Below are 52,501 nucleotides of genomic sequence, written 5' to 3' on the forward strand. Positions count from 1 at the left end.
AGGCCCGTCGCGAGATTGCCCTCGAGCTGATCGATGACCGCGAGATCCATCAGCGCGCCGGCGTGGTTCGGGTCGCGCTCGCACATGCCGAGCAGGCGCCCGGCCACGCGGCTCAGATCGACGCCGGCGAAGGCCAGCCGCGTCAGCTTGGCGAGGCCGATCGGCAGCGCGTTCATGGGGTCCGACGATTGCTCGATACGCATAAATTCACCGTCTGTCCGCTCCGACCGCCGCACGGAACTCGGCGCATCCTCCGCCGTCGACGCGTGTCGCGTCCGATGAGATAGCTAACGAGCCAACATTTCCCGAAGCTTGTCGAAATTTTGCAGCTCGATTCAACTTTGCTCGATTTTGAGCTATCCATTTCTAGTTCATCGATTCGAGGAACGGTCGCATGGTTGACGCTCCGACATTTCGCTCCGATGGCCCGCGTCGCGCGCCGACGCTGGGCAAGCCGAAGATCGCGCCGCCGCATCTCTTCGCGGAGCGCCGCACGCCGCCGATGCGCCCGACGCGCGATATCGGCGAGCTGGCCCTGCGCACTGTCGGGGTCGCTCTCGCGGTCGTGTCGACGGCCTTCGCCGGCTATATGATTTCCGATGCGGAGCGGCGTCCGCAATTCGCCGGTCTCGAGCATCTCGCGATCTACAGCCGCCCCACGGTTATCGCCGCCAAGCGGATTCAGACGCAGATCGCCGATCAGCGCGGCAAGGTCGACTTCACGCCTGTGGGCTCGATCGGGGAGGCGCAATCGGAGGTCGGCGTTCCCGGATTCGCGCTGCTCAGCGTCCGCTCTGGCGTCGCTCTGCTGCAAACGCCGAATGCGATCATCAAAGTGTCGCCGGGCGATCTCGTGGAGGGGCTCGGCCGCGTCACCGCGCTGGAGCGTCGCGGCGAGAAATGGGCGCTGGTCTCGAGCGCCGGAGTCGTCCTCGGCGAGTGATCAGCGCCGGGCGACTCGCGCATTGGCGCGCGCGACGGCCTGATCGATCTGCGCATTGAACTCCGCGAGCAGGCGCTCCGCCTGCCGCGCGCGCGATTTCTCCTGTCGATCCGGGTGACAGGCCCAGGCGAGGCGTCGACGCAGCGCGCCGAGCTTCGCGAGCGAGCCTTCGGCGCGCTGCAGCTCGACCAGGACCTCCTCACGCTCGGGCAGCCGCGCGACCTTCGGCGGCGGCGGCGGGGCAGGCTCCTTCGGCGTCGCGCGATCGATTCCATAAGCGCGGGATATTCGCGCCACGCGATCCTCTGGCGATAGCGGAGACGGCGCCGCCTCCTCGCGCAGCAGGGCCCCGATGGGGGGAGGGCGCAGAGGCCCGGCGTCGCGCTCCGTGGCGCGGGTCGCTTTTTCCAGGCTATCGAGAATGGTCGCGAAATTCGTCATGGTCCCGAGCCGCAGGCAGGGCCGGGATCATGACCGCGAAGGAGTGAAAGATTGGTTGACCGGGCGGGCGCGCCGTCCCGTTCAGCCGTGCGTCGCGTGCTGCAGCCTGTCGGCGACCTCTCGGAAGGGGTCGACGCTCGGCGGAGATTGCGGCGACTGAGTCAGCGCCTCATAGAGCTTGGGAACGAGCTGCACGGCCTGGTCCAGCTCCACATCCGCGCCCCGCTGATAGCCGCCGAGCATGCGCAGATCGCGCGTGTCCTCATAGCGCGACACCAGCGCGCGCAGCTTCTGGATGAGATGCCGCTGCTCCGGCTTCCAGGCGTGATGCGCGAGGCGGGAGATCGACGCTTTGAGATCGATCGCAGGATAGCGTCCTTGCTCGGCGATGGCGCGGTCGAGCACAATATGGCCGTCCAGCGTGCCGCGCACGCAATCGGCGATCGGATCATTGTGATTGTCGCCGTCGACCAGCACGGAATAGACGCCAGTGATCGAGCCGCGCCCTTCCTCGCCAGGCCCGGCGCGCTCCAGCAGGCGTGGAATATCGGCGAATATGCTCGGCGTGTAGCCATGCGCCACCGGCGGCTCGCCGGCGGCCAAGGCCACCTCGCGAGAGGCGTGCGCGAAACGCGTCACGGAATCGACGATGAGCAGAACATTGCGGCCGATGTCGCGAAAATATTCCGCTATGGTGGTCGCCGTCAGCGGCGCGAGACGGCGCATCATCGGGCTTTCATCGCCTGTGGCCACGACGACGATCGACTCGCTCGCTTGTCCGGCCAGCACCTCGTCCAGAAATTCCCGCACCTCGCGACCGCGCTCGCCGACGAGACAGATCACCACCGTATCGAAGCCCGGCGCGCGCGCCAGCATCGCCAGCAAGGTGGATTTGCCGACGCCAGAGCCGGCGAAAATGCCGATGCGCTGGCCGGCGCAGATCGGCGTGAAGCAATCGACGGCCTTGACGCCCGTGCGCACAGGCGCGCTCACGCGGCCGCGGCGCATCGCCTTCGGCGCCGAGGCGTCGACGTCGAAAGCGGTCTCGCCATCCGAGAGCGCGCCACGCTCGTCGATCGGCCGCGCAAAGGCGTCGAGAACGCGCCCGGCCCAATCGGCGCTGGGTGCGACCGCGATCGGCCCGGCGCGATAGGCCGGCGAGTTGAGGCCGATGCGCACGCGATTGTCGAAGGATTTGATGATCGCGCCCTCTTTGCCGACGCGCACGACCTGTCCCAGCGCGCCGTCCGGCGGCGCGCCGATGCGCACACATTCGCCGAGCTCGACGAAATCGGAGAGGCCGCTGACGCGGCAATAGGAGGGCGTCACCTCGGTCACGAGGCCGAAGACGCGAATGTGGTCGGCGCGACGCTGGTCGCGCTCCACCGCGGCGCGCAGGCGCTGTAGCGAGGTCATGAGCCGCCGAGCGTGCGAATGGCCTCACGCTGCGAGCTGTCGAGCATGTCGTTCATCGAGCTCACGCTGTCGAAAGCGCGCGATGTGGCGATCAGCTTCGCCATCTCGTGAATCGGATTGACGTTGGAGCCCTCGATAAATCCTTGCTGCACGCCATTGCGCACGAAATCGAGCACCGCCGTCGCGGGCTTGGACGGAATGAGGCTGGCGTTGGGACCGCGGGTCAGCTCCGCGGTCTCGTCGAGGGTGAAGAGGCCGACGGCGCCGACCTGACGACCGCTCTGCGTGATCATGCCGTCGCGCGAGATCATCGGCGGGCCGCCATTGGGATCGAGCACAACGGCTGAATTGCCCGCATCGAGAATCGGAAAGCCAGAGACGGTCTGCAGATCGCCGGTCTCCGTCATGCGCATGCGTCCGTCGCGCGTGTAGGCGGTTCCGCCGGGCGTGCGTATCGCGAAATAGCTGTTGCCCACAATGCCGATATCGTAGGGATCGCCGGTCTTCGTGAGCTCGCCGACGGCGCGCGAGACGAAATCCTTGCCGGCCGAAACATAGGCGACCTTGCTCGTGTCCGTATCGGAGACGACCTGCTGAAAGCTCACGCCATCGGCGCGATAGCCCGGCGTCGCCGCATTGGCGATATTGTTGGCGAGTGTCTCCAGCCGCTTGTCGACGGAGACTTGCGCCGAAAGCGAGACGTAAAAGGCCGATTGCATGTCGTCGAGGTCCGTGCCTGCGCTGCGGCCGCATCGCGCCGCTCCGTCATGAAGCTGACCGGTTTTGCTTGCGTGAAGCTGAAAGAAAATGTCAGCCTCGCGCAAGGGACGGTGACTAATTCGTTAATACGAATTTCCATCGGAGACTGGCGTCATGGGCTTTCTCGTCGGGCTGATCATCACGATGGGCTGCATGTTCGGCGGCTTCGCGGCGCTGGGCGGCCATTTGATCGTGCTATGGCAGCCGTGGGAGTTCGTGATCATCATGGGCTCCTCGCTCGGCACTTTCGTCGTCGCCAATCCGACCAAGGTGATCATGGACACGGGCAAGGCGCTCGGCCAGGCGGTCATGGACAAAGGCCCCAAGCATCGCGACTTTCTCGACATACTCGGCCTGCTGCACGCTCTGATGCGCGAATTGCGCAGCAAGCCGCGCAACGAGGTCGAGGCGCATGTCGACAATCCGGCGGAATCGAAGATATTCACGGCGTTTCCGAAGGTGCTCGCCAATAAGGAAATGACCACCTTCATCTGTGATTACTGCCGTCTCTTCATCATCGGCAATGTCCGCACCTTCGAGATCGAGGCGCTGATGGACGAGGAGATCGCGGCCATTCGCTACGATCGGCTGAAGCCCTATCATGCGCTGACTTCGGTCGGCGACGGCCTGCCGGCGCTCGGAATCGTGGCGGCCGTGCTCGGCGTCATCAAGGCGATGGGCGCGCTCGATCAATCGCCGGAGCTGCTCGGCGGCCTCATCGGCGCCGCCATGGTCGGCACATTCGCCGGCATCTTCGTTTCCTATGGCATTGTCACGCCGCTCGCCTTCAAGGTGAAGGTGGCGCGCAGCAAGGAGTGCCACCTCTACGTCATCGTCAAGCAGACGCTGCTCGCGTTCATGAATGGCGCCATGCCACAAGTGGCCGTCGAGCATGGACGTAAATCCATTCCCGCCTACGAGCGTCCCTCGATCGACGAGGTCGAGAACGAGACGCTGTCCGGCGGCGGCGCGGCCGAGGCGGCGTGATCGGCATGAGCATGGATGGAGCCGTGGAATTCGCCTCGCAGGGAGTGAGGGAGCGGCTGCTCTCGGGCGGCGGCCCCTCGCTCGATCGCATGCCGCTGTTGCGCGCGGTGTTCGACGCCATGGCGTCGCAGATGCAGGATTCGATGCGCGGGCTCGCGGAAGGCGCGATGCAATTCGCCGTCGAGTCGATGACGGTGGCGCGCGCGGGCGAGATCGCGCTCGAGACGGAGCGCGCCGCGCTCTCGGCGTCCTACGTCGCCGGCGCCGATCCAGAAGCCAGGACGATCATCGCCGCCGACCGGCGTTTCGTGTTCACGCTGCTCGAGGGATTGTTCGGCTCCGACGGGTCGGAGCCGCCTTATGACGCGGAGCGCGAGCTCACGGCGATCGAGACGCGCGTCGGCCTGCTGGCCTTCTCGCGCGTGACCAATTCCTTGCAGGCGGCTTTCGCCGCGCTCGTCGGAACGCGCTTCACGCTCGAGCCGACGGAAGCGCGCTCGGAGCCCGCAGGCGCCGCGCGCAAGAGCGGCGGCTTCAGCGTCGTTTGCCGTTGCCGGCTGCGCGCCTTCGGAGCAGAGGGCGCGCTGCTCATCGCCATTCCGCAGGGGACGCTCGATCCACTGCGCGACGCCCTGTCGCAAGAGGCGCCGAAATCGACGACTGCGACAGATCCGCAATGGGCGAAGCGGATGAAGGAGCGCGTGACCGAGACCGAGGTGACGCTGAGCGCCGTGATGGAGAAGAGCGATCTCACGCTCGCGGACGTCGCCCGCATCGAGGTCGGCCAGGTCATAGAGCTGCCCGTCTCGCCGACGGGGCTCGTCGCGCTGATGTGCGAAGGGCAGTCGCTGTTCTGGTGCGAGATCGGCCAGAAGGATGGCTCCTACACGATACGCATCGACGATTTCGTCGATCAGCAGCAGGAATTCATCGACGACGTGCTGCGCGGTTGAGCGCTGGCGCGATTGCGGCGTCGACAATGGAGAGATCGACATGGGTGAGTTCGATTTTGAGAGCTCCAAGAGCGAGGAGCTCGAGCGGCTGATCGGCGGCTCGCGCCCGATGGGCGAAGATCTGATGATGGCGGAGCGCGCCGGCGAGCCCGAGATCGACGCGCGCAAATTCGAGTCGATCTTACGCATCCCGGTCGTCATGCAAGTGGTGATCGGGTCGGTGACCATGCCGGTCTCCAATCTGCTCAAGCTCGGGCGCGGCGCGATCGTGCCGCTGGACCAGAAGATCGGCGAGCCGGTGGACGTCGTCGTCAACGGACGGCTCATCGCGCGCGGCGAGGTGGTCGTCGTCGAGGACGACAATACGCGCTTCGGGGTCTCGCTCACCGAGATCATCGAGCCCGGGAGCGGCGCGCGGCGCATGTGACGGAGGCGGGAGCCCGCGATGACGAATCTGATTGCGGCCGATGTAGGCCGCACGCTCAACGGCCCGGAAAAAGTCGCGGCGCTGCTGCTGTCGGTCGACAAGGATGTGGCGCAGCGCGTTCTCAAGCATTTCGATCAGAACGAGCTGCGGCAGATCACCAAATTCGCCGCTGGCCTCGGCGCGGTTCCGGCGAGCACGATCGAGCCGCTCATCGAAGATTTCATGTCGCAGCTCGAGAGCGGCGGCTCTGATCTGCGCGGCACGGCGGGCGAGGCGGAAAAGCTGCTGGCGGGCGTCATTCCGCCGGAGCAGATCGCCGAGATCATGTCGGATGTTCTCGGCAGCTCCAATAGCGCGGTGTGGGGCCGCGTCAGCGCCGCGCCGGAGCCGGCCTTCATCGAATATCTCGCCAAGGAGCATCCGCAAACGGCGGCGTTGACGTTGTCGCGGATCGATCCGGCGCGCGCCGCCAAGGCGCTGTCCGTGCTGCCGGCCGATTTTCGCGACGATGTGATGCGGCGAATGCTGTCGTCGAAGCCCGTCACCGACGAGGCGTTGCGTCTGGTGGAGACGACATTGCAGGAAGAGCTCCTGCAGAATTCCGAGGCCACGGCCTCCGCGGCGAAGAACGCCAAGCTCGCGGCGATCATCAACAAGATGGAGCGCGAGCATGCCGAGGGCGTGCTGCGCAGCCTTTCCGAGCGCCGCCCGCGCGACGCCGAAGCGTTGAAGGGCATGCTGTTCAACTTCGAGGACATCACCAAGCTGAATGTCCGCGCCCGGATGATCCTGTTCGACGCCATTCCCGCGGATCGCGTCATTATGGCGCTGCGCGGCGCGGAGGTGGACGTTCGCGACTTCGTGCTGGCGGCGCTCTCTGCGCGAACGCGGCGCATGGTGGAGGCCGAGCTGGCGAGCGGCGCGTCGCCGCCGCGTCGCGACATAATGGAGGCGCGCCGCGTCATCGCCGACACTGTGCTGAGGCTCGCCGAGCAGGGCAAGATCGACTTGTCCAGCGCCGCTCCCGAGGAGGCCGCCGAGTGACGGCCTCTGATCGATGAGCGATACGGAAGACGACGAATCACGAACAGAAGAGGCGTCAGAGAAAAAAATTCTCGACGCCCTCGAGCAGGGCAAGACGCCCGTGTCACGCGATTTGTCGATCGCGACGCTCTTTCTCACCTTTCTGCTCTGCTCCGCCTTCGTCTTTCAGACCGTCGGCCCGCGCCTCGCCGAGGCGATGGCTCTCATGCTCGGCAATGTCGGGCAGTTCGCGCTCGCCAATGGCGCGGACGCCTATATGCAATCGCGGACGGTGGTGCTGGAGACGGCGCGCTTTCTGACGCCCATTCTCGGGATGTTCATCGTCTCGGCGATTGTCGCCGCTTTCATTCAGGGCTCGCCGCGCCTCGTCTTTCAGCGCATCGAGCCCGATCTCTCGCGCATCTCGCCGCGTGAGGGGCTGAAGCGCATCTTCAGCGTCGCAGGCCTCGTAGAGCTCGCCAAATCGGTGGCGAAAATCATCATCATCGCCGGCGCGGTCATTTTTTCGCTCAATGTCGACCGCGGCCTCATCACCGATGCGATGCGCGTCGAGCCCGGCCAGGTGCCGGGCCTGCTGCTCAAGCTCGTCATTCGCCTCACCAGCGTCGTCTGCATTCCGGTCGTTCTGCTGGCGATGGCGGATTTCGCCTGGAGCCGCATGAAGTGGCGGCGCGACATGCGCATGAGCCGCCAGGAGATCAAGGAGGAGCTCCGGCAATCGGAAGGCGATCCGATGATGAAGGCGCGTCTGCGCTCCATCGCGCTGGATCGTTCGCGCAAGCGCATGATGGCGGCGGTTCCGCGCGCGACCTTCGTCATCGCCAACCCCACACATTACGCCATCGCGCTTCGCTATGTGCGCGAGGAGGGCGGCGCGCCGCTCGTCGTCGCCAAGGGAACAGATCTCGTCGCGCTGAAGATCAGGGAGATCGCGGAGGCCAATGACGTGCCCGTGCTCGAGCGTCAGGCGCTGACGCGCGCGATGTACGATCATGTCGAGATCGACAAGATGATCCCGTCGGAATTCTATCGTCCGATCGCAGAGCTCATTCATTTTCTGCACAACAGCGGTCAGGCTTCGCGTTCTGCGTCTCGCTGATCGCGGGCGCAAGTCCAGCTTGACGCAAGACCGAACGGCTAATTTTCCGTTACCAAATCTGCGCGAGGCATCATGGTCGAGCCTGTTTATCTCTTCGATCTCGTCGAAAAGCAGCGGAGCTGGCTCTCTGCGCGTCAATCGGTGGTCGCCCAGAATATCGCCAACGCCAATACGCCCGGCTACAAGGCCGTCGATGTCGCGCCTTTCTCCAAGGTTCTGGATCACAGCGCATTGGAGCTCGCGGGAACCAATGGGCTGCATATTCAGACAGCGGCTTTCGATCCGCGCGCCTCTTCGCCGAAAGAGGGCGCGAATTGGGAGACGAGCCTCTCCGGCAATTCGGTTAGCCTCGAGCAGGAGATGATGAAGTCGGGCGAGATTCGCGGCGCCTTCTCGCTCAGCACCAATATCATGAAGTCGTTCCACGGAATGTGGATGGCGACGTTGAAGGGATAATGCGAGATGGACGCTCTCGAAGCCTCCATGAAAATTTCCGGCGCGGGACTCGAGGCGCAATCGTCGCGCCTGCGCGTCGTCGCGGAGAATATGGCCAATGCGCGCTCCACGGGCCAGACCGCGGGCGCGAATCCTTATGTTCGTAAGACCGTCACCTTCGCCAATGAGCTCGATCGTGCGAGCGGCGCGGAACTGGTTCATGTCGGCGCCGTCGGCGTCGATCGCACGCCGTTTCGCGTCGAGCATGATCCGGGCAATCCGGCTGCGGACAAGGATGGCAATGTGAAGTTTCCGAATGTGAACATTCTCACCGAAGTGGCCGACATGCGCGAGGCCAATCGCGCCTATGAGGCCAATCTCCAGGTCATGAAGCAGACGCGCGATCTGCTCTCCATGACAATCGATCTGCTGAAGGGAAGCCAATGATCGGACTCGTCCCCGGAATCGTCTCCTCCGTCGCCTCCAGCGCCGGCGTCTCGGCGCTGAGTGGCGCGGCGCAGAGCGCTGCGGCTTCGTCTGTCGATGGAGCGTCTTTCTCGCAAGTGCTCGATCAGCTCACGACCGGCGTCGTCGACAAGGTGAAGTCGAGCGAGGCGACGTCTATCGCAGGTGTGCAGGGCAAAGCCTCTGTGCAGCAGGTCGTGGATGAGATCATGTCCGCCGAGCGCGCCTTGCAGACGGCGATCGCTGTGCGCGACAAGGCGGTCGGAGCCTATCAGGAAATCAGCCGGATGACGATTTGAACAAGGATCGGTAGAACCATGCGAGCGCTCGCCATCGCGGCCACGGGCATGAACGCCCAGCAGCAGAATATCGAAGTTCTCTCCAACAATATCGCCAATATCAACACGACGGCGTTCAAGCGCTCGCGCGCGGAATTCACCGATCTGCTCTATCAGGCGGACCGCCTTCAGGGCGTCTCCAACCGCGGTCGCGATGCGACTATTCCAGAAGGCTCGCAGACCGGCCTCGGCGTGCGTCTCGCGGCGATCCGCAGCCTGCAGACGCAAGGCTCGCTGACGCAGACGGGCAATCAGCTCGATCTCGCGCTGCAAGGCCGCGGCTGGTTCCAGATCGTCGGCCCGGACAGCGAGACCGTCTATACGCGCGCCGGCTCCTTCAGCACCAACGCCAATAGGCAATTGGTGACGGGCGACGGCTATCTGGTGACGCCGACCATCGTCATTCCCAATAACGCCACCGCGATCACGGTCAATCAATCGGGCATCGTCTCGGCCACCATAGGCGGGCAGACGACTCCGCAGCAGCTCGGCCAATTGACCATCGCCAATTTCGCCAATGAATCGGGCCTCGAGGCGTTGGGCGGCAATCTCTTTCGCCAGACGGTCGCCTCCGGCGCGCCGGTCGTTGGCGTGCCGGGCGATCCGGGCTTCGGCACGATCAGCCAGTACTATCTCGAGAGCTCGAATGTCGATCCGGTCAAGGAGCTCGTCAATCTCATCTCCGCGCAGCGCGCCTTCGAGCTCAGCTCCAAGGTGATCCAGGCGGTGGACGAGATGGAAGGCACTGTCTCGAAGGGAATCAGATGATGCGGCTGCCGCGGCTCGTCGCTCTCGTGCTGGCCGCGGTCGCCTGCGGCCCCACGCCGCTCGGCGCGGAGGAGCGCATGCTCCCGGTGCCGCTCGGCGTCATCTATCCTGGCGACGTCATTCGTGACTCCATGCTCGGCGAGCGCGCCTTCGGCCTCGGCGCCGGGGCGGATGGCTCGGTGGCGGAGACAAAAAGCGCGCTCATCGGCAAGGTGGCGCGGCGCACGCTGCTGCCGGACCGTCCGGTTCCGACGATCGCCGTCGACGCGCCCAAGGTCGTGACGATAAATGCGTCGGTGAAGATCGTCTTCGATGAAGGCGGCATGGTCATCGTCGCTTACGGCTCGGCGTTGCAGGCCGGGTCCATCGGCGATCTCATTCGCGTGCGCAATCAGGACAGCGGGCTCGTCGTCACCGGCCGCGTGCAGGCGGATGGCTCCATCCGCGTGAGCGAGGGCTGATGCGCAGGCTCCTCGCGGTCGCTCTGCTCGTGCTGATGAGCGCGCCGGCGCTCGCTTCGGTGCGGCTCAAGGACATCACATTTCCGCGCGGCGTGCGGGAATATCAGCTGCTCGGCTATGGCCTCGTCGTCGGCCTGCAAGGCACGGGCGACACGTTGCGCAATGCGCCTTTCACCGAGCAATCGGTGTCGTCCATGCTGGATCGGCTCGGCGTCAATGTGCGTAACAGCGCGCTGCGCACGCGCAATCTCGCCGCGGTGATGGTGACGGCGGCGCTGCCGCCCTTCGTCGGCTGGGGCTCGACGATCGACATCACTGTTTCCGCAATGGGCGACGCCACGTCGCTGATGGGCGGAACGCTGCTGCTCACCTCGCTCACCGGCATAGACGGCAATGTCTATGCGATCGCGCAAGGGCCGATCGCGGTCTCCGGCTTCGCCGTCGGCGGCCAGAACGAGACTTTGACGCATGGCGTCGCGACCGTGGGGCGCGTGCCCAATGGCGCGACGATCGAGCGCGAGGCGCCGCGGCCGGCCGGCGAGAATGGCGCGCTGATGCTGGAGCTGCGCAACCCCGACTTCCAGACGGCGGTGCAAATCGTCGACGCGATCAACCGCTACTCGCAGGCGAAATATCATCAGCGCATCGCGCGCGAGCGCGACAATCGCACCATCGCGCTGACGACGACGCGCGGCGGCGCGACGCGCCTGCTCGCGGAGATCGGCGAGCTGCGCATAGAGCCGAGCACGCCGGCGCGCGTCGTGATAGATGAACGCACCGGCACTGTGGTGATTGGCCAGGATGTGAAGATTTCGCCCGTCGCATTGACGCATGGCGGCCTCACCGTGCGCATCAATGAGACGCCGGAAGTCTCGCAGCCGGCGCCCTTCTCCAACGGCAAGACGACTGTGACCAGCCAGACGCGCATCACCGCGACGGAGGAGGTCGGCGGCGTCGCCACGCTGGAAGGGCCGACATTGCGCACGCTGGTGCGCGGGCTCAATCAGATCGGGCTGAAGCCGACAGGGATCATCTCGATCCTGCAGGCGATCAAGACGGCCGGCGCCTTGCAGGCGGACCTCATCATTCAGTGATGGCGGGTCAGTGCGGGCGGCTCGCCCGCAAGGCGCTCTCCAGCGCCATTATGACGGGTATGATGGCGGTCTTCTCACGTTGCGCCGCGGAATAGAGCTCGTCGCCATCGGCGCGCTCGATCTTCTGTAGAGCTTCCAGCTGACGCTCGAGGCTCTCGAGCAGCGTCGCGGCGTCGACGCGCTCGAGCATGAGCGAAAGCTCGATCTGATCGCCCATATTTCCCTCCGCTATGCGATCGGCCTCCGAGCCTCATTTGGGCGCGTCGGCCAGTCCGCGGTAGGGGCGTCAATGCGTGTGAAGATGGCCTGAGCTTTCCGTCCCGGCTGAGGTCGCGCTTGTTCCGCGATGCGCGGCATGGCTGCTATGGTCATGATGGCCTCCGGCGCCCTTCGCGCCTCCGCCATGGCCATGTCCACCGTGGCTATGCCCACCGTGACCGGCGCCATGCGCGTGAGCGCCATGGTCGTGGCCCTGATGATCGTGGTCCTCATGATCGTGACCTTCGTGATCGTGGCCTTCATGGCCTTCATGGCCGTCATGGCCGTCATGATCGTGATCGTGATCCTCTTCCTCATCGCCCGCCATTTGGATGAGCGGCTTGCCCAGAGTGTCTGGAAACAGGCGCTGCAATGAGAAGTCGATCGAGGCCATCCAGCCTACGGCGCGCCCGCTCTGGCGGTTGATCGGAATGATCGCCTCGGCGCCGATCTGGATCTTGTCTCCCATCCAGATGAGGCCGGGATTGACGGTTCCGACCGTCGAGGCCGAAGTGGGAGAGGTGGCGAAGACCCTTTGATTATTGGGCGTCAGCTCCACGCCGTAATAGGGCGGCAGGCTCGTCGTGCGCACGCCGGAGAGCGGCGTGCGGAACTGAACCTCGACGATCGGGTTGAGCTCATAGACGAAATCGGGGACGCCGAGATCGACCTTCAGCGTCTTCTTCAAATAGGAGAAGCTGTATTGCAGGCTCGCCCCATAGGCGAAGGTCGGCGAGTGGCGGCACTCGTCTATGCTCGGCATCGCCATCGTCATGTCGAATGTGTAGGGCGCGGGCATGTTCATGCAGGACATGTCCATCACGGAATTGAGCATGCCCGACATGTCCGCTCCGGCGGGGCTCATGCCGCTCAGCGAATAGGCGAGGGTGCGGCGCCATGTCGGCAGGCGTAGGCCGAATTGCCCGGTGGCGGCGAAGGCGCGCGCCCAGCCGAATTCTTCCGGCAGATCGCCGAACCCTTTGCCGATCCATAGCGACGGGACCAGAGTAGTGAAGCCCGGCGCGCCCGCCGAGCGATTGCCGACGCCGCCCCAATCGACGAACAGTCCCGCCGAGACGACGAGCTCGCTCTTCTTGTCGGTGAGCAGCTGATATTTGAACGTCGTCTGCAAATTCTGCCAGCCGCCCATCGTCATGCCGGGCATGTACATGCCCATCGGCATCAGCATGGGCATCATCATCATCGCGCCGTCGGGCGTCATGTGATGATCCATGATCATGGCCATGTAGGAGAGATTTTCCGGCATCCACATGCGCGTCCATGTGCCGGCGAGGGTGACGCCGAAATCCTTGGTGATGCGCTTGGAGAGCATCAGCGGGACGTCGAGCTCGCGCGTGTGATCGCCGTTTCGCGTTCCCATCGCCATGGGCATGAAATCATCCATGACGCAGGGCGTGTCTATGGCCAGCGTCATCGGGATCATGCGGGGGCCGATCATGCAATGAGCGGCCGCGTCTCGCGACGCCAATATGGCCGCGAGCCCGGCCGCGGCGGCGAGGCCGCAGCGAGCGAATGTCATGGGAGGTCCTGGTCGGGAATAGGCGAAAACGCGGCAGGCGCGACGCAATGCATTGAATCGACGAGAGCGAATCTATCGATGCGCCGCCGCTTCGCCATTGGGGGATTTGCGCAGCGCCGAGCCTAGATCACCAAGCAGATTCAAGCTTCTGTGCAATATTTATACGCTACCGACGTGATGTCGCCGAGCGGGCTTCGCGTAGCTTTCGAGGGGTTCGGCGGCCGGATTGCGGATCGGCGAAACTTCAAAGATAATCGGCGCCGACGCTCGAGCGTGAGCGTTCAAAAGAACCGAGGGCCTCGGATGCAGGCCCGACCGGCGAATCTGATTGAGGCCCGCAAAGGGAATTCGAGCGTTCTTCCGCTCCCGCTCTCAGGCTCGCCCAAGCGAGTGAGAGAGCAAGAAAATGGCAAAGAATTCCCTGATCGCCCTGTTGCAGGAAAAGCTCGATTCGGCGCGGCGCGAATTGCGGTCGGCGTCGGTCGATTTCGACATTTCGGACGAGCAGCTGCTCGATCTGCGGGCCAGCGCGCGGCAAATATTCCTCGAGCTCAAGGAGCAGGACCGCCAGGTCGCGCAAAAAGGCCTGCTCGCCGCGTTGAAGTTCTGGTGAGGCGCGCGGGGCGCGGCGGAAAATCCTACCGATGGGCTAGCAAGGCGCCCCCATTTGCATTTAAATGCCGGACACGATCATCGGCGGCCGCGATAAATCGAAACGTTCAGTAACGATGCGCGCGCCGCCGGATCATGAGGAAACGACCATGAAGCTCAAAACCGCCGCTCTCACGCTCGCTTTCGGCGGCGCGCTTTTCGCCTCGACGATCGCCCGCGCCGACGACCGGCTCGATCAGGCCGCCAACCACGTCGAGGAAGCGATCACTCAGGTCAAGCTGAAGGACTCCGGGCTTCTCGCCTATCATGCCGATCTCGCGCTGGAGAAGGCCGAGTCGCTGCAGAAGTTCAAGCCGGACGCGCATCTCGCCGCGGCGATCGACCATCTGAAGGCCACCATCGACGAGGCCCGCCAGAACCATCTCGCCCAGGCCGCCGAGCATGTGAAGGCCGCCGACGCGGAGCTCAAGCAGGTCGCGAAGTAATTTCTCGCCTCCGGCCGGCGCGCCCCCGCTCGGGGGCGCGCCGCTGCCGTCGAATGTGATTTTTCAGGCTTTTCCGCCGCGATAGAGAACCAGCTCCGGCCGCCCCGGCGCGCCCGGCCGCACCACGCGGCGGCCGACCGGCTCCGACAGACGAAAATGCGCCTCGCTGGGCGCGATCACGCGAAAGGACGTCAGCCGCAGCGGATGGGCGGGCGCGACGCCGAGCCAGCGCGGACGGCGCGCGGGCGCGATGGCGCCGAGAACGCGGGAGTGCGTCTTGCCGAAGTGACGCAGCGGCAGCAGCAGCAGCTCGAGCTCCAGGACGTCGCCCTCGTCCCCGGCGCGTCCTTCGACTCCGGCGACCACGGGAGCCACGCCGTCGATGACGGTCAGCATGACCGAGGCGAGCGTGCGGCGGTCCTCGGGAGACCACAGATCGAGAAAGGACTTCCCCTTCTGCTCGTCGAGCCAGAGCGCATTCAGCCTCGTGCCGCACAGCCGAATCGGAAAGCGGCCCGCCTCATCGATCTCGATGATGAAGGAATCGGGCAGCGCCTCGCGAATTTCCGCCGGGTCGATCTCGGACCGCTCGGGCGCCGATCGCGCCCCTTTCAAGCGGCTCCAATAGGCGTAGAGTTGCTGGTTGACCTTGTGTCTCATTTTGTTTCCAAAACGGCGTATCGTTAAGGACTTTGCGTCGAATCGGCGCGCCCTGCCGCCCGCCCCCGAGCGGCGAGAGCTGAAGAGCAGGCCGCATGCCAGCGGCAAGAAATCGGTAACCACTCGCAATGGCTCCGGCGAGCCTGAAGGACGGCGCTGAGATGAACGATCGTTTCGAGGCGAGGCCACAGAGGGAGAAAATCCTCAATCTGCCCGGCGAGGTCACGGCGCTGCTCGCCGCGCTGGCGGCGATCCAATTCGCGCTCGGCGCGCTGCCCGGCGCGACGGTCTCCGAGATCTTCTCCGCGCTGGCTTTCGTTCCGGGACGAATCTCGATCGTTTTGGCGCCGGACGCCTTCATGCGCTCCATAGCGGGGCAATTGGCTCCGGGCGTCGAGGCCGGCGACGTGGCCGAGGCTCTGGGCGCGGAGCGCCTGCCCTGGTGGACCTTCGTCACCTATGCGCTGCTGCACGCCAATTGGACGCATCTCGCCGTCAATGGCGTGACGCTGGCGGCTTTCGGCTCGCCGCTGGCGCGCCGTTTCGGCCCGGCGCGCTTCCTCGCCTTCATGGCGCTGACGGCGGCGGCCGGCGCGGCCGCGCATTTTTCGATCCATCCTTTCGACCTCGGCCCGGTCGTCGGCGCCTCGGCGGCGATCTCGGGAACCATGGCGGCGAGCGCGCGTTTCGCTTTCGCCCAGGATTCGCGGATCGGGGCGCCCTTTGCGTCGCGGCGCGCGTCGAGCCTCGCCGAGCTCTGGTCCAACCGGCGCGCGCTCGCCTTCGTCGGTCTCTGGTTCGCGGCCAATCTGATCTTCGGCCTGTTTCCCGGCGCGGCGGGATCGACGGAGCAGATCGCCTGGGAGGCGCATGTCGGGGGCTTTGTGGCGGGGCTTCTCCTGTTCGGCGCCTTCGACCGCCGCGAGGGAGGCCGTGAGTAACCGCAACAGCTAGCCGCAAGTCGGGAGCGCTGAGATAAACTAGCGAGAGGGGAGGGATTTCATATGAATGTCGCCCGCATACTCGCCCGCAAGGGAGCCGAGGTCGTCACCATCGCGCCGGGACGGACGTTGCTGCAAGTGGCGGAGGAGCTGACCCGCCGCGGCATAGGCGCGCTCGTCGTCGTCAGCGCCGATGACGAGGTCGTCGGCCTCATCACCGAGCGCGACATCGTCGGCGCCATAGCGCGCTACGGCGTCGAGGCGCTCTGCGACGAGGTCGCGCGCTTCATGACCGCCGATCCCATGTCGATCGCCGAGGATCATTCGCTGGAAGCGACGATGGAGGCGATGACGGTGGAGCGCCGCCGTCATCTGCCGGTTCTGCGCGAGGGACGTCTCGCCGGCCTCGTCTCGATCGGCGACGTCGTCAAATGCCGTATCGACGAGATCGAGTCCGAGCGCCAGGAGCTTCGCGCTTATATCGCGACGGCCTGAGAGCCGCCGCTCCGCGAGGGTGACGCCGGAGCCGCTCGGCAGCGGCTCACGGCGTCGCGCCGACGAGCGGTATGTGGGCGAAGATATTCGGCAGCGAGCGCCTCGTCGCCTCATGGCCGAGCTCGATCAATTCCTCGGCGCGGTGGAAGTCGAACATGCCGACATCCTCGTGACGCGCATGGATGGTGGCGTCCGGCGGATCGCCCGCCATGCGCGAGCGCAATATGCGATCCTGGATGATGTTGAAAGCGTCGATCATCGAGGCCGCGACATTGGGCGCGGCGCCGGGACGGCGCTGGAAATAGCGCGGCAGAAGATGCGCCGCGAGGCCCGGCTCCGAGGCGTCGGCGAAGGGCGCGCTTTCTTTGGCGCGGCCGCCGCCGGCATGGGCGTGATGATCGTGGATCACATGCGAGCGATACATGGTGTCGGCGGTGACGTTCACCGCGATCACGAAATCGGCGCCCAGCGCCCGGCAGACGGTGATCGGAATCGGATTGACGAGCGCGCCGTCGAAGAGCCAACGGTCGCCGATGCGCACGGGCTCGAAAATGCCGGGCAGAGCGTAGGAGGCGCGCACGGCCGGCGCCAGCGCTCCGCGCTTCAGCCAGACCTCGTGTCCCGTGCCGACCTCGGTGGCGACGGCGGCGAAGCGGACCGGCAGATCCTCGATCGAGAGGTCGGTCAGCTCCTTCTCGAGCGCCGCGCGTAGCCGCTCGCCGCCGATGAGGCTCATGCCCGAGAAGGACAGATCCATGAAGGTGAACACGCGCCTTTTGGTCATGGAGCGCGCGAAGGCCTCCACGGCGTCCAGCTTGCGGGCGGCGTAGCAGCTGCCCACCACGGCGCCGATGGAGGTGCCGGCGACGACATCCGGCACGATTCCGTGCGCCGCCAATTCACGCAGCACGCCGATATGCGACCAGCCGCGCGCCGCGCCGGCGCCCAGCGCCAGGCCGATCTTGGGCCGGGCGGCCACGGGCGGGGGCGTCGGCTCGCGCGCGATCGGCGGGGCTTCGACGCCGCCGCCGCCGCCATCCGGCGCCCATCTGTCGAAGGGATTGCGAAAAAAGGCCGTCATCGCGCCTCTCCTGCCTGCCGTCTCCGCCCGTATCGGTCTTTCTTATATTGGGCGGAAGGCTGTGCGCAGAAAGTAGCGGGGCCGTTAACGGCGTCGCCGCGGCGAGCCGGATCGCGGCTTCGGCTCAGGCCGGCTCGGTTCCGAAAATCGACCAGCCCATGCGCCGCGCCAGCTTCTCCAGCGCGATGCGGCCGAGATGCGAATTGCCATTGGCGTCGAGGCCCGGCGACCAGACGGCGATGGACGCCTTGCCCGGCGCGACGGCCAATATGCCGCCGCCGACGCCACTCTTGCCGGGCAGGCCGACGCGATAGGCGAACTCGCCGGAGCCGTCGTAATGGCCGCAGGTCAGCATCAGCGCGTTGATGCGGCGGGCGCGCTCGGGCGAGACTACAGACGATCCCGCGGAGGGGATACGGCCCGAATGGGCGAGATAACGCCCCGCCATCGCCAGCTGCCGGCAGGTCATGGCGATGGCGCAATGGTGGAAATAGACGCCCAGCGTGAAATCCACCGGATTGTCGATCACGCCGAAGGATTTCATATAATTGGCGAGCGCGATATTGCGAAAGCCGGTGCGTTTCTCGGATTCCGCCACGGCCCGATCGACATAGATCGTCTCGTCCTGGGCCAAAAACTGCAGAAAGCGCAAAATTTCGCCCAACGCCTCGCGCGGCTGATGGCCGGACAGGATCACATCCGTCACCGCTATGGCGCCGGCGTTGATGAAGGGATTGCGCGGCACGCCGCGTTCGCGCTCCAGCTGCACGATGGAGTTGAACGGATTGCCGGAGGGCTCGCGGCCGACGCGCCGCCACAGAAGATCGCCCACCATGCCGAGCGCCAGCGTCAGCGTGAAGACTTTCGATATGCTCTGGATCGAGAAGGGCAGGTCGGCGTCGCCGCCGGCGGCGACGCGGCCCTCGGCGTCGATCGCCACCATGCCGAAAGCGCCGGGATCGACTCCCGCCAGCTCCGGTATATAGCTCGCCACCTCGCCGCGGTCCGGCCGCTCTGCCATTTCGGCGGCGATCTCCTGCACGGCTGTTTCGAGCTCGGTCACTTGGGCCTCGGTCACTTGGGCCTACCAGAGTGCGACGTCGCGGCTTTTAGCTCTCGAGAGCGAGGCGGGGAGCGGCGCCGCTCTCGCCCAAATTCTCGACATGGCGATAGAAGCAGGATTTGCGGCCGGTGTGGCAGGCCTTGCCGTCGCCGCCGGGCTCGACCGCCAGCAGCAGCGCGTCCTGGTCGCAATCGACCTTCAGCGACACCACTTTCTGCACCTGGCCGGAAGTGTCGCCCTTGCGCCAGAGGCTCTGCCGGGAGCGCGACCAATAATGCGCAACGCCGGTCTCCAGCGTCTTCTCGAGCGCCAGAGCGTTCATATAGGCGACCATCAGCACCTCGTTCGTCGCCGCCTCGACAGTGACGCAGACGATGAGCCCTTGGGCGTCATAGCGCGGCGCGAGGGCGAGCCCTTCCTCGAGCGCATGGGCCTCGGCCGGCGGCAGAGCGGACATTGGATTTCCCCAGGGAAGCGGTCAGCGGGCGCCGCGCAGCAGCGTGTAGAAATGCACCTGCTCGGCCGGATCGTCGCGGAACACGCCCGAGAACTGCACCGTCACCGTGGAGGAGCCCTGCTTCATCACGCCGCGCATGGACATGCACATATGCTCCGCCTCCACCAGCACGGCGACGCCGCGCGGCGTCAGATGCTGGTTGATCGCGGTGGCGATCTGCGCCGTCATCGCCTCCTGCGTCTGCAACCTGCGGGCGTAGACGTCGACGAGCCGCGCCAGCTTGGAGAGGCCGACGACGCCGCCGGTCGGATAATAGGCGATATGCGCTTTTCCGACAAAGGGGACGACGTGATGCTCGCAATGCGAGAAAAACGGTATGTCGCGGACCAGCACGAGGTCGTCATAGCCCTCGACCTCCTCGAAGACGCGCGCCAGCTCCTCGCCGGCGTCCTCCTGATAGCCGCGGAAGAATTCCTCATAGGCCTTCACGACGCGGCGGGGCGTCTCCTTGAGACCCTCCCTTTCGGGATTGTCGCCGGCCCAGCGCAGCAGCACGCGCACCGCCGCCTCCGCTTCCTCGCGGGTCGGGCGCTCGACGGGAGTCTCGGCCGTCTCGTTACGGTCGAGCAAGGACTTAACCACGGCATCCATGTGGCGCCTCCAGGTAGACGATTGGCCCGACCACTTCGGGGAAGACGGCCGCTTTCAACGCGGCCTGCGGAATTATATACTCAGTGGAAGGAATCCACGTAACCCCCCGCTAGCAACTTATCGGCCACAATGCTCGATCAAGTCTACAACCAGCGCATACTGGAGCTCGCCGCGCAGATACCGCGCGTCGGTCGGCTCAAAGCTCCAGACGCCAGCGCCACCGCCCATTCCAAGCTGTGCGGATCGACCGTCACGATCGATCTCATCCTATCGGATGGAAAAGTGGCGGATTTCGCACATGAGGTCAAAGCCTGCGCTCTCGGCCAGGCGGCCTCCTCGATCATGGCGCGCCATATTGTCGGCTCCACGCCGCAAGAATTGCGCGCCCTGCGCGAGACCGTCCGCAAGATGCTGAAGGAGAATGGCGCTCCCCCCGATGGAAAATGGGAGGAAATCGCCATTCTGGAGCCGGTGCGCGATTTCAAATCGCGTCACGCCTCGACGCTCCTGACCTTCGACGCCGTCGTGGACGCGATCGGGCAGATCGAGAAACGACAGGGCTGAGGGGGACGCTTTCGCGCCCCTCTCATCCGGCGATGAGGCCTTTCATCGGCGCGACGCTCGCGGAGTCGGGAAAAGCCTTCTCCGCGAGGGCCTGCGCCGAAAGGTCGAATTGCTCGGTCAAAAGCCCCTTCAGCACGGCGCGCAAATCATGGGTCGGGGCGAGGTCTCGCTCCTGATAGAGACGGCTCGTCTTCAAGCCGGGCCAGTCGGCGATGACGCGCGCGCCTCTCACCGCGCCGCCGGCCAGAAATGCGACGCTCGCCGTGCCATGATCGGTTCCGCCCGTGCCATTGACGCGCGCCGTGCGGCCGAATTCGGTGATGGCGACGACGGCGGTGTCCTTCCAGGCCTCGCCGAGGCCTTTCTCGAACTCCTCTAGCGCGCCGTCGAGGCCGGAGAGGCGCGTCGCCAGCAGGCCGCTCTCATTGGCGTGCGTGTCCCAGCCGTCGAAGGCGAGGGCGGCGACGCGCGGTCCATCCGGCGTCGCCAGCAGCCGCGCCGCGCCCATGGCCGCCTGACGCATGCCATTGGGCTGGTCCATGCCGCCGCGCGCCTTGGCCATATCGCCGGTGAGCCCGCCCGAGGTCGCGATTTTGTCGGCGTCCAGCCCCGCCCGCAGCGCGGCGGCGAGCGTCGGATCGCTATGCGTGTAGAGATCGAGCACGCGCTGGGCGAGGTCTTCGCCCGCCGGCGGCAGCACTTGCGGCGCCCAGCCGAGCGCCGGCGCCGGCCCGCGCATCACCAGCGGCGGCGCCGCGCCGACGCCGAGGCCGCGCCGCCGCGTCGGCTCCGAGGATTGCAGCGTGAAGACCGCGCGATTGAGCCAGCCGGATTCCGTGTGTCCCGGACCCGCGAAGCCGCTCTCCAGCACATCCTGCCCGTCGAAATGCGAGCGCTCGCGATAGCTGGTCGCCACCGCATGAACGACGCTCGCTTTTCCCTCCTTATAGAGACGCGCGAAGACCGGCATGGCGGGATTGAGCGCGAAAAATCCGTCGAGCGGCAAAGCGGGCTTGTCGCCGACGGGCGAGAGAGCGAGCGACCCGCGCAACGCCGCGTAATCGGGATCGCCGATCGGCGCGACGGCCGAGAGTCCGTCCAGCGCGCCGCGCAGCACGATGACGACGAGGCGCGGATCGTGCGCCGCCGCGGCGCTCGCCGCTTTCGGAAAATGCGCCAATGCCAGAGAGACGCCGCCGAGCGCGAGGAGGCGACGTCGCGAGAGAGAAGAGGAAGAGGGAATGCGCATCGTCACCTCCGTTGAAATTCGGGCGACATGAAGAGAATCGCCAGCGCCTGCTGGCGCGATTCCGCGCGTGACGCCGCCTCCCGCGTCTCGCGCGAGGCGGCGAGGCCGGCGGCGGTGTCGAGCACGCTCAGCGGATGGCCGATGTCCTTCAGCCTCTGCGCCATTTGCCAGGCGACGTCGAGGCGCAGCTTCATCGCCTCGGGCGAGGCCCAGGCGTCGAGATTGTCGGGATAGCCATTGGGGCCGGGCGGCTGCCACAAGGGCATGCCCATGGCGTTCAGCATGTTGAGATATTGGCCGGGGTCATTGGGCAGCGCGCCCGTCGCCCGCGCCGCCGCCATCAGATATTCGTCCGGCGTGCGGATTTTCGCGAGCGGCTCGCTCCAGGCGAGATCGCTCGCGATCAGCGCCTCCGCCACCGCCGTAAGATCGCCTTCCGTGTCGCGGAAGGTTTTCGCCAGCGTGTCGACGATCGGCTTCGGCGGCGCGTCGGCGATGAAATGCCGCGCCAGCTTGGTCGCGATATGCGTCGCCGTCGCCGGATGGCGGGCGATGTCGGCGAGCGCCGCCGCGCCTTGCTCGCGGCCCGTCTGCGGATAATGCTTGCCGAGCAGAGCGGGCGCGCCCGGCTCGTGCCAATTGGCCTTGAACACGAAGCCGCCCGGCTCGCCGATCTCGCTCTCCGCCTCGGCGAAGCTCCAACCGGTGATGATGCGCGCCAGCGCCGTCACATCGGCCTGCGAATAGCCGCCGCCGACGCCGAGCGTATGCAGCTCGAGAATCTCGCGCGCGAGATTCTCGTTGAGGCCCTTGCCGGCGAAGCGCCCCGCCGCGGAGCCCGGCCCGATGGAGCGCTGATTGTCGAGATAGAAGAGCATGGCCGGATGGCTCTCGACCGCCGCCAGAAGATCGGCGAAGCGGCCGAGCGCATGCGGCCGGATCGCCTCGCGCTCGAAGGGGCCGGCGGCCACGCGGAGGATTTGCCCCTTGGCGACCGAAACGGCGAAATGATTGGACCAGAAGGCGACGAGCCGCTCGACGAAGCCGGCCTGCGCGCTCGCCTGCTTCTCGAAACGCGCCATCGCCTCGGCGCGAAACAATTTCTGCTCGACAGGCGGCTCCTGCGGCTTGGGCTTGCCGTCGGCGCCCAGCGGCGGCGCGGCGGGGCCGGGCGCGGCCATCGCCGCGCCTGGGCCCACCGCCGCGCCGGCCATGGAGACGCGCGTCGCCTCCGCGGCCATGGCGCGCTCGCGCTCCATGCGTTTTTCCTGCTGATCGGCGAACAGCGCCTGCAGGGCGACATTGGACGGGGCGAGCGAAGCATTTTCCAGCCGGCCGACATTGGGCCGGCGCAACTCTTCCAAAAGAAAGCCGCGCGGATCGGTGGCGGCCGCGGCGAGATCGCCGGGCCTGGCCCCGAGGCCGAATCTGCTGAGAGCGATCAGCGCGCCGCGAGGATCTGGACCGATGGCCATGTTCCCCCCTTTGATCGTGAGCCGCAAAATAGCGGCGCTCGCTTCATGCGCCTGCGCAGATGACCAGGGGATGAACCGCGAGCGGAGCGACCTATAATTTCCCGCGAGCGCAGCGTCCGCTATTCCCTAGGGTGTAAGAGTCGGCGCGCGATTCTCGAGGGAGGAGGAACCCAGCGTGCCGACGACCTATCTCCCGCGCGTCACCGCGGCCGATCACGAGCTCTTGCGTCACAGTGTCGATAATTATCCGGCCGACACGCATGACAAATGGCTTCGCCTCCAAGCGAAGGAAATCGCCAATTGGCGCGCGAGCGGCTGGGATGTGGTCATGATCGACGTCGGCGCCGAGGATTTCGACCGCTATTGCCGCGAGACCGGCGCGAGCCCCAATTTCCACACTTTCCGCGCGATCGCCTCCGCCAAGGCGATCGGCAAATTCGCATGAGCGCCGCGCAAGTCATGAGAGGCACGCGATGATTATTTCCTCCGCCGCCGATTATCGCGAAGCCGCGCGTCGGCGCCTGCCGCGCTTTCTCTTCGACTATATCGACGGCGGCGCCGGCGCCGAGCGCACGCTCGCCGCCAATATGGCGGACCTTCAGAGCGTGACGCTGCGCCAGCGCGTGATGCAGGGCGTCGCCGGCGTCGATCTCTCCACGCATTGGCTCGGCGTCGCGGCGGATTTGCCAGTGCTGATCGCGCCCATCGGCATGTCCGGCATGTTCGCGCGGCGCGGCGAGGTTCAGGGCGCGCGGGCGGCGGCGAAAAAGGGCGTGCCCTTCATTCTCTCCACGCTCTCGGTCTGCTCGCTGGAGGAGGTCGCCGCGGCGAGCGCGCGGCCGATCTGGCTGCAGCTCTATATGCTGAAAGATCGCGGCTTCATGGAGAATATGCTCGCGCGCGCGAGCGCCGCGGGGATAGAGCATCTCGTCTTCACCGTCGATCTGCCGGCGCTGGGCGTTCGCTATAGGGACGCCCATTCCGGCATGGCCGGGCCATTCGCGCCGCAGCGGCGCCTGTTGCAAGCGCTGGCGAGGCCTGCCTGGGCCTATGATGTCGGCCTCATGGGCCGGCCGCATGATCTCGGCAATGTCGCGGCCTATCTCGGCGGCGCGATGAAGCAGAAGAATTATCTGCGCGACATCGCCGCCAATGTCGATCCCACGCTCGATTGGCAGACGCTGGATTGGGTGCGCGCGCGCTGGGGAGGCCGCATCATTCTGAAAGGCGTGCTCGACGAGGCCGACGCGCGCGACGCCGTCCGCTGCGGCGTGGAGGCGATCGTCGTCTCCAATCACGGCGGCCGCCAGCTCGACGGCGCGCCCTCCGTCGCCTGCATGCTGCCGCGCATCGCCGACGCCGTGGGCGACGATCTCCTCCTCCTCGCCGATTCCGGCGCCCGCTCCGGCCTCGACGTCCTGCGCCTGCTGGCGCTGGGCGCGAAGGGCGTTCTGCTGGGCCGCGCCTACGCCTATGCGCTGGCCGCGGCGGGGCAGGCGGGCGTGGAGAACATGCTGGATATTTTCGCGGCGGAGCTGCGGGTGGGGATGATGTTGTGTGGGGTGGGGGAGGTGAAGGGCGTGGGGAGGGGGATTTTGGGGTGACTCGTTACCCCGTGGGCTCGTCGCTCGGACGCGTGGACACAAATGTGACGCGCCATCTCTGGAGCCGTTGCCCGGAGCTTTTCTCGCCACTTACATCGGGCTGCTGAATTATTCGCAGAACGTCATCGGGTATCTTAGTGGAAACGTCAGGGATTGATGTCTCGCCTGCAAATGGTTGATCTGGCGTGCTAACGGTCACGAGGCGGCTCTGAACTTCGCGTGGTGTTGGAGGCGTGGGAATGCCTATGGAACGCGTTCTAGTAGACAAGATCAAGAATTGTGATGGCGTGAATGGGGAAAGCGCAAGTGGTGACAGTTTCTGTGTCGTAGGAGGGCAGAAAATGTCACTCAATGAAAAGAATTTTTGTGATATAACTCCAAGGCTTTTGTTGCTTGTGCGAAGGCGGCGGTTTTTTGCTGCTTTAACGAGGGATTCGATAAAATAGCCATCGGCAAGATTAACACCCGACACGTGCCGCGAAGCAGGTGCTAAGTTGCAGGTACGCGCGGAATGATAAAAAATATACAATGGATAGGTGGCAAATCTCGACGCGCGCGCTGTGTCGCAGAGGCTCTCAGCCTGTAACTTTCCTGATCCAGAGGAATGGAACAACTCCCGATAGCAGTGTCTAGTCCACTGGCGACCATCCCCATAGGCCTGCTTAGCTTGTAGATGGATGCGGAAAAAGGTCGAATCGAGGGGATTTACGAAATTCCATTCCATATCGGCTCCGGTTACTGGTTCGTCAGGAAACTCGACAATGATACGGCCTGGACTTGCTGTGATGAGGCCTCCCATTAGAAGGTCGGTGATCGTTTCCTCGCGAAATCGACGTCGCAGCGTTAGCCCGCGATCCATGAAAGTCGCTACAAATGGCGGGAACTGTTGGGCAAAATAGCAGAGCATTGATACTGGATTTCCAATTGATTGCACGGTGCTCGGTAGATCTAATTCATTCACTACTGAAAAGGGATTCCCCTCGAGGGGGCGCGGCTCGGCGTGAGAGACGCCGCCGCCCCTTGTCGCCCTTTCCCCTAACCTCCCGCGTAACGGACGATATGATTCCTATTCTCGGAATTGACCCGGGTCTCCGCAACACTGGCTGTGGGCTCGTCGAGACGTCGCGCGGCTCGCCTTCGTCGCTTGCGGCTCGCTGCATTCGGACGCCCACCCTCTCCTTTAGGGGGAGGGTCGGACCGCGAAGCGGTCCGGGGTGTGGGGTCCTCGCCCGAGCCTCGGAGAGCGCCCCCTCCCCCTCGAGGGCTATCGAATGCGCATATCCTCTTCACCCCGCGGCGTCGTGGCCGGGCTTGTCCCGGCCATCCACGCCAACGCGCGCCGCGGCGTCTCAGAAGTTTTGCGTGACGCCGAAACTCCGGCGGCGTCCTCCGGGAGATGAAATCCGTATGGTGGGAGCTTTTTCATTGGCTTCTCAGCTGCTTGGCGTGGATGGCCGGGACAAGCCCGGCCATGACGGCCGCGTAGGGCGACGGGCGAACGAGAAGCGGTGATCGAAGAGGCGTTTCCACCTCCCCCTCGAGGGGGGAGGTCGAGCGCCGCAGGCGCTCGGGAGGGGGTGACGCCCCGAGTCTTCGCCGTTGCGCCCCACCCCGTCCGGCTATCGCCGGCCGACCCTCCCCCTGAAGGGGAGGGTGAGCGTGTCCCTTTCTGCATTCGCCCGACCGCCTGCGACGACCGCGGCGAAGCCGCGCCGCCCAGTGCGAGAGACGCCGCTACCCCTCGCGCGCCTTTCCCCCTAACCTCCCGCCATGACGGAAGAGACGATTCGCATTCTCGGCATAGACCCGGGCCTTCGCAACACGGGCTGGGGGCTCGTCGAGGCGTCGCGCGGCTCGCGGCTCTCCTTTGTCGCTTGCGGCTCGCTGCATTCGGACGGCGACGCCTCCATGGGCGAGCGGCTGGCGCAATTGCAGCGCGGGCTCGCGCGCATCATCGAGGAGCATGCGCCGCATGAGGCGGCGATCGAGGAGACTTTCGTCAATCGCGATCCGCAATCGGCGCTGAAGCTCGGACAGGCGCGCGGCGTCGCGCTGGCGGCGCCGGCGCTCGCCGGGCTCGAGGTGGCGGAATACGCCGCCAATGTCGTCAAAAAGACCGTGGTCGGCAATGGCCACGCCGATAAGGAGCAGATCGCCATGATGGTGCGTGTGCTGCTGCCGCTGAGCCGGGCCGAGAGTCCCGACGCCGCCGATGCGCTGGCCGTCGCCATCTGCCACGCCCATCATCGCGCCGGCCGCATCGCCGCGCGCAAGCTCGCCGCGGGGGCGCGATGAGCGGTTCGCGCGGGGCGCTGTGCGAGCCTGAAGGCTCGCGGTCCGGGCGCGGCTCGGCCTTGGACACTCATCCTCGCCCTCATGCTGAGGAGGTCGCGAAGCGACCGTCTCGAAGCGCGGGGGCGAGTTCCAGAAGGCGGCGCGTGACGCTTCCCTCGTCCTTCGAGACGACCGCTGCGCGGGCTCCTCGGGATGAGGGACGCTTCATCCCATCGCTCGGGGGCGGTATCGGCGCGCTCGCGATTCTCCTGCTCGCCGGCGCGGCGCAGGCGGGCTCGCTCGACGCGCATTCGCCGGTCGGGCGTTATGCGCTGGATGCGGCGAGCTGCAAGGCGAAGGATTATTTCGCGACGCTCGAGGAGAAAAAGCTCACGCTGCCGACCTATTCCTGCGAAGGCGTCGAATATGACGAGACCGAGAATAAGGGCGGCCGCGCGCTCTTTGCTGTGACGGCGCGGGCCTGTTCCGGCGAGGAGGGCGGCAAGCCGCATCGCGACGCGTTCAAATTGACGCTCGAAGGCGGCGTGTTGCGATTTCTCTGGAGCGACGGGACGAAGAGCGCCGGGCTCACGCGCTGCGCGGGGGCGAGATGATCGGCAAGCTCAAGGGAATCGTCGATTCCTATGGCGAGGATTTCGTCATTATCGACGTGCATGGCGTCGGCTATGTGGTGAGCTGCTCGGCGCGCACGCTGCAAAAGCTCGCGCCCGTGGGCGAGGCGGCGGCGCTCTCCATAGAGACGCAGGTGCGCGAGGACGCGATACGCCTCTTCGGCTTCGCGTCTGAGGCCGAGCGGGACTGGTTCCGCCTGCTGCAGAGCGTGCAGGGCGTCGGCTCGAAAGTGGCGCTCGCCATTTTGTCCATTCTCTCGCCGGGCGAGCTGGCCTCGGCCATTGCGGGCCAAGACAAGGCGATGGTGGCGCGCGCCTCCGGCGTCGGCCCCAAGCTGGCGGCGCGCATCGTCGCCGAGCTGAAGGACAAGGCGCCGGCCTTCGCCGGGATCGATCCTGTGGTGGCGCGGCTTTCCGGCGAGGAGCCGGCGGCGGCGCCCCAGGCGGCGCAGGACGCGATTTCCGCGCTGGTCAATCTCGGCTATGGGCGCCCGCAGGCGGCGGCGGCCGTCGCCAAGAGCCTCGAGGCGATGGGCGAGGGGGCCGATACGGGCGCGCTCATCCGCCGTGGGCTGAAGGAGCTGGCGAGCTGACGGCCGAGCGCCTCACCGCTGCGCCGGCGCGATCTGATTGCGCGGATCGTCCTTGGGATTGACGTAATCTATGCTCCACGGCCCCATGGCGTCGATCTGGAGCACCGTCTCCGTGTCGAAGAAGGCGTAATGCGCCACGCCCGGCGGCATGATGGAGAAGGCGCCCGTGGGCAGCTCCTCGACGCTCGCCCGATCCGCCGCCGGACCGAGGCCGAGCCGCATGCGCCCGGAAACGATCGAGACGACCTCCGCCTTGGGATGCGTATGCGGCGGAATGCGATAGCCCGCGGGCGCCTTCAGCCGCATCACGAAGATTCCCTCCTTGGCGGGGTCGCCATAGAGGATAGCGGCCTCCGCCCCGGCCGGCAGCGACGGCGGTCCGGCCGTAAAGGGAATGTCGCCCGGCAGGAGGACCTTATGCGTCCCCACATGATCGGCGCCCGATGGCGCCGCCGAAAGGAGCGCGGCGACCCCGGCCGCCGCAATGATCGCATGGGCGCGTCTCATCTCCGCCTCCTCGCTGTGCCAGAAACCGCAGGACGGGCGCTGCGCCCGCGGCGGCTCATATAGGGCGCGGCTCCGACTGGCCGAGGGGCTGATTGAAATTGCGGCGCTTTTTTGTTTGGCCGGCAGAAACGTCGGGCAGTAACACTCGAGCAACCTCCTTGCGCCATATTTCCGCTCGTCTCGCGGAAAAGCGATTGTGTTCGCATGCGTCGTAAGTAACTTGTGCCGGAGAGTAGTGTCATGAAGTCGCGAGATGCCTTGGTTCGGCTGAAACGTTTTCACGCCGAAGAGTGCCGGCGCCGCGTGGCGCAGCTTCAGACGATGATCGCTGAATTCACCCGCATGACGGGCGATCTCGATCGCGAGATCGCTCATGAGGAGCAGCGGGCCAATATCACCGACCCCAATCACTTCGCCTATCCGACCTATGCTCAGGCCGCGCGCACTCGCCGCGACAATCTCCTGCGCTCTGTCGCCGATCTCAAGGACCAGCTGGTCGAGGCGGAGACGCATATGAAGGATGCGGCCGAGGAGCTGGGCAAGGCGCAGGGCCAGGAAGCCCGCGACCGCGGCGGCGATCGCATCATCGATCTCGTCGCCGAGCGGCGCGTCTGAGGTCTTTCTGGCTCAGGCCAGAAAATCAAAGCCGTCCCTTGGACGCCCTCGCCGGACCCGGCGAGCCGGCCGGCGCCGCATGAGCGCGTCGGTCCGTCGGGCGTGTCGAAATGTCGGGCCTGCGTGGCGACCGAGCCGGAGCCGGTCGCTGCGGCCGGCATTCAGGCTTGCGGTCGCGGCGTGGCCATGCCAGTGAGAGCGCGCGCTCCGCACCGGGAGCGCCGAACCCACAGCGCCCCATGAAAAAAATTTTGGAATTTGTCTGGCCTCTCGTCGGGCTGGTGGCTGTCATCGCCTCTTTCTATCTTCTCTATGGCGAATTTCGCGGGGAATCGGTCGGCGAGGAGGTCTGGGCCGATCTTCGGGCCATTCCCGTCTCCCATTGGATCGCGGCCGGCTTCTGCTCGCTGCTCGCTTACGCGGCGCTGGCCTGGTACGATCGGATCGCGCTGCTGCATCTCGGCGTGAAGCACATCTCCATGGTGTTCATCTCGCTGTGCTCCTTCACCACCTATGCGCTCTCGCACAATATCGGCGCCTCGGTGTTCTCCGGCGCCGTGGTGCGCTACCGGGCCTATTCCACCAAGGGCCTGACGGCCGGTCAGGTGGCGGTGCTGGTGGTGCTGTGCTCCTACACTTTCGGCCTGGGCACAGTGCTGCTCACCGGCATATTGCTCACCTATCAGCCGAGCCTGCTCGGCCGCCTCTCCGGCATGCTCCCGGAAATGCTCACCAATGAGCATACGGCGCTCATCATCGGCCTATCCTGCCTCGGCGCGGTCGCGCTCTATGTCGTCGGCTCGCTGATGCACTTCAAGCCGATCGATCTCGGCAAGATCCATGTGATGTATCCGCGGCCCGAGGTGATGATCCGGCAGATGTTCGCTGCGCCTCTGGAACTGATCGGCGCCGCCGGCATCATCTATTTCGCTCTGCCGGAAGGCAGCGGCACGCCCTATATCGTCGTGCTCGGCACGTTCCTCTTGTCCTTCTCGGCCGCGCTGGTCTCCCATGCGCCGGGCGGGCTCGGCGTGTTCGAGCTCATCTTCATCAAGGCCATGCCGGATGTGCCGCGGCTCAAGGTGCTGACCGCTCTGCTTGTGTTCCGCCTGCTCTATCTCATCGTGCCGCTGCTGTTCGCGCTCGTCGTCGTGCTGGTGTTCGAGCGCGGCCGTCTCGCCGAGACCTTGCGCGGCCGCGCCGATAGCGAGAGCTGACGGGCCGAGCGGGCCCCTGAAACGACGAAGAGCCGGCCGCCTCCAAGGCGCGCCGGCTCTGCGTTTTCAAAAAGGCGCCGCGATCGGGCGCCGAAATCACATGCGGTATTGCTGAAGGCGGGTCGTCCGCAATCCGGCGAGACCATGCTGGTCGATCGACATCTGCCAGCTCAGAAACTCGTCCACCGTCAGCGTGTAGCGGGTGCAAGCCTCCTCGAGGGAGAGGAGCCCGCCGCGCACCGCCGCGACCACTTCGGCCTTGCGGCGTATCACCCAACGCTTGGTCGTGGGCGGGGGCAGATCCGCGACGGTCAATGGGCTGCCATCTGGGCCGATGACATATTTGACACGCGGACGATGCGTCTCGGTCATTTTGTTACTCGCATACTCTCACGATCACTCGACCCTCCTTCTATAGGCGAGGCGATTTAACATTTGCCTAAGCCAAACTCCTGTGTTTGCGGCCAATTGAGAAATCGCCGTTTACCATAGCTCACGGTCGGCGGGGCCGCGGGGCGAGCGATCGGAAATCCCGAGCGATAGCGAGCCTATCGCTCGGGATTCCCCGCCGGGAACGACGGCGGAGCGGAATCTACTCGCCCGCGACGCGCTCCACCTTCACGCGCGCGACGCCCGCCGAACGGAAGCCGAGGCTCTCCGCCGCATGGGTGGAGACGTCGATCACCCGTCCATGCACGAAGGGACCGCGATCATTGATCGTGACGACCACAGAACGGCCATTGCCGAGATTGGTCACGCGCGCGCGCGAGCCGAAAGGAAGGCTGCGATGGGCCGCCGTCAGCGCCCCCACATGGCCCCCGCTCGCCGTCCGGCCATGATAGCCGTAGTAGGAGGCCTTCCCCACCCAGGATTGGCCCGCCGCCGTCGCTGTCGAACCTGCAAAAATCGCCGCTCCGATGATCCATTGTTTCAATGCGCTATCCCCCTTGCCGTTTCTCTCCCGACAGCCGACCGAGCTCGGTCGGGACTGTCGAGTAGACCCGCGGTAAGGGTGAGTTGTGATCAAATAGTGGCGAGAGCGCCAGCGCCGGATTTTGCCTAGTTCCGCGCCGCGGCGCCAAGTATGCCGCATCAATATTTCGATGTAATCTATACTAAAGCCTCAAATAAACATTTATGTATTTTGCAATATATTTGTCATTGAATTACTTTTCTGTGACCGAAATGACACAGGCTGCGAGAATCTGTCGGCCGGCTGTCAAGCCCCGTCATGAGCGGATCGATCAAGGGCGAAGCGGCCGGGACCCGCGAGGGCGAAAAGCGCGAAGACGACGCCATAGACGAGCGCCAGCTCGCCGCCATTGTGGATCGGCAGAGCGCCGCGGGTGGCGTGGCCGACGACATAGGCGGCGACCATTTCCGCCGCGAGCACGATGGCCGCCGGCCGGGTGAAGAGGCCGAGGAGCAGCAGCAGGCCGCCGAGGATCTCGATCGCCCCGGCGAGGCCGAGCAGGGAGACGAGCTTCAGCCCGTCGAACATGGCCACATGCGGAAAGCCGAAGAGCTTGGCCGTCCCGTGCTGAAGGAACAGCAGCGCGGCGAAAATGCGCAAAAGGCCGAGCAGCGCCTGCGCGCGGCCCGGCGAAACCAGCGAAACCATGGGCGTTTCCTCATTTGTCGAGGATCGCGCCTCACAGGATCGAGGCGACCTCCTCGAATGCGAAACGCGGACCCCGCGGATAGAGTTTCGCCGGATCGCCATAGCCGATGTTGATGAGGAAATTGGACTTCACCGTCCCGCCGGGGAAGAATTCGGCGTCCACCTTCGCATTGTCGAAGCCGCTCATCGGCCCGGCGTCGAGCCCGACGGCGCGCAGCGCCAGCAGGAAGTAGGCGCCCTGCAGCGTGCCATTGCGAAAGGCGGTCGTCTCGATGAGCGGGGCGTTGCCGACGAACCATGCGCGCGCGTCGGTCGCCGGATAGAGGCGCGGCAGATGCTCGTAGAATTGCGTGTCATGGGCGACGATCGCCGTCGCCGGCGCGGCGAGCGTCTTGTCGAGATTGCCGGGAGCGAGCGCCGGCGCCAGCCGCGCCTTGGCCTCCGCCGAGCGGATGAAGAGAAAGCGCGCCGGCAGGCAATTGGCGCTGGTCGGCCCCCACAGCGCGAGCCGCACCGCCTGCTGGAGCAAAGCGTCGGGAACCTCGCGATCCGCCCAGCCGTTGTGGGTGCGCGCTTCGGTGAAAAGCTGCGCGAGCGCCTCCGCGCTCAAAGCTTCCTGCGAAATGTCGTTCTGCGCCATATCATCGCTCCTCGGCTCGCTCGCGTCGCGGCTCGCGGGAGAACGCGCGCGCCGCTCAGATGTCCCGGCCCTCGACTTCCAATCGCAGCCGCTCCTCCGCCTTGCGCCATTCCTCGCGGCGCGGATCGAGCGCGCGGGCGCGGCGATAGGCCTCGAGCGCCCGCGCCGAGGCGCCGGCTCGCTCCCGCAGCGCGCCCAATGCGCCGAGCGCGTCGAAACGGCGGGGCTCCAGCCGCACGGCGGATTCGAGATCGCGCTCCGCCCCGTCGAGATCGCCGAGCGCGATGCGGACATTGGCGCGGCCGACCAGCGCCTCCGCCCATTCCGGCTCGAGGATGACGATGCGGTCGAAGAGATCGAGCGCCAGCGAATCCGCGCCGAGGCCGACGGCGACGAGCGCGCGGCGCATCAGCAGGTCGACGGTGGGGGAGGCGGAGCGCGCCCAGAGCCGGCCGATCGCCTGGGCGAGGGCGCTCTCCTCCTCCTCGCTCTCGGCGAGGGAGAGGCGGCGGATGAGATCGTCGAGCGAGTCGCGCGCCGTTTGCGGCGCCCGCTCGGGCGCGATCTCCGGCTCGGCCGGGGCGACCGGCCGTCGCTGCGGCGAGAACACGCGCGCGCCCGGCGGCAGCGGGATCGGCACGCGGCCTATGCCCGGAATTTCGAGAAATTGCGGCTCGGTGAGCGGACGCTCGGCCCCGGCGGCGAGCGCCCCGGGAGCGGGGAAAAACGCGGCCGCGAGCAGGGCGGCGAGAATGCGGGACGAGGGCGCGAGGCGCATGAGCGCGACTGTAGCAAAGGCGCAGGCCTCGAGACAAGGACCATGCGAGACGCAAAAAGGGTCGCCGCTGAGCGGCGACCCTCTCGTTTCAAGGTCAGATCAAAGGGCTCAGAGCGCCTTGAGCTGGTCCGCCGAGGACTTGCCGGTGCGGCGGTCCTGCGCGATCTCGAAGCTCACCTTCTGGCCCTCGCGCAGATCGCGCAGGCCGGCGCGCTCCACCGCGCTGATGTGGACGAACACGTCCTTGTCGTCGCCATCCGGCTGGATGAAGCCATAGCCCTTCTGGGCGTTGAACCACTTAACCGTTCCAGTCGCCATTTGTCTCTCCAGACATAGAGGAGAAGGCCCGCCTGCGCGGGGCCGGGTCGATCGATGTAGGGAGAGGTCGTCAGCGGCTCCGTCTCCGAAGCGCGCCCAAGTCGCCGGCCGAAAATCGATGCTCGGGAACATAGAGGGCCGAACCGCCCCGGGCAATGGCGGATCACGCTATAGGCCATAAGTAATTCCCGAAAAAGAAAGGATTTCCTAACCTACACAATTGGAGGAGGCGCCCGGTTCACGCCACATTCATCGAGACGGCGCGATCTTAGCGTTGGATTTACGATCATCGCGTCGAATTGTCGCTGAATGATCGTGACCTGCGACGGCGGGGGGAGGCCCCCGCGCGCAGCCAGAAGCGGAGAGCAAAAGTGATCGACCTCGTTCGGCAAGCGATCGACGAGAATGGACGCCTGCCCGCGCCCGCCAGCGACATAGCGGACAACGCCGACCTCTATGAACTCGGCCTCACCTCATTCGCGGCGGTCAGAATCATGCTCGCGCTCGAGGACGCCTATGGCGTCCAATTCCCGGAGCATATGCTGCGCCGTCGCAATTTCGCCTCCATCGCCGCCATCGTCTCCTGCCTCCATGCGCTGGAGCGCAAGGCGGCCTGAGCCGGCGCTCATAGGCGCGCGCCCGAGGGGCAATAGCGCGCCTTGCGATCAGCTCCCGCCGAGAGCGCCGCCGGAAAGGCGTCCTGCCGCGGCGCGAAAGCCAGCAGCGCCGGCGTCACCGGCCGCGTCGAGGCCGCCCAGCTCTGAAAGGCGGCGGAGCGCCCCTCGCGCGTCGCGCGCGCGGCCAGCTTCTCCGCCCCCGGCTCCGGCGTCAGCCCCTCGAGCCCGCATTGGGCGAAGAGCGGAATGCGATAGGCCGGCGGCGGCGCGGCGCAGGCGCGCTCCATCATCACCACTATGGTGAAGAAGACGAACGCCGAGAAGGCGACGAAAAGCGCGCCGATCCGACGCGCGCCCAAATCTGCTCGTGACATTTTGGACCCCCTTGGCCGCAAAACCGGCCGAAAGGGTCAAATGGAGCGCCGCCCGCGCCGCTCCAGCGCGAGCGTGGGACATGATTAGCAGGGAGTGACCGGCGGCTCAGGCCGGCTGCTCGTCCAGCGCCTTCTCCTTGCGGTCCGCCCCGCCGAGGCGGCGATAGACGAAAGCCGGCGCCGGCAGAAGCGACTCGTTCTGCCCCAGCGCGGCGAATTCCTCGTGATGCGCCGAGCGATGGCAGGCGGGGTCGGTCGCCGCCGCGTCGCCGGTGACGGCCAGCGCCTGGCAGCGGCAGCCGCCATAATCGACCGCGCGCTTGTCGCAGCTGCGGCAGGGCTCCTGCATCCACTCCTCGCCGCGAAAGGCCTGGAAGGCCGCGCCGTCGCGCCAAATTTCTCCGAGCGGGCGGTCGCGCACATTGTCGAAGGAGAGGCCCGGCAGAGTCTGCGCGGCATGGCAGGGCAGGGCCTTGCCGGAGGGCGTCACCACCATGATGCTGCGGCCCCAGCCGCCCGTGCAAGCCTTGGGGCGCGAGGCGTAATGGTCGTGGATCACGAAATCGAAATTGAGCACGCCCTGCAGGCGCTTTTTCGCCTCTTCCACAATGCCGACCGTGGCGAGGAATTTCTCGCGCGTCGGGATCAGCGCGGCGCGGTTCACTTCCGCCCAGGCGTAATATTGAATATGCGCCACCTCGAGCCGCTGCGCGCCGACCTCCACCGCGAAATCGATGATCTGCGGCAGATGGTCGATGTTCTGGCGATGGATCGGCGCATTGATGGTGAGGCCGAGGCCGAGCTCCCGCGCCCAGCGCGCGACGTCGCGCTTCTTGGCGACGCCGCCCTCATAGCCGGAAATATGGTCCGAACTGTCCGGCACGACGTCCTGCACCGAGACCTGCACATGATCGAGGCCGATCTCGGCGAGATGCGCCAGACGCTCGCGCGTCAGCAGCACGGCGGAGGTCACGAGATTTGTGTAGAGGCCCGCGTCGACGGCGTGGGCGAGAATCTCTTCGAGATCGCGGCGAATGGTCGGCTCGCCGCCGGAGAGATGCAATTGCAGCGCGCCGATGGAGGCGGCCTGCCGGAACACGTCGCCCCATTCGCCGGAGGTCAGCTCCGTATTGGCGCGCTCGAGATCGAGCGGATTGGAGCAATAGGGGCACTGGAGCGGACAGCGATGCGTCAGCTCGGCGAGCAGCCCGGCCGGGCCGCGCTCGAAGGGCGCATAGGATTTCGCCGTCTGCGATAGGGGAGGGGGCGAGAATGCGTCCGGCCCGTCGCGCAGCAGGCGCTTGTCGGCGAGGCCTTGCAGCAGCTTGACCACATCCGTCTGGATCACCTCGACCGGCGCCGAATAGCTCTGCGCGAGACGCTGCGAAATCTCGGCGACGCTGGCGAGGCCATCGACATGGCCGAGCACGGCGAGGCCGATCGGGTCCAGCTCATAGGCGCGTTCCGGCGCGAGGATCACCTTGCGCTTGCGCACGACGTCCTCGTGCAGGCGCGAATAGCGCGTGAAGGCCGGCTTCGACTCCGGCGCCACAATGAAACGCGCTTCGCTCATTCTCTCGTCCTTCACTTCTCTCCCGGCGTAAACGCGCCGGGCGGGATGAGGCCGGTCACATAGGCCTGATAGAGCGCGTCGAGCTGCGCCCATAGCACGTCGCATTTGAAGCGCACGGCGCCGACGCAGGCTTCCTGCTCCGCCCGCGTATAGGCGTGCTGGAGAATATACGACAATGCGAAATCGCTGTCGCGCGGCGCTTGGGCGAGACGGCGCTTGAAATAGGCCATCACGGAATCGTCGACGAAATCGTAGTTCTCGAGCATTCCGGCGATGCGCTCGCGATGGATCGCCGGCGCGAACAGCTCCGTCAGCGAGGACGCCACCGCAATGACGAGCGGCTGCTCGACGACGAAGCGCACATAGGCCTCGACGGCGAATTTGGTCGCCGGCAGCGCGCCCTTGCGCGAGGTGACATATTCACGCGAGAGGCCGAGCCCGTCGGTGAGCACGAGCCAGCGCTCTATGCCGCCGCCTTCCTCGCCCAATCCGTCGTGATCGTGGATGCGGTGAATCCATTCGCGCCGCAATTCGCGGTCATGCGCGCGGCTCATGAAGGCGGCGTCCTTGCGCGGCACCGCCTCCTGATAGCAATAGCGATTGAGCGCCCAGGCCTGCACCTGGCCTTTGCTCAGCTTTCCGCCATGCAGCATCTTATGGAAAGGATGCTTGTCGTGATAGCGCTCCTCGCCGACGGCGCGGATCGCGGCCTCGAAGGCCTCCTTCGACAAGGGAGGAGCGTCGTGCCACTCGGCCGTCGAGAAGTCGTTCATAGCGTCACCTCCATGCCGTCCGCGCCGATCTCCCATCCGGCCGCATTCACGATGGCGCGTTCCTTAGAGGAAGCGTCGAGCGTCGGATTGGAGTTGTTGATGTGCACATAGATCTTGCGCGCGACGGACAGATCCTCGAAGGCTTTCATCGAGCCGTCCTCGCCGCTCATATTCACATGGCCCATGCGGGAGCCGGTCTTGCCGAGCAATCCTTGCTCGATCATCTCATTCTCATGGAATAATGTTCCATCGAAGAAGACGGCGCTCGCGCCGCGCAGGCGTTCCCGCAGCGGCTCGTCGATCTTCGCGCAGCCGGGAATATAGAAGCAGCTCTTGCCCGTCGCGGTCTCGATGATCTCGACGCCGAGCGTGTCGCCCACCTGCGTGCCGAAACCCGCGACGCTCTTGTCCTCGAGCCACAGCGCGATCTTGCCATGGACGGGAAAGGCCTTCACCGCGAGGCCGAGATCGACGCCGGCGCCATGCAGCGGGATCGCCTCGTCGAAGGGAAATTCGACGCGCGTCACCAGCTCGGGGACCAGAATGTCGAAGATGCGATTGCCGGCGAGCACGTTCAAAATGCGGCCGGAGGAATAGATCGAGAAGGCCTGCGCCTCGCGAAGGTTCAGCAGGCCGGCGACATGGTCGACGTCGCCATTGGTCAGCACGACGGATTTGATCGGGCTCGCGCGCAGACCATCTTGCGGGCCGGGCGAGAGCTGCGGCGCTTGCGCAATCTGCTGGCGCAAATCCGGCGAGGCGTTGAGCAGCGCAAAATCGACGCCATTGGCGCTGACCGCGAGCGAGGATTGCGTGCGCGCCGAAAAGCCGGGCCGGCCTTCGCGCACGGCGCGGCAATTGGCGCAATTGCAGTTCCATTGCGGGAAGCCGCCGCCGGCGCCCGATCCGAGTATCTTGATGAACATGACGCGAACCGCGACGGCGCCGTTTTTTAAAGGCGCAGTCTCTCCTCTCGAGCCGACGTTCTAGAGCGAAACGGCCTCTGTTCGAAGCGCTGTTTCGCTCCCCTCCCGATCTTTGTTTATTTTTCCCGACGCTCTCGCGGCGGACGGCCGATTTCGGCCGCACGCCACTATGTCCAGGCGGCGGCGGGGCGGCAAGCGCCAGATGGTCGCATGCCTGCTCTAGCCGGCGGCCCGCATCGGCGGCGCGCTCGCCCGCAGCGCGCGCGCCAGGGCGTCGAAGATGCGCGGATCGTCCGATTGTGAGACGTTGAAGCGCAGATAATCGCGCGCCGTCTGGCCGAGGCTGAAGGCGTTGCCGGGCGCGAGCACGATTCCCTCCGCGAGGCAGAGCCTCGCGATCTGCGAGGCGTCGGCCTCGTCCGGCAGGCGCGCCCAGACGAACATGCCGGCCTTGGGCTCGACGAAGGGCTCGATCCCCAGAGTTTCGAGGCGGCGGATCGTCTCCGTCATCGCCCCGGCGAGACGCGCGCGCAGCGCCTCCAAATGGCGCCGATAGCCGCCGTCCTTCAGCAGCGCCAGCGCGATCTCGGCCGAGAGACGCGGGCTGCCGAATTGCGTGGCGAGGCCGATGTCGGCGATCTGCTCGATCCACTCGGGGCGGGCGGCGATGAAGCCGCAACGCGCGGCGGCCGAGAGAGTCTTCGAGAAGCTGCCGATCTGAATGACATAGCGGAGCCCGTCGAAGGCGGCGAGGCGGGGCGTCGGAACGGTCTCGAAATCGGCGAAAATATCGTCCTCGACGATGATGAGGCCGGCGGGCTCGGCGAGCGCCATCAGCCGATGCGCGGTCGTCGAGGAAATGGCGGCGCCGGTCGGATTATGGACGGTGGAATTGGTGATGTAGAGGCGCGGCCGATGCTGCGCGAGCCTTTGCGCGAAAATCTCGAGATCGGGGCCGCTCGGCGTCATCGGCACGCCGACGATGTCGGCGCGATGCGCCTGCAGCAGCGCGCGGAAGTTGAAATAGCAAGGATCGTCGATCAGCACCGTGTCGCCGGGCTCGATCAGAAAGCGGCAGACGAGATCGATCGCCTGCGTTCCCGAGCCGGTCAGCAGAATCTGGTCGGGCGCGGCGGCGATGTCGCGCTCGCCGAGCCGGCGGGCGATGAAGCCGCGCAGCGCGGCGAGGCCGAGCGGCTCGGAATAATCGGCCAGCGAGGCGGCGCTGCCGCGCGCCGCGGCTTTCAGCGCCCGGCGCAGGGCGGCCTCCGGCATCCATTCGGCCGGCAGCCAGCCGCAGCCGGGGCGCAGCATGCCCTCGCCGGCCTCCAGCGACTGGCGCGACACCCACAGCGGATCGACCTCACGGTCGAGGCGCGGGCCGATCTTGCCCAGCGCCAATGGCGCGAGCGGCGCCGAAACATAGAAGCCCGAGCCGGGGCGGGATTTTATGACGCCCTCGGCGGCGAGCCGCTCATAGGCCTCGACCACGGTGGAGACGGAGACGCCGATGGACCGCGCCGCTTGCCGCACCGACGGAAGCCGCGCGCCGGGCGTCAGCTGGCGCGCGGCGATCCGCTCGCGGATCGTCGTCATCACCAATTCGATCCGCTTGGGCGGCGAGGATGCCTCGGTCAAGCGTAATGCCTCCCGTGTCAGCACAGTTCATGGCTATTGTCGAAACAGTTTTCGAAAATTGTATCGATCTGTCTCTGGCCGAGCAAGCGCCTCCATCCGATCCTTCGCCGAGACGGAAAGGATGTTTCGAGATGGATAGGACGACGGAAGGCTGGCTGAATGGCGCGATCGGGGTTTTGATCTTCAGCGGATCGCTGCCGGCGACGCGCGTCGCCGTCGCGGGATTCGATCCCTTGTTTCTGACCGGGGCGCGGGCCTCCATCGCGGGACTGCTCGCATTCTGCGTGCTGGCCGCTCTCCGCGAGAGTCGGCCGCAAGGCGGCGAGCTCGTCTCGCTCGTCGGCGTGGCCCTGGGCGTTGTGGTCGGCTTTCCGCTGCTCAGCGCGCTGGCGCTGACGCGCATGACCTCGGCGCATTCGCTCGTTTTCGTCGGGCTGCTGCCTTTGGCGACGGCCGCCTTCGGCGTGATGCGCGGCGGCGAGCGGCCGCGGCCGGGCTTTTGGCTCTGCGCGCTCGCCGGCGCCGCCCTCGTCGCCGGCTTCTCCTGGATGCGGGGCGGCGGCGCGATCGCGACCGGCGATCTGCTGATGCTGGGCGCGATCATCGCCGCCGGCTTCGGCTATGCGGAAGGCGGATTGCTGTCGCGGCGGCTCGGCGGCTGGCGGGTGATCTGCTGGGCGCTGGCGCTCTCCTTGCCGATCATGCTCGCCTGGACCGTCGTCAGCGCGCCGGAGGATCTGCTCGCCGCGCCAATGCGCGCCTGGGTCGCGCTCGCCTATGTGGCGCTGTTCAGCATGCTGATCGGCTTCGTCTTCTGGTATCGCGGCCTCGCGCTCGGCGGCATAGCGGCGGTCGGGCAGCTGCAATTGATCCAGCCGCTGCTCGGCCTCGGTCTCGCCGCTCTGCTTCTCGGCGAGACCGTGGAGGTCTCGCTTCTCTTCGTCACCATCGGCGTGGTCGCCGCCGTGGCGGGCGCCAAGGCCTTCGCCGAATGATCGCTCAGGCCGGCCGCGCCTTCTCCGCCGCTCTCTCCGCCTCCTGCCGCTCCAGCTCCTTGTAGCGCTTCACGCCGAAGGGGATGGCGGCGAGATAGGCGAGGCTCGCCAGCACCAGGGTCTCCATCGGATAGATGGCGAGCAGCAGCGCCGTCACGCCGACGCAGAACAGCACGAGAATGACATATTCGCGCGGGATGCGGCCGATGCGCTTGCCGGAGAGATGCGGAATGCGGCTCGCCATCAGAAAAGCGATGGCCAGCACATAGATGATGAAGAGCGGAACCAGCGCCTTGGAGCCGGGCAGATCGACCACCGAGAGGTTGAGATAGAGCGGCAGCAGCACGGTCACGGCGCCGGCGGGCGCCGGCATGCCGACGAAAAAATCCGAATGCCAGGCCGGGCGTCCCGGATCGTCCACGGTGACGTTGAAGCGGGCGAGGCGCAGCGCGCCGGCGATGGCGAAGACGAGCGCCGCGAACCAGCCGAGCCCTTTGATCTCGTGAAGCGACCAGAGATAGAGCAGAAGCGCCGGCGCGACGCCGAAATCGACGAAATCGGCGAGCGAATCGAGCTCCGCGCCGAAGCGCGACGTGCCTTTGAGCGCGCGCGCGATGCGGCCGTCGAGCCCGTCCAGCACGGCGGCGGCGATGACGGCGGTCACGGCCGTGTCGAACTTGCCTTCCGTGGCGTAGCGTATGGCGGTGAGGCCCATGGAGAGCGCCAGAAGCGTGACCAGATTGGGCAGCACCACGCGGATCGGAATATTGCGAAAGCGCAGCCGGCGCCGTTCCGAGGGCGACAATTGCGCGTCCCGACCCTCGGGGCCGGCGTCGAAGGACGAAGGTTCGGTCATCGGAGAGGCCTTTGTCGCGGCGACGGCTCAGCCGGCCTTGAAGCTCAGGGGGGCGGCGGTGGAGTTCACATCGGCGAGGATCGTCTCGCCCGCTATCGCGCGCGAGCCCACGGCGACGCGGGGCTTGGCGGCGGTCGGCATATAGACGTCGACGCGCGAGCCGAAACGGATGAGGCCGAAACGGTCGCCGACGCCGATCGGCTCGCCACCCTGCACGAAGCAGACGATGCGCCGCGCCACGAGGCCGGCGATCTGCACCACGCCATAACGGCCCGAGGGCGCGTCGATGACGATGCCGTTGCGCTCATTGTCCTCGCTCGCCTTGTCGAGATCGGCGTTGAGGAAGATGCCGGGCTTATAGGCGACCTTGGAGATGCGGCCGGTGATGGGCGCGCGGTTCACATGCACGTCGAAGACGCTCATGAAGATGGAGACGCGCTGCATGGGTTCCGCACCGAGGCCGAGCTCGGCCGGCGGCAGGAAGAAGCCGATGGAGCAGACGACGCCATCCGCCGGCGACACCACGAGGCCCTCGCGCAAAGGCGTGAGGCGCTGCGGATCGCGGAAGAAATAGACGCACCAGCCCGTGGCGATGAATCCCACCCAGCCGAGCGTCGATGAAATCCAATGTAGCAGCAGAGCCGCGATGGCGAAGGCGGCGATGAAGATGTAGCCTTCGGGATGGATCGGGACGAGCGATTTGCGGACCGATTCGAGGATCGACATGGATGAGAGGCTCCGAATGCGGCCCGTCGCCGCAGGCGGGGCGAGTTCTGCCATTTTGCGGCGCGAAAGTCACGCGGGCGAGCCGTCTGCGCCCTTGCCCCTGCGGCGGATTCACGACAGATAGGCGCGGTCGAAGCCCAAAGAGGCCGACACCCCTCGGGGAGGAAACATGAAAGACAATATTCGCAACGGAACGGCCCTGGCCATAGCGGCCGTGTCTCTCGCGCTCGCCGGCGCCGTGACGACGGCCATGGCGGCGACGCCCGGCAAGGTGCAGTGCATCGGCGCCAACAGCTGCAAGGGCAAGAGCGACTGCCACAGCCCCAAAAACGCGTGCAAGGGCATGAACGCCTGCCAGGGCAAGGGCTGGGCCTTCGTCGAGTCCGAGGAGGCCTGCAAGGCCGCCGGCGGCAAGACGCTGAACTGATCCAGACCTCTCGCAACGACTTCTGGCAAGCGATGCGCGCCTGTCCCTCCGGGATGGGCCGCATTCGCGCGTCTCGACGTCACATCGCGGCCAGTCAAACGGCCGGCCTGCTTGCCCCGTCCCGCCACGCGCCGGCGTGATATCTCTATTTAACATGTATGATTTTCGCAAATCGGCATAGCCGATTGATTGCCAAGTTCTAGCATAAAACATATTATATCTACAGATTTAATATTTATAAGTGGTTATGACATGACAAAAGCCTCACAGAAACAACGTGTTGTGGCGATGGGTGTCGGAGCTTTGACGCTGCAGGCCTGCGCGGCGCTGGCGGCGCCACAGGGCGGCGCCGGCGAGGCGACGGTGCAGGATGTCGTCGTGCAAGCGGAGCATGACCGGGTCGAGGCCCAAAAGACGCCCCAGACGATCGTGCGCTTCGACGAGAAGAAATTGCGCGACCTCAGCATCACCAATACGCGCGATCTCTCCGGCTATGTGCCGGGCCTGACGCAGTTCCGCACGGGCGTCACGACGTCCAACTCCAATTATTTCTTTCGCGGGATCGGCGAATATGATCCGCAGGGACAGCCCTCTGTCGGCGTCTATCTCGACGACGCCTATTTCCCGCGCCTTCTCGGCTCGCGCATCGAGCTGCTCGATGTGGAGCGTATAGACGCGCGTCCGGGGCCGCAGGACACGTCTTCGCCGCATAATGCGGAAGCCGGCGTCGTTCAGATCGTCACGCGCAAGCCGGACAATAGAAAGCGCGTCGAGGTGGAAGCGGGCTACGGTAATTACAATGAATGGAAGGTCGGCGCGCTGGTGAGCGGGCCTATCATCGCGGACGAGCTCTTCGGCAGCCTCTCCTACAGCCATCGGGCGCGCGATGGCGTCACGCGCAATCTGCTGCGCAACGCCGACGTCAACAATGTCAATCTGAGCAATGCGCTCGCCAAGCTGCGCTGGACGCCGATCCAGCCGCTCGAGGTGCTGCTCGCCTTCGACGGCGAGTTCGACGACGGCCAAGCGAAGTCCTACAATAATCTCGCCATTCCTGGAAACTCGTCGAGCACGGCCTATTATCCGCTCTATCCGCTGAATCACTTCCAGCAATATGGCGGAGCGCTGACGATCAGCTATCAGCTCGACGCCAATCTGCAGCTGAAGTCGATCACCCAGGCGCGCCGCTTCGAGCAGGTCGCGCTCTATGACAACACCAGCGATCTGTGGGCGCGCAGCTCCAACTGGCTCCATTATTGGGATCGCAACTACACGCAGGAGTTTCGCGTCATCGGCGATTACGATCGCCTGGATTTCAAAGGCGGCGTCTATCTCAATCGCGACGAATGGTTCTCCGGCCGACGCGCTAACGCATTCGGAACAGTGACGAGCTTTTTCGCCACTCCGCAGGTTCCGACGACCTTCCAGCCGAATTGGCAGGAGCTGTGGCAATACACCAACACTTACGCCGTCTATGGCGAAGCGAATTATCGGCTCACCGACGAATTGAAGCTCACGCTCGGCGGCCGCTATAATTACGAGAAGCAGTGGAACAATAATTACAATTATTCGCTGGTGAATGGGCAGGCGACCTCGTCGCTGCTGGGCGGCGGCTTCACTTCCACCGATTGGCTCGCGGCCTTCTACAATCCGCGCGGCGTGCTCAATTGGAGCGTCCAGAACAGCGCGTCATGGGAAACGGGCTCTCCCAAAGCCGTCCTCTCCTATCAAGCGACGCCGGAGATCCTCGCTTATGCCTCCTTCTCGCAGGGTCATAAGGACGGCGGCTTCGATTTTCGCGCGCAGGGACCGACTATCGCCTCTGTGACGCAGGCGAGCGTTCCCTATAAGCCGGAGACGCTGACGACCTATGAATTCGGCGTGAAATCATCATGGCTCGACGAGCGGCTGAACGTCGCGATCTCGGCCTTTTGGAACGATTTTCGCAATGTGCAGGCGACGGCGATCGATCCAGTCACCAATAGCTCGCATCGTTTCAGCGCCGGCCATGGCCGCTCCAGGGGCGTCGAAGGGCAGGCGACCTTCACGCCGATCGACGAATGGGAGATCGGCGCGACCGGCTCCTATCTCGACGCCGTGCTCGATTCTTACGCGGGAACGACGACATGGGCGACGCTGGTCAATTCGCCGTTCGGCCCCAACGCCGTCGTTCCGACCGCCGCGCATTCGGGCTCGCGTCTGCCCTATTCGCCGAAATTCCAGGGCAGCCTCTACACCAATTATCGCGTGCCGCTCGATGTGCCGGGCGTGTGGAAGATCGGCGGCTCCGTACAGGCGCAGACGTCGCTCTACACGGATATCATCAACAACCCGATCATAAAAATACCGCCGCAGACCTTCGCCAATCTGCAGACGAGCTACACCACGGCCGATGGTCATTGGACGTTTAAGCTCGCGGTGAAAAATCTCTTCGATCGCCGTTATCCGCAGAGCTACACCTATCAGGCGATTTCCGCTGGACGGCCGGGCGCGGGCCTGCCTGCCTATTGGACCGTGGCCTATAATGATCCGCGCTCGATCTTCGCCTCGGTCCGCTACGTCTGGTGACGCCGAGGCCGGATCGCCCCTTCTCGACAAACGGCCGCTTTGGCGGCATGACGGGGCGCATGTTCCGCCCCTTCGTCGACGACTTCCTCGCCTGCCTGCGCTTCTACTCCCGCCTGCCGGTTCCTGCGCCGCGGGGGCATGAGATGCCGGACTTTCGCACCGCCGTGCGGGCGCTGCCGCTGGCGGGGGCGCTGATCGCGCTCGCGCCGGCCTGGACGCTGCTCGCCGCCCGCGCGCTCGGCCTGCCGCCTTTCCTCGCCGCGACGCTGGCGCTCGCCGCGCTGGTCGCCGTCACCGGCGCGCTGCATGAAGACGGGCTCGCCGATCTCGCCGATGGTTTCGGCGGCGGCGCGACGCGGGAGGAAAAGCTCGAGATCATGCGCGACAGCCGGCTCGGCTCCTATGGCGCGGTCGCGCTGATCCTCGCGCTGGCGCTGCGCCTCGGCGCCTTGACCATCATCGCGCAGCGCGGAGCCTTCGAGGCGGCGGCCATTCTCATTTTCGCGGCGTCGCTCTCGCGCACTGCCGGGCTGCTGCCGATCATGATCCTCGCGCCCGCGCGCGCGGACGGCGCCGGCCACGCCGCCATGCGGCCGTTCAAGGAGGCGCTGCAGACGGCGGCGCTGCTGGCGAGCGCCCTCTCCATTTTGCCGATCGCGCTCGGGGTCTCACCGGTCGCGGCTCTGCTGGCCGGCGCGGCGTCCGTCGCCGCGGCCTATGCGACGGCCAAGCTCGCCGAGCGTCAGATCGGCGGCCTCACCGGCGATGTGCTCGGCGGCGCGCAGCAGGCGGCCGAGATCGCGGCGCTGCTCGTGTTTTCGAGCGGCGGCTGAAGACGCGTCAGGCTCTGGCCGCCTCCGCCATGCGCGCGGTCGCGCGCCGCACCTCGTCGACGGCCGCGCGCAGCGTCTCCACGCCGGCGCCGGGCCGCGCCGCCTCTTCTGCGAGCCGCCGGCGGAAGGCGCGCGCGCCGGGCTTGCCGGCGAAGAGGCCGAGCATATGCCGCGTCATGTTGGAGAGACGCTCGCCACGCTGCAGCTGCGCCTCGATGTAAGGAATGAAGGCTTCCACCGCGGCGAAGCCGTCCGCCAGCGGCGCCGCCTCGCCGAACAGCTCGGGATCGACGCGGAGCAGAAGCTCCGGCTCGTGATAGGCGGCGCGGCCGATCATCACGCCATCGACATGAGCGAGATGCGCGCGCATGTCCTCGAGCGTCGCAATGCCGCCGTTGATCGCGATCGGCAAATTCGGATAGGCGCGCTTCAGCTCGTAGACGAGGCCGTAGTCGAGCGGCGGAACGTCGCGATTTTCCTTGGGCGAGAGGCCGGAGAGCCAGGCCTTGCGCGCGTGGACGACGAGCGCGTCGCAGCCGGCGGCGACGGCGCGCTCGGCGAGGCCGAACAGCGCGGCTCTCGGCTCCTGATCGTCGACGCCGATGCGGCATTTGACCGTGACGGGAAGCGCGACCGCATCCTTCATCGCGCGCACGCAATCGGCGACGAGATCGGGCCGCAGCATGAGGCAGGCGCCGAAAGCGCCGTTCTGCACGCGATCGGAGGGGCAGCCGACATTGAGATTGATCTCGTCGAATCCATAGGGCTCGGCGATGCGCGCGGCCTTGGCCAGCTCGCCCGGATCGGATCCGCCGAGCTGCAGCGCCAGCGGCCGCTCCGCCGCATCGAAGCCGAGCAGCCGATCGCGATCGCCGAAGATCACGGCGCCGGTCGTCAGCATCTCCGTATAGAGCCGCGCGCGGCGCGACATCAGCCGATGGAAGAACCGGCAGCGCCGGTCCGTCCATTCCATCATCGGGGCCACGGAGAATCTAAAATCTGGATTTGTCAGCGATGTCATCCCGATCTCATGGCGGTGGGCGGGCGCGTGCGCGCGCCCTGCGCCTCGATACGACAATTTTCACTCCTTTTCGACTTCTCCGCGCGCACAGAGCGCACACGAAATGGCGACCTTCACGAGGCTCAAATCCGGCTCCTGGCGCGCTCGAGTTCGACGCAAGGGGAAATACGTCAACGAAACATTTCTCCGCCGGCGCGACGCGGAGGAGCGGGCGCTCGACATAGAGCGCCGGATCGACCGTGGCGAGTCGCCTTCGAAGCGCGCGCGCAAGGAAGCTCGAACATTCGGCGATCTCGTCCGACTCAATAGAGACGATCTCGCGGAAGTCGGAAAGCGGATCGGTCGGTCGAAAGCCGCGAGCCTCAAGTCTCTCGAGCGTCGCCTTGGGCGATTGAAGATTTCAGAGCTGGATCGAGAGCGGCTCATTCAATTCGGTCGCGATAGAGCGAAGGAAGGAGCGGGTCCCGTCACGCTCGGCATCGACCTCGGCTATGTCAAAACGATCTTGTCGCACGCGGCGGCGGTTCACGGCATCCAGCTTTCGACAGAGCCGACCGATCTCGCACGCATTGCGCTGAACCGTCTGGGATTGGTCGGGAAGGGAAACGAGCGTGATCGATGAAGCGGCGGATCAGCCACGGGCAGGCGATGCGATCGACCTTCGGCCGCGTCCGTGTGACCCCGATCGTCCGACCCAGATGGTCGCGCGGAGGAAGCTTCGCTTCTGGGATGAGCGGGCCGCCGCGCCCAATGTGAAGGCCCGCGCCCTACGGTTCGCGGCGGTGGCTGTGTAACCCCTCGCCGGACGTTGTCGAAGGGCAGGATGCCCGCGAAATCCTCGGTAATCATGATGTCGATGGTGGCGGTCAGGCTGTCGCGGCGCTTCCCGGCCGTCGCGCCCGTGCGCAATTCGGCCTCGGCCACCGCGCTAAAAACAGCTTGGTCGAGTCCGGCGGGCTCAGCCGCGCCGAGATCGAGCGTCTCGGCAAGACGCTGCGCGCCGCCGCTGTGGACGGCGAGCATCCGACCGCGCTGGCCGCCATCCAGTTCCTTCTGCTGACCGGCTTTCGCCGCATGGAAGGACTCGGCGTGATCGGACACCCTTCAACAGTCGTTCAGTCGGAACTGCGTTTCGTCGCACATGCCGCGCCCTAGGGATTTTCGACCTACATTTTCGTGATTTGTGGCATTAAGGCGCAAGCCGTCTTTTCGAGGCGGCCTTTTCGATCGAGCAAGTGGCGTTGGTCACCGGCCATCGAGACTGGAAGATGCTTCGTCGATACACACATCTCGAGCCGGAGCAGTTTCATGTTCGGAAGAGCGGGATGGCGGCTTGAATTCAGTGCGTGAACCGCATGAGAAGGATTCTGCGGAGGAGTCACGCAGTTTGGCGATCGAGATGCGACCGCATCACCAGTTCCGAATAGGTTCGTCCTTGGGAAACGAGCTCGTCGTGTGTGCCGCGCTCGACGATCTGGCCCTTCTGCAAGACGATGATCTGATCTGCCTTTCGTACCGTCGAGAGACGGTGGGCGATCGTGATGGTCGTGCGTCCCTGCGATAGGGTCGCCAGCGCGGACGCCATGGCGTGTTCCGTCTTGGCGTCGAGGGCGCTGGTCGCTTCGTCGAGCAGCAGGATCGGCGGATCGCGTAAGATGACGCGCGCGAGCGCCAGCCTTTGCTTCTCGCCGCCGGAAAAGCGATAGCCTCTCTCCCCGACCAGCGTCTCGTAGCGCTCGGGCAAGGCCATGATTGTCTCGTGGATCTGGGCGATGCGCGCGGCCCTCGCGAGCTGATCGTCGGACGCTTCCGGGCGGCCGAAGCGCAGATTCTCGGCGACGGTCGCATGGAGCAGATAAGGCTCCTGCGTCACGACGCCGAGCATGTCGGCCAGCGTCTCGAAGCGAAGCGCGCGAATATCGACGCCGTCGAAGGAGATGATGCCTACGTTCACCTCATAGAGTCGCGCGAGGAGATAGCCGAGCGTGGTCTTGCCGGAGCCGGTCGCGCCGACAATGGCGACATGGCCGCCGACCGGAATGTCGATGGAAATATCGCGCAGTGCGGGAGTCGCGGCGCCAGGATAGAAAAACGAGACACCTGCGACCTGGACCGCGCCGCGCATGTCCGCCCGGTCGAGTGCGACCGCGTCGGCGTGTTGCCTGATCTCGACCGGCTTGTCGAGATAAGCGAAGATCCGCGCGAAGAGCGCGCGGGTCGTTCGCATCTCCCGCGCGATTTCCAAAAGCTGCTCGAGCGGCCACAATAATTGCTCCTGCAGAGCGATCATGGCGACGAGCGTGCCGATGCTGATCGGCGTGCCAGCCTGCATAAGCAATCCGCCGACCAGCAGCGTCAGCGCCGGAAGCACGGAGAGCGCGAGGTTGATGAGCGCCCATTGCCATTCGCCCGCCGTATGTGCGCGCGTTTCGAGCTTCGCCACCTCTCCCGAAAGACTCGAGAAGCGTTGTGACAAATGCTCGCCGCGGTTCATCGTTCTGGCGAGGATCACGCCGGAGATCGACAGCGTCTCCTGTATGGCTGACGACATGTCGGCGATGCGCTCCTGCTGCTCGAAAAGCAGCTTTTCGCGCATTTTCGCGACGCGATTGCTGATCGCCACCGTTCCAGGAACAATCAGAAAGACAAAGAGAGCCAATCGCCACTCGAGCAGCAGGATCGCCGCGGCGGTCATGACTACTGTGGCCGAAGAGCGCGCCAGCTCGTTCGCGCTGGTGGTCACGAGCGATTGCAGCCCGGATATGTCGCTGGCGATGCGCGATTGAATCTCTCCCGCGCGCGTCGCCGTGAAGAAGCCGAGAGACAACGATTGAAGGTGTGAATAGACCCTCACTCGCAGATCGTGCATGATCGCTTGCCCGATCTGGACGCACAATATCACCTGCGCTGTGCTGAGGCAGGTCGACAGGACGGCGACGAGCAGCAGCCCGACCACCAGCGCGACGAGCTGATGCAGATCGGAACGGGGCAGAGCTTCGTCGATGATTGCGCGCAAGAGAAAAGGCGACGACATGCCCGCGCCCGCGCCGAGGAGCATCAGCGAGGCGACAATTGCGATCTTGGCGCAGTAAGGCCTGAACAGCTCTAGAACGCGTCGCAGAGTCACATGCGTTGCGGCGACTTTCTCGTAATCGTTATCGGGCCGGTCCATTGTAGGTGCGGCGGTCATTCGATTGTCCATGGTCATTCGATCATTTTCGTGGCGGCGCCGTCATTCGATCGGCGCGTCGCCGCCGATGCGATTGAGCGCTTGGGCGAGCGGCAGAACAATCTCGAAGATCGCGCCGCCGTCCGTGGAGGCTCTGTATTGCGCGCGGCCGCGATGCGCCTCCGCTATGGCGCGCACCACGGAAAGGCCGAGGCCCGCGCCGCCATGGCATCGTGAGCGTGAGGCTTCCGCCCGGCTGAATGTGTCGAACGCATGGGGCGCGAAATCGGGCGCGAGGCCCGGCCCATGGTCCTCGACGGCGATCATGATGTCTTTCTTCTCCGCTCTCGTCGAAATCTGCAAGAGCCCCGGCGTCGCATAGCGTTTCGCATTGTCGAGAAGGGCGAGCAGCGCCTGCCGCAACCGAACGCCGTCGCAAGCGAGAACGATGGGGCGCGCGTCGATCTCGATGGTGAAGCCGGCCTCGACGAGAGCGGGGCGCATCGCCTCGACAGCCTGTCGAATCTCCTGCTCGAGATCGGTCGGCTCGAAACGCATCTCCAGCCGACGGCTCTCCGACAGGGTGACGATACGCAAATCGTCGACGAGACGCGACAAGCCCTCGACTTGCGACAGGAGATTGTGGAACAATTCGTCGCTCGGCGCGAACACGCCATCGGCGAGCCCGTGAAGCCGGCCTCGCAGTATCGTCAATGGCGTGCGGAGCTCATGCGCGATGGCGGCGTTCCAAGAGGCCATCGCCGCGACGCTGTCCTCGAGGCGTTGCGCCATCGCGTTGAAGTCGTCTACAAGTTGAGCCGTTTCGCCGAGCGATCTGTCGCCGGGCGAGGCCCGCGCCGTGAGATCGCCCGCGGCGATGCTGCGCGCGCCTTCCGCGAGCGAGTTGAGCGGAACGAGAATCCGCTTCGTCAGGCGGAGCGCCGCGAAGATCGCGAGAATGAGAGCGAAGAGAAGCAGGACTGCGATCAGCACGAAATCCGGCGCCTCGGGAAGCAGCGGCAGCGGGCCCGGCGGCGGCGGATAATAGGTCAGATAGACGCCATAGAAGACGAAGGAGCCGACGAACACGATCATAACGGCGGTGGCGACGACAATGCTCATCGACAGCGCGATCTGCCGGCTCAAGCGATGGCGAGTCATGGCGCCGTCAGCCGATAGCCGACGCCGCGCACGACATTCATCAAGCCAGTCGCGCCGGCCTCGTCGAGCTTGCGGCGTAGATTGCTCACATGACTGTCGACGGTCCGCTCGAGGGCGTCGCCGCCCGGCAGGCAAGCGTCGACCAGCTCGCCGCGGCTGAATGCGCGCGAGGGCGATTTCGCCATATGGGCGAGCAGCCGAAATTCGGTCAAAGTCAGAGGCAGGGACGTCGCCGCTCCGCCGTCCCTCACCTTGGCGAGAAAGCTCTCGAGGTCGATCTCGAGCTTGCCGATCCGCAAGACGTGGCTGTCGGCGCGCGCATTGGCTCGCCGCAGAACCGCTTTGACGCGCGCGACGATTTCGGCCGGATTGAACGGCTTCACCACATAATCATCGGCGCCGAGACGCAATCCCTGCAGGCGCTCTATGTCCTCGTCGAGCGCGGTGATCATGATGACCGGCGTGTCGCCGCGGCGCCGCAGCTCGGCCAGCGTTTCCCAACCGTCGACATTCGGCATGTTCACATCCAGCAAGACGAGGTCCGGTTTCAGAATCGCATGGTGATCGAGCGCGATCCGGCCATCTGCCGCGCTCACGGTCCGCAATCCCTCCCTCGCCAGATAGGCTTCCAGAATCGCGGTGATTTCCGCTTCGTCATCGGCGATGAGAACGAGATTGTTCATAGTCGAGTTCTCGGCGGCTCGCTGGCTGGCCATGTTTCGTTTCCCGCGCCTCGGACGATGTCGTCCTGCTGGAGGACTTTGGTCACGCGTCGAAATTATGGCGAATGTCCGTCTGTTCGGGTCGTGACGTGCCCCCGAAGTTTCATCCAGCGGCGAGTTGAGTCCCGGCGGTTGATACGCCCGCGGGCGTGGGGTGAGCAA

General features: G+C 65.7%; 63 protein-coding genes and 1 pseudogene (1 of these 64 only partly in view). 31 read left to right on the forward strand and 33 right to left on the reverse strand.

Annotated elements, in window-relative coordinates; genetic code table 11:
• On the reverse strand, window positions 1-176 hold the 5' end (the start) of the coding sequence (locus tag ACT53T_RS15440; RefSeq protein WP_476161857.1) for an ATP-grasp domain-containing protein. Its footprint begins 1,009 nt before the window's first position; the window shows 176 of its 1,185 coding nt (coding positions 1-176); its start codon is at window positions 174-176; its stop codon lies beyond the left edge, outside the window.
• 218 nt (window positions 177-394) lie between these two features.
• Between ACT53T_RS15440 and ACT53T_RS15445 the strand changes: the two genes are divergently transcribed.
• Window positions 395-943, forward strand: a complete 549-nt coding sequence (locus ACT53T_RS15445; protein ID WP_400766728.1) for a hypothetical protein — start codon at window positions 395-397, stop codon at window positions 941-943.
• On the opposite strand, the gene ACT53T_RS15450 is transcribed toward ACT53T_RS15445, so the two are convergent.
• From ACT53T_RS15450 to flgF, 3 genes are all read right to left on the reverse strand, one after another.
• Window positions 944-1,384 carry a hypothetical protein gene (locus ACT53T_RS15450; protein ID WP_476161858.1) on the reverse strand — a complete coding sequence of 147 codons (441 nt, stop codon included), beginning with the start codon at window positions 1,382-1,384 and terminating at the stop codon, window positions 944-946.
• 81 nt (window positions 1,385-1,465) lie between these two features.
• A complete protein-coding gene (fliI, locus tag ACT53T_RS15455; protein WP_400766732.1) occupies window positions 1,466-2,800 on the reverse strand; it encodes a flagellar protein export ATPase FliI in 1,335 nt (444 codons plus the stop codon).
• Complete coding sequence (flgF, locus tag ACT53T_RS15460) at window positions 2,797-3,519, reverse strand: flagellar basal-body rod protein FlgF (RefSeq protein WP_400766734.1); 723 nt, start codon at window positions 3,517-3,519, stop codon at window positions 2,797-2,799. The genes fliI and flgF overlap by 4 nt, the downstream gene beginning before the upstream one ends.
• 154 nt (window positions 3,520-3,673) lie before the next feature.
• On the opposite strand from flgF, the gene motA reads away from it, so the two are divergent.
• The 11 genes from motA (at window position 3,674) to ACT53T_RS15515 (ending at window position 11,630) form a co-directional block, all read left to right on the forward strand.
• Window positions 3,674-4,546 (forward strand): flagellar motor stator protein MotA, encoded by an 873-nt coding sequence (motA, locus tag ACT53T_RS15465; RefSeq protein WP_018264591.1) that lies wholly within the window; start codon window positions 3,674-3,676, stop codon window positions 4,544-4,546.
• A gap of 5 nt (window positions 4,547-4,551) precedes the next feature.
• On the forward strand, window positions 4,552-5,499 hold the full coding sequence (locus ACT53T_RS15470) for a flagellar motor switch protein FliM (RefSeq protein WP_476161859.1): 948 nt from the start codon (window positions 4,552-4,554) through the stop codon (window positions 5,497-5,499).
• 124 nt (window positions 5,500-5,623) lie between these two features.
• Window positions 5,624-5,926 (forward strand): flagellar motor switch protein FliN, encoded by a 303-nt coding sequence (gene fliN, locus ACT53T_RS15475; RefSeq protein ID WP_244635349.1) that lies wholly within the window; start codon window positions 5,624-5,626, stop codon window positions 5,924-5,926.
• A gap of 18 nt (window positions 5,927-5,944) precedes the next feature.
• Entirely contained in the window at window positions 5,945-6,970 is a 1,026-nt protein-coding gene (locus tag ACT53T_RS15480) for a flagellar motor switch protein FliG (protein ID WP_476161860.1), read from the forward strand.
• A 13-nt stretch (window positions 6,971-6,983) separates the two neighbouring features.
• A complete protein-coding gene (locus tag ACT53T_RS15485) occupies window positions 6,984-8,069 on the forward strand; it encodes an EscU/YscU/HrcU family type III secretion system export apparatus switch protein (protein WP_476161861.1) in 1,086 nt (361 codons plus the stop codon).
• Window positions 8,070-8,141: 72 nt separating this feature from the next.
• Window positions 8,142-8,525, forward strand: coding sequence for a flagellar basal body rod protein FlgB (gene flgB / locus ACT53T_RS15490; RefSeq protein ID WP_018264596.1), 384 nt, complete (start codon window positions 8,142-8,144; stop codon window positions 8,523-8,525).
• Between the two features lie 6 nt (window positions 8,526-8,531).
• Window positions 8,532-8,951, forward strand: a complete 420-nt coding sequence (flgC, locus tag ACT53T_RS15495) for a flagellar basal body rod protein FlgC (RefSeq protein WP_476161862.1) — start codon at window positions 8,532-8,534, stop codon at window positions 8,949-8,951.
• Window positions 8,948-9,268 carry a flagellar hook-basal body complex protein FliE gene (gene fliE / locus ACT53T_RS15500; RefSeq protein ID WP_018264598.1) on the forward strand — a complete coding sequence of 107 codons (321 nt, stop codon included), beginning with the start codon at window positions 8,948-8,950 and terminating at the stop codon, window positions 9,266-9,268. The genes flgC and fliE overlap by 4 nt, the downstream gene beginning before the upstream one ends.
• Window positions 9,269-9,286: 18 nt before the next feature.
• A complete protein-coding gene (gene flgG, locus ACT53T_RS15505; RefSeq protein ID WP_476161863.1) occupies window positions 9,287-10,075 on the forward strand; it encodes a flagellar basal-body rod protein FlgG in 789 nt (262 codons plus the stop codon).
• Window positions 10,072-10,536 (forward strand): flagellar basal body P-ring formation chaperone FlgA, encoded by a 465-nt coding sequence (gene flgA / locus ACT53T_RS15510; RefSeq protein ID WP_476161864.1) that lies wholly within the window; start codon window positions 10,072-10,074, stop codon window positions 10,534-10,536. The genes flgG and flgA overlap by 4 nt, the downstream gene beginning before the upstream one ends.
• Complete coding sequence (locus ACT53T_RS15515) at window positions 10,536-11,630, forward strand: flagellar basal body P-ring protein FlgI (RefSeq protein WP_476161865.1); 1,095 nt, start codon at window positions 10,536-10,538, stop codon at window positions 11,628-11,630. Before flgA ends, ACT53T_RS15515 begins: the two co-directional genes overlap by 1 nt.
• Window positions 11,631-11,637: 7 nt before the next feature.
• Here the strand turns inward: ACT53T_RS15515 and ACT53T_RS15520 are convergent, their stop codons facing one another.
• Window positions 11,638-11,847: a hypothetical protein gene (locus ACT53T_RS15520; protein WP_476161866.1), complete on the reverse strand. Its 210-nt coding sequence runs from the start codon at window positions 11,845-11,847 to the stop codon at window positions 11,638-11,640.
• Window positions 11,848-11,916: 69 nt separating this feature from the next.
• A complete protein-coding gene (locus ACT53T_RS15525; protein ID WP_476161867.1) occupies window positions 11,917-13,428 on the reverse strand; it encodes a hypothetical protein in 1,512 nt (503 codons plus the stop codon).
• Between the two features lie 406 nt (window positions 13,429-13,834).
• Between ACT53T_RS15525 and ACT53T_RS15530 the strand changes: the two genes are divergently transcribed.
• On the forward strand, window positions 13,835-14,041 hold the full coding sequence (locus tag ACT53T_RS15530; RefSeq protein WP_018264604.1) for a hypothetical protein: 207 nt from the start codon (window positions 13,835-13,837) through the stop codon (window positions 14,039-14,041).
• A gap of 148 nt (window positions 14,042-14,189) precedes the next feature.
• Window positions 14,190-14,525 carry a small metal-binding protein SmbP gene (smbP, locus tag ACT53T_RS15535; RefSeq protein WP_026191191.1) on the forward strand — a complete coding sequence of 112 codons (336 nt, stop codon included), beginning with the start codon at window positions 14,190-14,192 and terminating at the stop codon, window positions 14,523-14,525.
• Between the two features lie 63 nt (window positions 14,526-14,588).
• Here smbP and ACT53T_RS15540 read toward each other — a convergent pair whose 3' ends face one another.
• Window positions 14,589-15,185 (reverse strand): PAS domain-containing protein, encoded by a 597-nt coding sequence (locus ACT53T_RS15540; RefSeq protein WP_018264606.1) that lies wholly within the window; start codon window positions 15,183-15,185, stop codon window positions 14,589-14,591.
• Window positions 15,186-15,346: 161 nt separating this feature from the next.
• Here ACT53T_RS15540 and ACT53T_RS15545 point away from each other — a divergent pair, with 161 nt between their 5' ends.
• Together ACT53T_RS15545 and ACT53T_RS15550 are read left to right on the forward strand one after the other, a co-directional pair.
• Complete coding sequence (locus ACT53T_RS15545; protein ID WP_043332048.1) at window positions 15,347-16,126, forward strand: rhomboid family intramembrane serine protease; 780 nt, start codon at window positions 15,347-15,349, stop codon at window positions 16,124-16,126.
• A gap of 63 nt (window positions 16,127-16,189) precedes the next feature.
• A complete protein-coding gene (locus ACT53T_RS15550) occupies window positions 16,190-16,621 on the forward strand; it encodes a CBS domain-containing protein (RefSeq protein ID WP_018264608.1) in 432 nt (143 codons plus the stop codon).
• A 46-nt stretch (window positions 16,622-16,667) separates the two neighbouring features.
• Here the strand turns inward: ACT53T_RS15550 and ACT53T_RS15555 are convergent, their stop codons facing one another.
• From ACT53T_RS15555 to folE, 4 genes are all read right to left on the reverse strand, one after another.
• Complete coding sequence (locus tag ACT53T_RS15555) at window positions 16,668-17,702, reverse strand: patatin-like phospholipase family protein (RefSeq protein ID WP_476161868.1); 1,035 nt, start codon at window positions 17,700-17,702, stop codon at window positions 16,668-16,670.
• Window positions 17,703-17,826: 124 nt separating this feature from the next.
• Window positions 17,827-18,765, reverse strand: a complete 939-nt coding sequence (locus ACT53T_RS15560; RefSeq protein WP_476161869.1) for a glutaminase — start codon at window positions 18,763-18,765, stop codon at window positions 17,827-17,829.
• A 46-nt stretch (window positions 18,766-18,811) separates the two neighbouring features.
• Window positions 18,812-19,222, reverse strand: coding sequence for a phosphoribosyl-AMP cyclohydrolase (gene hisI / locus ACT53T_RS15565; protein ID WP_400766757.1), 411 nt, complete (start codon window positions 19,220-19,222; stop codon window positions 18,812-18,814).
• Between the two features lie 21 nt (window positions 19,223-19,243).
• Window positions 19,244-19,873 (reverse strand): GTP cyclohydrolase I FolE, encoded by a 630-nt coding sequence (folE, locus tag ACT53T_RS15570; protein ID WP_018264614.1) that lies wholly within the window; start codon window positions 19,871-19,873, stop codon window positions 19,244-19,246.
• 129 nt (window positions 19,874-20,002) lie between these two features.
• On the opposite strand from folE, the gene ACT53T_RS15575 reads away from it, so the two are divergent.
• Window positions 20,003-20,437 (forward strand): iron-sulfur cluster assembly scaffold protein, encoded by a 435-nt coding sequence (locus tag ACT53T_RS15575; RefSeq protein WP_476161870.1) that lies wholly within the window; start codon window positions 20,003-20,005, stop codon window positions 20,435-20,437.
• Between the two features lie 22 nt (window positions 20,438-20,459).
• On the opposite strand, the gene ACT53T_RS15580 is transcribed toward ACT53T_RS15575, so the two are convergent.
• Together ACT53T_RS15580 and ACT53T_RS15585 are read right to left on the reverse strand one after the other, a co-directional pair.
• Window positions 20,460-21,686, reverse strand: a complete 1,227-nt coding sequence (locus ACT53T_RS15580; RefSeq protein ID WP_476161871.1) for a DUF1501 domain-containing protein — start codon at window positions 21,684-21,686, stop codon at window positions 20,460-20,462.
• Between the two features lie 2 nt (window positions 21,687-21,688).
• Window positions 21,689-23,161 carry a DUF1800 domain-containing protein gene (locus ACT53T_RS15585; RefSeq protein ID WP_476161872.1) on the reverse strand — a complete coding sequence of 491 codons (1,473 nt, stop codon included), beginning with the start codon at window positions 23,159-23,161 and terminating at the stop codon, window positions 21,689-21,691.
• Window positions 23,162-23,336: 175 nt separating this feature from the next.
• Here ACT53T_RS15585 and ACT53T_RS15590 point away from each other — a divergent pair, with 175 nt between their 5' ends.
• Window positions 23,337-23,606: a hypothetical protein gene (locus tag ACT53T_RS15590; RefSeq protein WP_400766762.1), complete on the forward strand. Its 270-nt coding sequence runs from the start codon at window positions 23,337-23,339 to the stop codon at window positions 23,604-23,606.
• Window positions 23,607-23,634: 28 nt separating this feature from the next.
• Window positions 23,635-24,765 (forward strand): L-lactate dehydrogenase, encoded by a 1,131-nt coding sequence (locus ACT53T_RS15595; protein ID WP_476161873.1) that lies wholly within the window; start codon window positions 23,635-23,637, stop codon window positions 24,763-24,765.
• 4 nt (window positions 24,766-24,769) lie between these two features.
• Here ACT53T_RS15595 and ACT53T_RS15600 read toward each other — a convergent pair whose 3' ends face one another.
• On the reverse strand, window positions 24,770-25,672 hold the full coding sequence (locus ACT53T_RS15600; protein ID WP_476161874.1) for a DUF6615 family protein: 903 nt from the start codon (window positions 25,670-25,672) through the stop codon (window positions 24,770-24,772).
• Window positions 25,673-25,824: 152 nt separating this feature from the next.
• Here ACT53T_RS15600 and ACT53T_RS15605 point away from each other — a divergent pair, with 152 nt between their 5' ends.
• The 4 genes from ACT53T_RS15605 to ruvA all read left to right on the forward strand — a co-directional run bounded on the left by ACT53T_RS15605 (window position 25,825) and on the right by ruvA (window position 28,264).
• Window positions 25,825-26,277 carry a crossover junction endodeoxyribonuclease RuvC gene (locus ACT53T_RS15605; RefSeq protein WP_476161875.1) on the forward strand — a complete coding sequence of 151 codons (453 nt, stop codon included), beginning with the start codon at window positions 25,825-25,827 and terminating at the stop codon, window positions 26,275-26,277.
• A 258-nt stretch (window positions 26,278-26,535) separates the two neighbouring features.
• Window positions 26,536-27,060 (forward strand): crossover junction endodeoxyribonuclease RuvC, encoded by a 525-nt coding sequence (ruvC, locus tag ACT53T_RS15610; RefSeq protein WP_018264620.1) that lies wholly within the window; start codon window positions 26,536-26,538, stop codon window positions 27,058-27,060.
• 143 nt (window positions 27,061-27,203) lie between these two features.
• Entirely contained in the window at window positions 27,204-27,653 is a 450-nt protein-coding gene (locus tag ACT53T_RS15615; protein ID WP_476161876.1) for a hypothetical protein, read from the forward strand.
• Complete coding sequence (ruvA, locus tag ACT53T_RS15620; protein WP_476161877.1) at window positions 27,650-28,264, forward strand: Holliday junction branch migration protein RuvA; 615 nt, start codon at window positions 27,650-27,652, stop codon at window positions 28,262-28,264. Before ACT53T_RS15615 ends, ruvA begins: the two co-directional genes overlap by 4 nt.
• A 12-nt stretch (window positions 28,265-28,276) precedes the next feature.
• Here ruvA and ACT53T_RS15625 read toward each other — a convergent pair whose 3' ends face one another.
• Window positions 28,277-28,771 (reverse strand): cupin domain-containing protein, encoded by a 495-nt coding sequence (locus ACT53T_RS15625; RefSeq protein ID WP_476161878.1) that lies wholly within the window; start codon window positions 28,769-28,771, stop codon window positions 28,277-28,279.
• A 240-nt stretch (window positions 28,772-29,011) separates the two neighbouring features.
• On the opposite strand from ACT53T_RS15625, the gene ACT53T_RS15630 reads away from it, so the two are divergent.
• Both ACT53T_RS15630 and ACT53T_RS15635 read left to right on the forward strand, forming a co-directional pair.
• The gene (locus tag ACT53T_RS15630; RefSeq protein WP_018264624.1) at window positions 29,012-29,386 is read left to right on the forward strand and encodes a flagellar export protein FliJ; all 375 of its coding nucleotides are present in this window, start codon (window positions 29,012-29,014) and stop codon (window positions 29,384-29,386) included.
• 239 nt (window positions 29,387-29,625) lie between these two features.
• The gene (locus ACT53T_RS15635) at window positions 29,626-30,603 is read left to right on the forward strand and encodes a putative bifunctional lysylphosphatidylglycerol flippase/synthetase (protein WP_018264628.1); all 978 of its coding nucleotides are present in this window, start codon (window positions 29,626-29,628) and stop codon (window positions 30,601-30,603) included.
• 96 nt (window positions 30,604-30,699) lie between these two features.
• Here the strand turns inward: ACT53T_RS15635 and sciP are convergent, their stop codons facing one another.
• From sciP to ACT53T_RS15665, 6 genes are all read right to left on the reverse strand, one after another.
• Window positions 30,700-30,975 (reverse strand): CtrA inhibitor SciP, encoded by a 276-nt coding sequence (gene sciP / locus ACT53T_RS15640; RefSeq protein ID WP_018264629.1) that lies wholly within the window; start codon window positions 30,973-30,975, stop codon window positions 30,700-30,702.
• A 220-nt stretch (window positions 30,976-31,195) separates the two neighbouring features.
• On the reverse strand, window positions 31,196-31,537 hold the full coding sequence (locus tag ACT53T_RS15645) for a septal ring lytic transglycosylase RlpA family protein (RefSeq protein ID WP_024879147.1): 342 nt from the start codon (window positions 31,535-31,537) through the stop codon (window positions 31,196-31,198).
• A 285-nt stretch (window positions 31,538-31,822) separates the two neighbouring features.
• Window positions 31,823-32,224 carry a DoxX family protein gene (locus tag ACT53T_RS15650; RefSeq protein WP_400766781.1) on the reverse strand — a complete coding sequence of 134 codons (402 nt, stop codon included), beginning with the start codon at window positions 32,222-32,224 and terminating at the stop codon, window positions 31,823-31,825.
• Window positions 32,225-32,255: 31 nt separating this feature from the next.
• Entirely contained in the window at window positions 32,256-32,864 is a 609-nt protein-coding gene (locus ACT53T_RS15655; RefSeq protein WP_476161879.1) for a malonic semialdehyde reductase, read from the reverse strand.
• Between the two features lie 55 nt (window positions 32,865-32,919).
• Window positions 32,920-33,642: a tetratricopeptide repeat protein gene (locus ACT53T_RS15660; RefSeq protein WP_476161880.1), complete on the reverse strand. Its 723-nt coding sequence runs from the start codon at window positions 33,640-33,642 to the stop codon at window positions 32,920-32,922.
• A gap of 108 nt (window positions 33,643-33,750) precedes the next feature.
• Entirely contained in the window at window positions 33,751-33,960 is a 210-nt protein-coding gene (locus tag ACT53T_RS15665) for a cold-shock protein (protein WP_018264633.1), read from the reverse strand.
• A gap of 371 nt (window positions 33,961-34,331) precedes the next feature.
• Here ACT53T_RS15665 and ACT53T_RS15670 point away from each other — a divergent pair, with 371 nt between their 5' ends.
• A complete protein-coding gene (locus ACT53T_RS15670; RefSeq protein WP_476161881.1) occupies window positions 34,332-34,577 on the forward strand; it encodes an acyl carrier protein in 246 nt (81 codons plus the stop codon).
• An 8-nt stretch (window positions 34,578-34,585) separates the two neighbouring features.
• On the opposite strand, the gene ACT53T_RS15675 is transcribed toward ACT53T_RS15670, so the two are convergent.
• From ACT53T_RS15675 to ACT53T_RS15695, 5 genes are all read right to left on the reverse strand, one after another.
• Window positions 34,586-34,951 carry a hypothetical protein gene (locus ACT53T_RS15675; protein ID WP_476161882.1) on the reverse strand — a complete coding sequence of 122 codons (366 nt, stop codon included), beginning with the start codon at window positions 34,949-34,951 and terminating at the stop codon, window positions 34,586-34,588.
• Window positions 34,952-35,057: 106 nt separating this feature from the next.
• Window positions 35,058-36,524 (reverse strand): pyrroloquinoline quinone biosynthesis protein PqqE, encoded by a 1,467-nt coding sequence (gene pqqE / locus ACT53T_RS15680; RefSeq protein ID WP_476161883.1) that lies wholly within the window; start codon window positions 36,522-36,524, stop codon window positions 35,058-35,060.
• An 11-nt stretch (window positions 36,525-36,535) separates the two neighbouring features.
• A complete protein-coding gene (gene pqqC, locus ACT53T_RS15685) occupies window positions 36,536-37,297 on the reverse strand; it encodes a pyrroloquinoline-quinone synthase PqqC (protein WP_476161884.1) in 762 nt (253 codons plus the stop codon).
• Complete coding sequence (gene pqqB / locus ACT53T_RS15690; protein ID WP_036289509.1) at window positions 37,294-38,223, reverse strand: pyrroloquinoline quinone biosynthesis protein PqqB; 930 nt, start codon at window positions 38,221-38,223, stop codon at window positions 37,294-37,296. Before pqqB ends, pqqC begins: the two co-directional genes overlap by 4 nt.
• Before the next feature lie 219 nt (window positions 38,224-38,442).
• Window positions 38,443-39,819 carry an aminotransferase-like domain-containing protein gene (locus ACT53T_RS15695; RefSeq protein WP_476161899.1) on the reverse strand — a complete coding sequence of 459 codons (1,377 nt, stop codon included), beginning with the start codon at window positions 39,817-39,819 and terminating at the stop codon, window positions 38,443-38,445.
• Between the two features lie 173 nt (window positions 39,820-39,992).
• Here ACT53T_RS15695 and ACT53T_RS15700 point away from each other — a divergent pair, with 173 nt between their 5' ends.
• Window positions 39,993-40,856, forward strand: coding sequence for a DMT family transporter (locus ACT53T_RS15700; RefSeq protein ID WP_476161885.1), 864 nt, complete (start codon window positions 39,993-39,995; stop codon window positions 40,854-40,856).
• 4 nt (window positions 40,857-40,860) lie between these two features.
• Here the strand turns inward: ACT53T_RS15700 and pssA are convergent, their stop codons facing one another.
• Complete coding sequence (gene pssA / locus ACT53T_RS15705; RefSeq protein WP_018264639.1) at window positions 40,861-41,712, reverse strand: CDP-diacylglycerol--serine O-phosphatidyltransferase; 852 nt, start codon at window positions 41,710-41,712, stop codon at window positions 40,861-40,863.
• 27 nt (window positions 41,713-41,739) lie between these two features.
• Window positions 41,740-42,438: a phosphatidylserine decarboxylase gene (locus ACT53T_RS15710; protein ID WP_476161886.1), complete on the reverse strand. Its 699-nt coding sequence runs from the start codon at window positions 42,436-42,438 to the stop codon at window positions 41,740-41,742.
• Window positions 42,439-42,607: 169 nt separating this feature from the next.
• On the opposite strand from ACT53T_RS15710, the gene bufA2 reads away from it, so the two are divergent.
• The 3 genes from bufA2 to cobS all read left to right on the forward strand — a co-directional run bounded on the left by bufA2 (window position 42,608) and on the right by cobS (window position 46,266).
• Complete coding sequence (gene bufA2 / locus ACT53T_RS15715; RefSeq protein WP_476161887.1) at window positions 42,608-42,865, forward strand: BufA2 family periplasmic bufferin-type metallophore; 258 nt, start codon at window positions 42,608-42,610, stop codon at window positions 42,863-42,865.
• A gap of 288 nt (window positions 42,866-43,153) precedes the next feature.
• Window positions 43,154-45,433, forward strand: a complete 2,280-nt coding sequence (locus tag ACT53T_RS15720) for a TonB-dependent receptor (RefSeq protein WP_476161888.1) — start codon at window positions 43,154-43,156, stop codon at window positions 45,431-45,433.
• 47 nt (window positions 45,434-45,480) lie between these two features.
• Window positions 45,481-46,266, forward strand: coding sequence for an adenosylcobinamide-GDP ribazoletransferase (gene cobS / locus ACT53T_RS15725; protein WP_476161889.1), 786 nt, complete (start codon window positions 45,481-45,483; stop codon window positions 46,264-46,266).
• Between the two features lie 7 nt (window positions 46,267-46,273).
• On the opposite strand, the gene dusA is transcribed toward cobS, so the two are convergent.
• The gene (gene dusA, locus ACT53T_RS15730; RefSeq protein ID WP_476161890.1) at window positions 46,274-47,287 is read right to left on the reverse strand and encodes a tRNA dihydrouridine(20/20a) synthase DusA; all 1,014 of its coding nucleotides are present in this window, start codon (window positions 47,285-47,287) and stop codon (window positions 46,274-46,276) included.
• A 614-nt stretch (window positions 47,288-47,901) separates the two neighbouring features.
• Window positions 47,902-48,030, reverse strand: a pseudogene (locus ACT53T_RS15735) (chromate resistance protein ChrB domain-containing protein); the annotation flags it as partial.
• A 196-nt stretch (window positions 48,031-48,226) separates the two neighbouring features.
• On the opposite strand from ACT53T_RS15735, the gene ACT53T_RS15740 reads away from it, so the two are divergent.
• Window positions 48,227-48,442, forward strand: a complete 216-nt coding sequence (locus ACT53T_RS15740; protein WP_476161891.1) for a hypothetical protein — start codon at window positions 48,227-48,229, stop codon at window positions 48,440-48,442.
• 223 nt (window positions 48,443-48,665) lie between these two features.
• On the opposite strand, the gene ACT53T_RS15745 is transcribed toward ACT53T_RS15740, so the two are convergent.
• From ACT53T_RS15745 to ACT53T_RS15755, 3 genes are read right to left on the reverse strand one after another with little or no spacing between them, the layout of a single operon-like run.
• Window positions 48,666-50,477 (reverse strand): ABC transporter ATP-binding protein, encoded by a 1,812-nt coding sequence (locus ACT53T_RS15745; protein ID WP_476161892.1) that lies wholly within the window; start codon window positions 50,475-50,477, stop codon window positions 48,666-48,668.
• A 42-nt stretch (window positions 50,478-50,519) separates the two neighbouring features.
• Window positions 50,520-51,617: an ATP-binding protein gene (locus ACT53T_RS15750; RefSeq protein WP_476161893.1), complete on the reverse strand. Its 1,098-nt coding sequence runs from the start codon at window positions 51,615-51,617 to the stop codon at window positions 50,520-50,522.
• Window positions 51,614-52,300, reverse strand: coding sequence for a response regulator (locus ACT53T_RS15755; protein WP_476161894.1), 687 nt, complete (start codon window positions 52,298-52,300; stop codon window positions 51,614-51,616). Before ACT53T_RS15755 ends, ACT53T_RS15750 begins: the two co-directional genes overlap by 4 nt.
• Window positions 52,301-52,501: the final 201 nt, after the last annotated feature.

It is taken from the genome of Methylosinus sp. DMC45, assembly GCF_056313885.1.

Coding starts and splice junctions, on each gene's coding strand:
- folE (WP_018264614.1), bottom strand. CDS start 19,873: ATGGATGCCGTGGTTAAGTCCTTGCTCGACCGTAACGAGACGGCCGAG.
- ACT53T_RS15750 (WP_476161893.1), bottom strand. CDS start 51,617: ATGACTCGCCATCGCTTGAGCCGGCAGATCGCGCTGTCGATGAGCATT.
- ACT53T_RS15720 (WP_476161888.1), top strand. CDS start 43,154: ATGGGTGTCGGAGCTTTGACGCTGCAGGCCTGCGCGGCGCTGGCGGCG.
- ACT53T_RS15630 (WP_018264624.1), top strand. CDS start 29,012: ATGAAGTCGCGAGATGCCTTGGTTCGGCTGAAACGTTTTCACGCCGAA.
- ACT53T_RS15445 (WP_400766728.1), top strand. CDS start 395: ATGGTTGACGCTCCGACATTTCGCTCCGATGGCCCGCGTCGCGCGCCG.
- flgB (WP_018264596.1), top strand. CDS start 8,142: ATGGTCGAGCCTGTTTATCTCTTCGATCTCGTCGAAAAGCAGCGGAGC.
- ACT53T_RS15530 (WP_018264604.1), top strand. CDS start 13,835: ATGGCAAAGAATTCCCTGATCGCCCTGTTGCAGGAAAAGCTCGATTCG.
- ACT53T_RS15585 (WP_476161872.1), bottom strand. CDS start 23,161: ATGGCCATCGGTCCAGATCCTCGCGGCGCGCTGATCGCTCTCAGCAGA.
- ACT53T_RS15695 (WP_476161899.1), bottom strand. CDS start 39,819: ATGACGACGATCCGCGAGCGGATCGCCGCGCGCCAGCTGACGCCCGGC.
- ACT53T_RS15580 (WP_476161871.1), bottom strand. CDS start 21,686: ATGCGCATTCCCTCTTCCTCTTCTCTCTCGCGACGTCGCCTCCTCGCG.
- flgA (WP_476161864.1), top strand. CDS start 10,072: ATGATGCGGCTGCCGCGGCTCGTCGCTCTCGTGCTGGCCGCGGTCGCC.
- bufA2 (WP_476161887.1), top strand. CDS start 42,608: ATGAAAGACAATATTCGCAACGGAACGGCCCTGGCCATAGCGGCCGTG.
- pqqE (WP_476161883.1), bottom strand. CDS start 36,524: ATGAGCGAAGCGCGTTTCATTGTGGCGCCGGAGTCGAAGCCGGCCTTC.
- ACT53T_RS15525 (WP_476161867.1), bottom strand. CDS start 13,428: ATGACATTCGCTCGCTGCGGCCTCGCCGCCGCGGCCGGGCTCGCGGCC.
- ACT53T_RS15675 (WP_476161882.1), bottom strand. CDS start 34,951: ATGTCACGAGCAGATTTGGGCGCGCGTCGGATCGGCGCGCTTTTCGTC.
- ACT53T_RS15480 (WP_476161860.1), top strand. CDS start 5,945: ATGACGAATCTGATTGCGGCCGATGTAGGCCGCACGCTCAACGGCCCG.
- pqqB (WP_036289509.1), bottom strand. CDS start 38,223: ATGTTCATCAAGATACTCGGATCGGGCGCCGGCGGCGGCTTCCCGCAA.
- ACT53T_RS15660 (WP_476161880.1), bottom strand. CDS start 33,642: ATGCGCCTCGCGCCCTCGTCCCGCATTCTCGCCGCCCTGCTCGCGGCC.
- ACT53T_RS15520 (WP_476161866.1), bottom strand. CDS start 11,847: ATGGGCGATCAGATCGAGCTTTCGCTCATGCTCGAGCGCGTCGACGCC.
- pssA (WP_018264639.1), bottom strand. CDS start 41,712: ATGACCGAACCTTCGTCCTTCGACGCCGGCCCCGAGGGTCGGGACGCG.
- ACT53T_RS15700 (WP_476161885.1), top strand. CDS start 39,993: ATGGATAGGACGACGGAAGGCTGGCTGAATGGCGCGATCGGGGTTTTG.
- fliN (WP_244635349.1), top strand. CDS start 5,624: ATGATGGCGGAGCGCGCCGGCGAGCCCGAGATCGACGCGCGCAAATTC.
- ACT53T_RS15540 (WP_018264606.1), bottom strand. CDS start 15,185: ATGAGACACAAGGTCAACCAGCAACTCTACGCCTATTGGAGCCGCTTG.
- cobS (WP_476161889.1), top strand. CDS start 45,481: ATGACGGGGCGCATGTTCCGCCCCTTCGTCGACGACTTCCTCGCCTGC.
- ACT53T_RS15755 (WP_476161894.1), bottom strand. CDS start 52,300: ATGAACAATCTCGTTCTCATCGCCGATGACGAAGCGGAAATCACCGCG.
- ACT53T_RS15485 (WP_476161861.1), top strand. CDS start 6,984: ATGAGCGATACGGAAGACGACGAATCACGAACAGAAGAGGCGTCAGAG.
- ACT53T_RS15595 (WP_476161873.1), top strand. CDS start 23,635: ATGATTATTTCCTCCGCCGCCGATTATCGCGAAGCCGCGCGTCGGCGC.
- flgC (WP_476161862.1), top strand. CDS start 8,532: ATGGACGCTCTCGAAGCCTCCATGAAAATTTCCGGCGCGGGACTCGAG.
- ACT53T_RS15635 (WP_018264628.1), top strand. CDS start 29,626: ATGAAAAAAATTTTGGAATTTGTCTGGCCTCTCGTCGGGCTGGTGGCT.
- motA (WP_018264591.1), top strand. CDS start 3,674: ATGGGCTTTCTCGTCGGGCTGATCATCACGATGGGCTGCATGTTCGGC.
- ruvA (WP_476161877.1), top strand. CDS start 27,650: ATGATCGGCAAGCTCAAGGGAATCGTCGATTCCTATGGCGAGGATTTC.
- pqqC (WP_476161884.1), bottom strand. CDS start 37,297: ATGAACGACTTCTCGACGGCCGAGTGGCACGACGCTCCTCCCTTGTCG.
- dusA (WP_476161890.1), bottom strand. CDS start 47,287: ATGACATCGCTGACAAATCCAGATTTTAGATTCTCCGTGGCCCCGATG.
- ACT53T_RS15650 (WP_400766781.1), bottom strand. CDS start 32,224: ATGGTTTCGCTGGTTTCGCCGGGCCGCGCGCAGGCGCTGCTCGGCCTT.
- fliE (WP_018264598.1), top strand. CDS start 8,948: ATGATCGGACTCGTCCCCGGAATCGTCTCCTCCGTCGCCTCCAGCGCC.
- smbP (WP_026191191.1), top strand. CDS start 14,190: ATGAAGCTCAAAACCGCCGCTCTCACGCTCGCTTTCGGCGGCGCGCTT.
- ACT53T_RS15600 (WP_476161874.1), bottom strand. CDS start 25,672: ATGCTCTGCTATTTTGCCCAACAGTTCCCGCCATTTGTAGCGACTTTC.
- ACT53T_RS15450 (WP_476161858.1), bottom strand. CDS start 1,384: ATGACGAATTTCGCGACCATTCTCGATAGCCTGGAAAAAGCGACCCGC.
- ruvC (WP_018264620.1), top strand. CDS start 26,536: ATGACGGAAGAGACGATTCGCATTCTCGGCATAGACCCGGGCCTTCGC.
- ACT53T_RS15605 (WP_476161875.1), top strand. CDS start 25,825: ATGATTCCTATTCTCGGAATTGACCCGGGTCTCCGCAACACTGGCTGT.
- sciP (WP_018264629.1), bottom strand. CDS start 30,975: ATGACCGAGACGCATCGTCCGCGTGTCAAATATGTCATCGGCCCAGAT.
- ACT53T_RS15545 (WP_043332048.1), top strand. CDS start 15,347: ATGAACGATCGTTTCGAGGCGAGGCCACAGAGGGAGAAAATCCTCAAT.
- ACT53T_RS15515 (WP_476161865.1), top strand. CDS start 10,536: ATGCGCAGGCTCCTCGCGGTCGCTCTGCTCGTGCTGATGAGCGCGCCG.
- ACT53T_RS15555 (WP_476161868.1), bottom strand. CDS start 17,702: ATGACGGCCTTTTTTCGCAATCCCTTCGACAGATGGGCGCCGGATGGC.
- ACT53T_RS15665 (WP_018264633.1), bottom strand. CDS start 33,960: ATGGCGACTGGAACGGTTAAGTGGTTCAACGCCCAGAAGGGCTATGGC.
- fliI (WP_400766732.1), bottom strand. CDS start 2,800: ATGACCTCGCTACAGCGCCTGCGCGCCGCGGTGGAGCGCGACCAGCGT.
- ACT53T_RS15575 (WP_476161870.1), top strand. CDS start 20,003: ATGCTCGATCAAGTCTACAACCAGCGCATACTGGAGCTCGCCGCGCAG.
- ACT53T_RS15625 (WP_476161878.1), bottom strand. CDS start 28,771: ATGAGACGCGCCCATGCGATCATTGCGGCGGCCGGGGTCGCCGCGCTC.
- hisI (WP_400766757.1), bottom strand. CDS start 19,222: ATGTCCGCTCTGCCGCCGGCCGAGGCCCATGCGCTCGAGGAAGGGCTC.
- flgF (WP_400766734.1), bottom strand. CDS start 3,519: ATGCAATCGGCCTTTTACGTCTCGCTTTCGGCGCAAGTCTCCGTCGAC.
- ACT53T_RS15655 (WP_476161879.1), bottom strand. CDS start 32,864: ATGGCGCAGAACGACATTTCGCAGGAAGCTTTGAGCGCGGAGGCGCTC.
- ACT53T_RS15710 (WP_476161886.1), bottom strand. CDS start 42,438: ATGTCGATCCTCGAATCGGTCCGCAAATCGCTCGTCCCGATCCATCCC.
- ACT53T_RS15550 (WP_018264608.1), top strand. CDS start 16,190: ATGAATGTCGCCCGCATACTCGCCCGCAAGGGAGCCGAGGTCGTCACC.
- ACT53T_RS15745 (WP_476161892.1), bottom strand. CDS start 50,477: ATGACCGCCGCACCTACAATGGACCGGCCCGATAACGATTACGAGAAA.
- flgG (WP_476161863.1), top strand. CDS start 9,287: ATGCGAGCGCTCGCCATCGCGGCCACGGGCATGAACGCCCAGCAGCAG.
- ACT53T_RS15470 (WP_476161859.1), top strand. CDS start 4,552: ATGAGCATGGATGGAGCCGTGGAATTCGCCTCGCAGGGAGTGAGGGAG.